This window comes from Enterobacter cloacae complex sp. SHL001 (assembly GCF_049236825.1).
Lineage (GTDB): Bacteria > Pseudomonadota > Gammaproteobacteria > Enterobacterales > Enterobacteriaceae > Enterobacter > Enterobacter hormaechei_C.
On record NZ_JBMKIP010000005.1, the window covers coordinates 343,455 to 400,276 of the forward strand.

A 56,822-nucleotide genomic window follows, 5' to 3' on the forward strand; every position below is an offset into this window, starting at 1 on the left:
GGCTGATCATGTTCGCCCTTTATTTCGTGGTATTCCGCTTCCTGATCCTGCGCTTCAACATGAAAACGCCGGGCCGTGAAGATGAGGACCAGGAGACACGCCTTTACAGCAAGCAGGAGTACCAGGCGAAGGGCAATAACGACGAGCTGGGCGAATCCATCGTGGTGGGTCTGGGCGGTCGGGAAAATATAGAGGTAGTGGATAACTGCTACACCCGCTTACGCGTCACGGTGAAGGACGTCGCTATCATCGATGAACCGCGCCTGAAAGCGACCGGCGCGAAAGGGATAATCAAACAAGGTAACAACGTTCAGGTGGTCTACGGGCTGCATGTCAAAAAAATGCGAGAAGCCGTTGAGACGTTTCTCTGAAAGGAGCTAAAGATGTTTACACCCCCATTTATTCTGTCGATTGCCGGCGGCGGTAGCACCTACACGCCAGGTATTGTGAAAAGCCTGATGGTACGTCTGCATGATTTCCCTCTGGCAGAGATCCGCCTGTATGACATTGACGAGGCTCGCCAGAACACCATTGCGCCCGTGGTGGAGAAGATTATTCGCGACCACAGCCAGAGCATCAAATTCACCGTCACCAGCGACCCAGAAGTGGCCTTCAGCGGCGCGCATTTTGTTTTTGCCCAGATGCGCGTCGGACAATACAAAATGCGCGAGCAGGATGAAAAGATCCCGCTGCGCCACGGGGTGGTCGGCCAGGAAACCTGCGGACCCGGCGGGCTGGCATATGGCCTGCGTACTATCCTGCCGATGGTAGAGCTGATCGATCGGGTGGAACGCTACGCGCACGAAAAGGCGTGGATCGTGAACTACTCCAACCCGGCGGCGATTGTCGCTGAGGGCGTGCGTCGCCTGCGCCCCAACGCACGCGTGCTGAACATCTGCGATATGCCGGTTGCCGCGATGCGCAATATGGGTGCCATTCTGGGCGTGGATCGCCATCAACTGGAGGTGGACTATTTTGGCCTCAACCATTTCGGCTGGTTTACCCGCGTGCGGGTGGACGGCGAGGACAAGCTGCCGGAGCTGCGTAAACATATCGCGAAGTTTGGCCTGCTGACGGAAGATGCCGCGAAAACCGACCCGCAGCACTCGGATCCGTCGTGGGTGAAAACCTGGCGCAACATCAAGCCGATTATGGATAACTTCCCGGAGTACCTGCCGAATCCGTATCTACAGTACTACCTGATGCCAAACCAGATTGTGGAGCATCAGAACCCTGACTATACCCGCGCCAACGAAGTGATGAACGGGCGTGAGAAAAAGCTGTTTGCCGCCGCCGAAGAGTACCAGCGCACCGGAATTTTACCGGACGCCTTCCACGTAGGTGTTCACGGCGAATTTATCGTCGATGTCGCCTGCTCACTGGCGTTCAACCTGCGCCAACGCCATCTGGTGATGGTGGAAAACCGCGGGGCGATTACCAACCTGCCGTACGATGCGGTGGTGGAAGTGCCTGCCTATATCACCTCCGAAGGGCCGGAGCCTGTCCGCGTGGGTCAAGTGCCGCTGTTCCACCAGACGCTCCTGCAACAGCAGCTGGCCTCTGAACAGCTGCTGGTTGAGGCAACCATCGAAGGCAGCTACGAGAAAGCGTTGCAGGCGTTTACTCTGAACCGCACCGTGCCGACCATGGAGCACGCGAAAGCGATTCTGGATGAGATGATCGAAGCCAACCGCGACTACTGGCCTGCGCTGCAAAAGGCCTGGCAGGACGGTGAAGCGGTGAAAAAATAGGGGCTTGCTCGCGAGTTGAACGTGGTTAGCTTGTCGGTGTCAGAAAAAACACCGACAATCCTTTTTTACGGAAAAGAATGGAGGCAACCATGTCCACCTCATATTTTGTCGCTGCCGACTGGCTGATTGAGCACGGCGACGACCCGGAAGTTCAGATTATCGACGCGCGCATGGCCCCTCCGGGCCAGGAGCATCGTGACGTTCCCGCTGAATACCGTGCAGGGCACCTGCCTGGCGCGGTATTTTTTGATATCGAAGCCCTCTCCGATCACACCTCTCCCCTGCCGCACATGCTGCCTCGCCCGGAAGCGTTTTCCGTGGCGATGCGCGAGCTGGGCATCAGCAAAGATAAACATCTTGTTGTTTACGATGAAGGTAATCTGTTTTCCGCGCCGCGAGCGTGGTGGATGCTGAAAAACTTCGGCGTGGAAAAGGTATCGATTCTGGCGGGCGGACTTGCAGGCTGGAAGCGCGACGAACTACCGCTTCAGCAGGGTGACGTCACGCTGCCGGAAGGGGAATTTGATGCCACGTTTGACGCTAACGTGGTCAAGCGCCTGACCGATGTGCTGGTCGTGAGCCACGAAAACACGGCGCAAATCGTCGATGCGCGTCCCGCTCCACGTTTCAACGCAGAAGCGGACGAGCCGCGTCCGGGACTGAAACGCGGACATATCCCGGGGGCGCTGAACGTACCGTGGGGCGATCTGGTGTTTGAAGGCGAGCTGAAAACCACCGATGAATTGCGTGCCATTTTTGAACGTCAGGGCGTGGATTTGCATCGTCCGGTTATTGCCAGCTGCGGCTCCGGCGTGACGGCCTGCGTGGTGATCCTGGCGCTGGCAACCCTTGGCGCGAATGACGTGACTCTGTACGACGGCGCCTGGAGTGAATGGGGTGCACGGGACGATCTGCCGGTTGAACCGGCGAAATAATGGATAACCGCCTGGCAACGCTGTTAACGCGCGGATCGTCGCTGACCCGCGCGGAGTATCGCGTCCTCGCCCACCTCACTGAGCATCCATTGCTGGTGGGCAACATCACGGTGCGCGAGCTGGCGCAGGCGACATTTGTCTCTACCGCGACGATTATGCGGCTGTGTCAGAAACTGGGGTTTAGCGGCTTTAGCGAGTTTATCTGGCACTGCAAGCAGCTGCTTTCTGACACGCCGCATATCACCGTACAGCCTGAGCAACATGCGGAAATGCCCGCGCTTTTTACCCGGTTCGTTGCCAACTATCAGCAGACCTTCCAGTGGGTCACTCAGGACAAACGCCAGCAGTTTGCCAGCCTGCTGCGCCAGAAAGAGAGCTTCTTTCTCTACGGCGCCGGGTTTTCGTACCTTTTTGCCGAGTACCTGACCAAGAAGTTGCAGGTGCTGGGAAAAACGGCGTTCATCTCCGGGCCGGGAGACAGCCGGAATATTTTTCTCAGCAACGCCGCGCGCTATCAGGTGTTTATTGCCGTTTCACGCAGCGGCGAAACGGAGCAGGTACTGGATAAAGCGCGGATCGCCAAAAACGTCGGCATGACGATCGTCGCCTTTACCCGCGCGTCGGCCAATACGCTGGCAGGCATGGCGGACGTGCATTTTGCCCTCTATGACGAAGCGGTACATTTCGCCGCCGAAGCCGCAGGGGTAACGTCGTTTGAGTCGAATCTGGTGCTGCTGATGGATTTACTGCTGCTGGAAGCAACGGGGTGAAGGTCACCCCGCCGTAATCAGATAATGCGGTTGGTCTTGAGATCGCGCAGGAAGCCGCCCCAGCGACGCTCGTAGAACGGGGTGATGTGCTCGGTAATAAAGTGGCTGATCCCCTTCTCACCTTTCTTCACCTGACAGATATCAATCGGCTCATCGCCCGGCAGGGTGTCGGTTGCCACGCTTCCCGCTGCCTGGATGATCTCGTCGATATCGCCGTCGGCCTCAATCCCTATCAGCAGAACAGGCTTTTCGTCAGCGCTCTCTTTGATAGAGCAGAGAAACGCGCGTTTTACCGGCTTGATGGTTTTAAACAGCGTGGTCAGGGAGTCAATCATCTGCGCGGGCGGCTCGGCCACTTCAGACAGCAGCAGCGTTTCGCCCCCTTCCAGCACCTCCTGAGTGCTGAGCGGGTTGCCCTCGTCACCAATCAGGTGGCTGATTTCGCGCGGAGTAAACTCTTTCCCGGTCGGCAGTTTGGCGTTGAGGAACAGCGTCTGCCCCAGGGTCATTTCGAACAACGTGCGCACCGGCATCACCACGAACGCCTGTTCGTCTTCTACCGCTTCCTGCAAGGCCTCGAGCGAAGTAAAGAACGGGATCACCGAGGTGCCGTCGTCTTTCTCCCAGTGCAGCAGATCCAGCGCGCTGTCTTCGACAACCTGCTCCCCTTCCGCCGCGGTGCCCGGCACCCAGACGGTGGATTCCAGCAGCGTGCGGAAAAAGGCCGGACGGTGGGCGGGTTCGGTCGCCGCCTGCTCCAGCAGGGTTTCTAATTCGTTTTTGGTTTCTGACATAGTTTGGCTACTTCAAAAAACGCCGGGTGGCGCTTTGCTGACCCGGCCTACAAAACCGTAGGCCCGTGCAAGCGCAGCGCCGCCGGGCAATACGATGACTCCGAAGGCGCGCGTAAGCGTAGCGCTACCCGGCAAAAAAGATCACTCAGCCGTCAGCAGGTTCGCCACGGTACGCACGCCCAGACCGGTCGCACCCGCAGACCACTGCTCAACCGCCGCTTTACGGTAGGTTGCGGAGCAGTCAATGTGCAGCCAGCCTTCATGGTAGTTCTCAACGAAGTGAGACAGGAAGCCTGCTGCGGTGCTTGCCCCCGCCGGGTACGCCGCGCTCGCGGTGTTGTTCAGCTCGGCGAAGTTGGACGGCAGCTGGCTGCGGTGGAACTCGGCCAGCGGCAGACGCCAGAACGGTTCGTTTTCCGCCGCCGCGCTGGCCAGCAGGCGAGCGGCCAGCTTGTCGTCGAAGCTGAACAGGGCGTGATAGTCGTTACCCAGCGCCGTTTTCGCCGCGCCGGTCAGGGTTGCCATGTCGATAATCAGCTCCGGCTTCTGCGCAGAGGCGTCGATCAGGCCGTCGGCCAGCACCAGACGGCCTTCGGCGTCGGTGTTCATCACCTCAACGTTTTTACCGTTGCGGTAGCGAATGATGTCGCCCAGCTTGAAGGCGTTGCCGCTCACCATGTTGTCCGCGCAGCACAGGTAGAGCTTCACGCGCTTGTTCAGACCGCGGGTGATGGCGAACGCCAGCGCGCCGGTAATGGTGGCCGCACCGCCCATGTCGGACTTCATGGAATCCATGAACGCGCTCTGCTTCAGGCTGTAGCCGCCGGTGTCGAAAGTGATGCCTTTTCCGACCAGACAGGCAAAGACCGGCGCTTCTTTATCGCCGGTTGGGTTGTAATCCAGCGCCAGCAGGACCGGAGGACGCTCGGAGCCACGGCCCACGGTGTGGATGCCCATGTAGTTCTGCTCGCGCAGGTCTTCACCTTTGGTGATGCGGTAAGACATCTTGTCGCCCGCCACGCCGCACAGCAGGTCGACGGCGCGCTGCGCCAGCTGCTCAGGGCCTAACTCTTCCGCCGGGGCGTTGATGGTGTCGCGCACCCAGTCGATGATTTGCAGGCGGCTTTCCAGCTCTTTCTGACCGGCTTCGTCGAGGTTCGCCCACTCGATTTTGCGGGTGCCTTTCGGGCCTTTGTAGCCTGCCCAGAATGCCCAGCTGCGGTCGGTGTCCCAGCTTTCGCCTTCCAGCGACACATGCTTAATGCCAAGGCCGTCAATTTTACGCGCGGCGCGCTGGATCAGGCCCAAATCATCATTGCCCGTCAGGTGCAGGGTAATACCGTCGTTGTTGATGCTGTAGGTGGCTTTTTCGCCCCAGCGTGCGTCGGCTGGCTGCGTGGAGAGCGTAATCTTCATCGCTTCGGTCATTTTATTTATCCTTATTAGCAACTAGCAAACGGGCCGCCTGAAGGCAGCCCGTTTATGTTATCTATTCTGCTTCATCTAACCAGACTAACAGAATCGCCTCCAGAATTTTTTCATTGGATGCGTTTGGATCGTCGTCAAAATCTTCCAGATCGCAAATCCACTGATGCATATCGGTGAATCGTACGGTCTTCGGATCGAGATCCGGGTTCGCGTCGTAGAGCGCCTCGCCGATTTCACGGCTGTCTGTCCACTTCAGTCCCATATCAATGCTCGCGTGCGTGGTTGATGGTGTAACGTGGGAACTCCACGACCAGATCTTCATCGGTCACCGCGGCCTGGCAGCTTAAGCGGCTGTCGGGCTCCAGACCCCATGCTTTGTCCAGCATGTCGTCTTCGTCTTCGGTGCTCTCTGCAAGAGAGTCGAAACCTTCACGCACGATGCAGTGGCACGTTGTGCAGGCACAGGATTTTTCACAGGCGTGTTCCACTTCGATACCTGCACGCAGGGCTACATCGAGAATGGTTTCACCGGTCTTCGCTTCCAGAACAGCGCCATCCGGACAGAGGTCCGCATGAGGCAAAATTACAATTTTTGGCATATTAAACCTCGTCCACGGACTGGCCTTTCAGCGCGACGCGGACAGATTTGTCCATGCGGCGAGCAGCGAAGTCCTGGGTTTGTTTATCAACGTTTTTAATGGCTTCTTCTATTGCGTCAGCGTCATTGCCTTCGGCGACTGCGCTTAAGCGCGCGGCAGCGTCGTCAATCACCTGGCGCTCAGCGGCGCTTAACAGCGCGGCATCGGCAGCGAGCGCGCCGTTCAGGCTTTCCAGCACGCGTGCGGCTTCCACTTTTTGTTCGGCCAGCATACGCGCCTTCACATCCTGCTCGGCGTAGCTCATTGAGTCCTGAATCATGGAGGCGATTTCGCCATCGGTCAGGCCGTAGGACGGCTTCACCTGGATGGACGATTCCACGCCGGTCGATTTTTCCATCGCCGTGACGCTCAGCAGGCCGTCCGCATCCACCTGGAAGGTGACGCGAATATGCGCCCCGCCCGCCGGCAACGCCGGAATTCCGCGCAGCGCAAAGCGCGCCAGAGAGCGGCAGTCCTGCACCAGCTCGCGCTCGCCCTGCATCACGTGGATGGACATCGCGGTCTGGCCGTCTTTGAAGGTAGTAAACTCCTGCGCGCGCGCCACCGGAATGGTGGTGTTACGCGGAATGACTTTCTCCACCAGGCCGCCCATGGTTTCTAAACCCAGAGACAGCGGGATGACGTCCAGCAGCAGCATTTCGCTGTCCGGCTTGTTGCCGACCAGGATATCGGCCTGGATAGCGGCGCCCACGGCAACCACTTTGTCCGGGTCGATAGAGGTCAACGGCGTGCGGCCAAAGAATTCGCCCACGCGCTCGCGCACCAGCGGCACGCGGGTTGAGCCGCCAACCATAACCACTTCCAGCACCTCGCTGGCCTCCACGCCCGCATCTTTCAATGCGCGACGGCAGGCCAGCAGGGTACGCTTAACCAGAGGCGCGATCAGTTCGCTGAACTGATTGCGGGTGATCTCACCCTGCCAGCCCGCAACGTTAACCGTGACCGATTGCGCGTCGCTCAGGGCGATTTTGGCGTCGATGGCCGCATCCAGCAGTTCACGCTGTACGCGCGCATCGCTGCGATCGCTGATGCCCGCCTGCTCGCGGATGTAGTCTGCCAGCAGATGGTCGAAGTCATCGCCGCCGAGCGCGGAATCCCCGCCGGTCGCCAGCACTTCGAACACGCCGCGGCTCAGGCGCAGGATTGAGATATCAAACGTCCCGCCGCCGAGATCGTAAACCGCAATAACCCCTTCCTGACCGGAATCGAGGCCGTAGGCAATGGCCGCCGCCGTCGGTTCGTTCAGCAGACGCAGCACATGCAGGCCCGCCAGACGCGCGGCGTCTTTGGTGCCCTGACGCTGTGCATCGTCGAAGTAGGCCGGAACGGTGATTACCACGCCGTCGAGATCGCCGCCGAGCGTCGCCGTGGCGCGCGCCGCCAGCGCTTTGAGGATGTCAGCGGAAACGCGAATCGGGTTCAGCAGACCGGCAGACGTCGCGATCATCGGCAGGCCGTTTTCGCTGGCCTGTAGCTGATACGGCAGATGCGGGTAACGGGTCTGGATATCAGCCAGCGAGCGGCCCATCATGCGCTTAACCGAGCTGATGGTATTGGCCGGATCGCGCGCGGCGTTGGTGCGGGCATCAAACCCGACCGCGTGACCCTGCTGCTGGTAGTGGACCACGGAAGGCAGCAGATGGCGGCCCTGCTCGTCAGCCAGCGTTTCCGCCTGGCCGCTGCGCACGGTCGCCACGAGGGAATTGGTGGTGCCCAGGTCAATACCGACCGCCAGACGACGCTGGTGCGGTGCGACGCTTAAGCCAGGCTCACTAATTTGTAATAAGGCCATAATTGCTTCCGAAATTAAAAATCGAGCAGCTTTTCTTCGAGTTGTTCAGCACTGCTTCGCAGTTTATCGAGAAAACGGAGTTTGCGCACAGTGTCTGCCGCCACGTCCCAGGTCTCGTTGTTCAGTTGCTCCACCATCTGCTGATGGCGGGTATCGAACATGCCCTTTACGCGCGTGATAAAGCTTTCCAGACGCGCTTCGTCTTTAGCCTGTTCAATTTCATCCAGCTCTTCGCGCAGCTCCAGCTGTTCCATCAGAAAGGCGGTGTCGCGCACGGTATGCTGTTCGCTCGCCAGATCGAAACCGTGGAGCGAGAGCAGATATTCTGCACGCGCCAGCGGATGACGCAGCGTTTGCCAGGCCTGGTTGATGGTTGCGGAGTGTGACACCGCAGCCAGCTGCTCTGCCTGCGTCCCGCTGGCGAATTTATCCGGATGGTACTGACGCTGGAGATCCTGAAAACGGACCGTCAGCGCCTGGAGATCGATCGGGTATTGAGCGGGTAGTCCGAAGAGAGTGAAGTAATCCATAACAATCTCAGGGGTAGCCTGTTAGAACAAACCCCACGCGTAGCAAAGCCACGGTGGGGTTTCGGATGACGCGCGGTTAAACGTGGAAGCTTTCGCCGCAACCACACTCGTCTTTGACGTTCGGATTCGTGAATTTGAACCCTTCGTTCAGGCCTTCTTTTACGAAGTCCAGCTGAGTGCCGTTGAGGAATTGCAGGCTTTTGCCATCGACCACCACCTTCACGCCCTTGTCTTCAAACACGGTGTCATCAGACGCCGGTTCGTCAACAAACTCCAGTACGTAAGCCATACCAGAACAGCCGGAGGTACGTACGCCCAGTCGCAGGCCAAAGCCTTTACCACGGTTCGCCAGAAAAGAGCTTACTCGCGCGGCAGCGCTGTCGCTAAGGGTAATCGACATACTCAAACCTCAATTATTTTGCTTCACGTTTGCTTTTGTAATCCGCAATGGCGGCTTTGATCGCGTCTTCTGCCAGAATTGAGCAGTGAATTTTCACCGGCGGCAGTTCGAGTTCTTCAGCAATATCCGTGTTCTTGATTGCCTGTGCTTCGTCCAGAGACTTGCCCTTCACCCATTCGGTGACCAGGGAGCTGGAAGCGATAGCAGAACCGCAGCCGTAGGTCTTGAAGCGCGCGTCTTCAATGATACCTTCATTGTTGACTTTAATCTGCAACTTCATCACGTCGCCACACGCTGGCGCGCCAACCATACCGCTACCGACAGATTCATCGCTGTTGTCAAAAGAGCCAACGTTGCGCGGGTTCTCGTAATGATCGATAACTTTTTCGCTGTATGCCATGATTGAATTCTCCTTATGTACCGATTAGTGATGTGACCATTCAATGCTGTTCAGATCCACGCCCTGCTTGAACATTTCCCACAGTGGAGAAAGGTCGCGCAGACGGCCAATGGAGTTACGAACCAGTTTGATGGTGTAGTCAATCTCTTCTTCGGTAGTAAAACGACCTAAAGAGAAACGGATAGAGCTGTGTGCCAGCTCGTCAGTCATACCCAGCGCGCGCAGCACGTAGGATGGCTCCAGGCTTGCAGACGTACAGGCAGAACCGGAAGAAACCGCCAGGTCTTTCAGCGCCATGATCAGCGATTCACCTTCAACATAGTTGAAGCTGACGTTGAGGATGTTTGGCGCGCCCTGCTCGAGATCGCCGTTCAGATACACTTCTTCCATATCTTTCACGCCGTCCCATAGACGGTTACGCAGCGTACGCAGGCGTGCCATCTCGGTTTCCATCTCTTCTTTCGCGATGCGATACGCTTCGCCCATGCCCACGATCTGGTGAACAGGCAGCGTACCGGAACGCATGCCGCGCTCGTGACCACCGCCGTGCATCTGTGCTTCGATGCGGATACGTGGCTTACGACGAACGTACAGCGCGCCGATACCTTTCGGACCATAGATTTTGTGACCGGAGAAGGACATCAGGTCCACTTTCAGCTGGCTCAGGTCGATAGGCAGTTTGCCCACGCTCTGGGTCGCATCCACGTGGTAGATGATGCCGCGCGCACGGCACATTTCGCCGATGGTTGCGATGTCCTGCACAACGCCGATTTCGTTGTTAACGTGCATGATGGAAACCAGAATGGTGTCATCACGCATGGCCGCTTCGAGCTCTTTCAGGTCGATGATCCCGTTGCTCTGCGGCGCCAGGTAAGTCACTTCGAACCCTTCACGCTCCAGCTGACGGCAGGTGTCCAGCACGGCTTTGTGTTCGGTTTTGCTGGTGATAATGTGCTTGCCTTTTTTCTGATAAAAGTTGGCAGCACCTTTGATCGCCAGGTTGTCGGATTCGGTCGCACCGGAGGTGAAAACAATTTCACGCGGGTCGGCACCGACCAGGTCAGCAATCTGATTACGGGCGATATCAACCGCCTCTTCAGCATGCCAGCCAAAACGGTGAGAACGGGAAGCTGGGTTACCAAAGTTTCCGTCCAGGGTCAGACACTGCATCATTTTCTCGGCAACACGCGGGTCCACCGGCGTGGTTGCGGAGTAATCGAGATAAATCGGTAATTTCATTGCTCTATAAACTCCGTACATCGCTTCAATGCAAGGAATCAGGCAACCGGCTGGATGTACGACCGAGTACGCGGGGCGAGCTAACGCCCCGGCCTGATTCTGAAATACTTATCTTTTTAATTACGCGCGCAGTTTAACGTCGATGGCGTCCTGCGAACGGGTGCTGCGCTGTGATTCATGGCTTTGCTGACGACCCGACACGTCCAGAACTTCCTGGTTATTCACCAGTTCACCCAGGGTGATGTTGTTCAGGAAGCCGGTCAGACGGTCGCTCAGATCGCGCCACAGCGCGTGGGTCAGGCACTTATCGCCGCCCTGGCAGCCGCCTTTACCCTGGCAACGGGTCGCGTCGACGGATTCGTCAACGGCGCTAATCACTTCGCCAACCGCAATACTGCCTGCGTCTTTACCCAGCAGATAACCGCCGCCCGGGCCACGAACGCTGGACACCAGTCCATTTTTACGCAGTCTGGAGAACAGCTGTTCCAGGTAAGAGAGGGAGATCCCTTGTCGTTCAGAAATATCAGCCAACGGAACCGGGCCCGCTTCGGAGTTGAGCGCAACGTCCAGCATCGCGGTCACGGCATAACGCCCTTTAGATGTCAGTCTCATGTCTTACTTAACCTCAAACTCGCCCCTGCCCGGGGTTTTTTATTGTAAAATGGGGGTATTGCATAGCAGGGCCAAGTCTGACATTCCTGACTAAATTGGTCAACTATTTACTTGACTGTTTTAGTCAGGTATTTAACCTTCTGTGCCGTATTTTGCCCGGCGGCGCTGCGCTTGCACGGGCCTACGGGCTTTGTAGGCCGGGTAAGCGCAGCGCCACCCGGCGAACAGACGACACTATTCCTTATTCTTCTGCTCAATCGACGCCAGAATCCCGCGCAGGATGTTCAGCTCCTGGCTTTCCGGACGCGCGCGCGTGAACATACGGCGCAGCTTGTTCATCACCTGGCCTGGATGGCCTTCACGGATAAAGCCGGTAGCGAGCAGCGTCTGCTCCAGATGACCGTAGAAGCGCTCGAGGTCGTCCACCAGCGGGTAGGCCGTCTCTTCTTTAGGTTCGACCGGTTTCTCCTGCGTCGCCAGCCATGCCATGCGCACTTCGTAGGCGATCACCTGCACCGCCATCGCCAGATTCAGCGAGCTGTATTCCGGATTGGCGGCAATCGCCACGTGATAGTGGCACTTCTGTAATTCCTCGTTGGTCAGGCCAACACGTTCACGGCCAAACACCAGCGCAACCGGCGCCTGTTCCGCTTCTGAGATGCTTTTCAGGCCGCATTCGCGCGGGTCCAGCATCGGCCAGGGCAGCGTACGGGAGCGCGCGCTGGTCCCCACCACCAGGCTGCAACCGGCCAGGGCTTCATCCAGGGTGTCCACGATCTGCGCATTCCCAATCACGTCGCTGGCGCCGGCCGCCAGAGCAATAGCCTGAGAGTCTGGTTTCACCAGCGGATTCACCAGCCACAGGTTCGTTAAGCCCATGGTTTTCATAGCGCGGGCCACAGAGCCCATGTTGCCGGTGTGCGATGTTTCGACCAGCACGATTCGAATGTTTTGCAGCATAATTTTTAAATGTCTGGATTCAGTGTCTGAAGAATATTCGGGCATATTATCATAAACGAGAGACATAATCCGATCCCGCTGCTATACTCTGCGCCGATTTTCCTGTTCTTTAACATCCAGTGAGAGAGACCGATGCATCCGATGCTGACCATCGCCGTGCGCGCAGCGCGCAAGGCGGGTAATGTAATTGCCAAACACTACGAAACCCCAGACTCCGTAGAAACCAGCCAGAAAGGCAGCAATGATTTCGTGACGAACGTAGATAAAGCCGCAGAAGCGATTATTATCGAAACGATCCGCAAATCTTACCCGCAGCACACCATCATCACCGAAGAAAGCGGTGAACATGAAGGTACCGATCAGGATGTTCAATGGGTTATCGATCCACTGGATGGCACCACCAACTTCGTCAAACGCCTGCCACACTTCTCTGTGTCTATCGCAGTACGCATCAAAGGCCGTACTGAAGTCGCCGTTGTTTACGATCCAATGCGTAACGAACTGTTCACCGCGACCCGCGGTCAGGGCGCGCAGCTGAACGGCTACCGTCTGCGTTGCAGCAATGCACGCGATCTGGACGGCACGATTCTGGCGACCGGCTTCCCGTTCAAGGCGAAGCAGCACGCAACCACTTATATGAATATCCTGGGCAAGCTGTTCACCGAATGCGCGGACTTCCGTCGCACCGGCTCTGCTGCACTGGATCTGGCCTACGTCGCGACCGGCCGCGTTGACGGTTACTTTGAGCTGTCTCTGAAGCCGTGGGACTTCGCGGCGGGCGAGCTGATCGCTCGTGAAGCTGGCGCGATTGTTTGCGACTTCACCGGCGGCCATAACTATATGTCTACCGGCAACATCGTTGCAGGTAACCCGCGCGTTGTTAAAGCCATGCTGGCAAACATGCGTGATGAACTGAGCGATGCGCTGAAGCGTTAATTCAGTCTGTTAAGCCCGGTGGCGCCACGCTTACCGGGCCTACAACACGCCTCAGATACGGCTAGAAAGGCCGCACCCCCCTTCCCACCGGCACCGCGCTCATCCACATTGTCACCGCAGCCACCAGCAGAATCACCCCGCCCGCCAGCGCCAGAGTCGTCCAGCCAACCTGTCGCCACAATACCGGCGTTTTATTGCCGCTGAGTTTTACCGCCAGCTGACGGAAGCTGTGCACCAGCAGGGCTAACGAAGAGATCGTCAGAGACGTTCCCGCCGCCATCGCCAGCGCCGAGAGCATGCCCCAGCCAAATACGCCTGTCACTTTGCTGAACAACAGCACCATGATTGCGCCCGAGCATGGACGCATCCCCATTGAGAGAACAATCATCAGGCGCGCACGCCAGTCCTCACTGTTCTGTAATTGTTCCTGCGTCGGCAGATGCTGATGCCCGCACCCGCAGTTTTCATGGTGAACGTGATGCGGTGTAAAGGATTTGAATTTTGGTTTTCGCAGCAACGCGCGCAATTTTTTCAGCGCCCGCCAGCAGAGGATCAGCCCCAGCACGCCTACCAGCGCGTAACTCCCCTTCTCCAGCCAGAAGCTGCTCATATGCAGCTGGCGGGCCGGCAGCTGTAGCAGCGAAAGGACGACCACGACCAGCGCAATCGCCACACCGCCCTGAAGTAAAGAAGAAGCCAGCGTCAGGCCGATACTCGATTTCAGCTTCGACGGATGCGTGGCAAGCCAGGTCGTGATGACGATTTTGCCGTGCCCCGGTCCCAGGGCATGCAGCACGCCATAGATAAAGCTGAACGCCAGAAGAGCGCCGCCCGCTTTGGTCGGATTTTCCGCCACGGCTTTCAGCAGACCGCTCATCTGCTGATTAACTTCCCGCTGCCAGAGGATGCTTTTCATCATCACCTGCGGCCATGCCTGCCACAGCCAGAGCGCGCCGCCAACCGCTAACAACAAAAAAAGCGCCAGAGGCCAGAGGTGCAGCCAGCGACGCGGCTTACTGACGGGAGAGGAGATCACTGACATTGTAACGTCACCTCCTGCGCAAACTGTTTACCTAACTCCATGTCTTCAGGGGGCGCATCGTCTTTATCAAGAGAAACGGCAAAGTTCAGCATCTCTTCGCTGGGTTTCGGGGTGTGCACGGCAATTTTGCAGCTTTTTTGCAGCGCGTCCGGCAACCGTACGTCGCTGTCATTGTCATAGCGCATGTCGACATAGTAGGTTGGGTCAAACGTAGAAAACCTGTACTTCTGCCCGGCCAGCGGTTGAGGGTGCGCCAGCGGAAGGATAAAGGTCAGCACCGCCTGATGTCCGTCGCGGGTCATACCGTACACCGTGGGACGGTTGAGAAATTTCACCTTTTGTCCGTTGTGCCAGAACTCGGTGAAGTAGTGCTGACCCAGCACGTTGGCCATCACTTCCGCCGCCAGCTTTTTCCAGATCTCATCGCCGGGCTTTGCGTTTCCGGCATCGTACAGCAGGTCGGCGGAGGTGATTTCATCCATCGTCCAGCGCATTTTCAGGCCGCTGAGCTGCGTGCCGTCCGTCACCAGTTCGGTTTTCAGGCTGATAAAACTATGAGGATGTGCGCCGGCGGCACAAGTGAAAACCGCCAAAAATAACGCTACCGCGCTTTGTTTAACTATTTGCATCTGTTCCTCACGTCAAAAATTCTGTGATGTTCGCCAGCAATCCTGAGTGAAAGGCCTGCCGGTGCGCTTTTCAGCGCCCATCCTTTAGCTATTCTTATCAAACATTCACACTGGATACCCGACAGATGATGACGACGCTTGAAATTCCATCTGTGCTTTCCAGTTCGCAGCGCCGCTGCCAGGTGCTTTTGATGCTTTACCTGCCCGATGCTGCCATCACCGCACAGAGCATAATCGCTGCCAACGGCGTGGACGACGTCATGGCACGGCAAGATATAGCCGAGACGCGCGATGAAATCCAGCGCTATCATCGGCTTGATATTGTCACGCACCATGATGGCTGCTACCGAATTGAGGGTTCCGCCCTGAATCAACGTTTGTGCCTGCTGCACTGGCTGCGCAGGGCGCTTCGGCTCTGTCCACATTTTGTTGCCCAACAGTTTACCCCTGCCTTAAAAACCGCGCTTAAACAGCACGGCATTGCCCGCCCGCTTTATGACGATGCGAACCTTCGGGCGCTTATCAACTTTTGTGCGCGCAAGCTTCAGCGCCAGTTTGAGTCCCGCGACGTACAGTTTTTACAGCTTTATCTGCAATATTGTCTGATTCAGCATCATCTGGGCAATACGCCAGAGTTTTCGCCCGTTCAGCGCAGCTGGACGCAGTCCCGAGGGGAATACTTTACGGCGCAGGAAATTGTCCGCCACTGGAAACGGCGCGTCCCGCAGGGAACTCACAGCGATGAACAGCTGTTCCTGGCACTGCTGTTTATGATGCTTCGCACACCCGACCCGGTGATGGATAAACACCAGCAGGATCAGCGCCTGCGTCGCGCCATCGTGCGTATGATTGCCCGTTTCCGGGCGCAAACCGGGATGAACTTCAGCGATGAGCAAGGGCTGACCGATCAGCTTTATATTCATCTGGCTCAGGCGCTGGACCGCTCCTTATTTGACATCGGCATCGACAACAGTCTGCCGGAAGAGATCCACCGTTTATACCCCCGGCTGCTGCGCACCACTAAAGAGGCGCTGTTTGAGCTGGAAGCCGAATTTGGTCTGCGATTCTCCGGTGAAGAGATGGCTCTGGTGGCGGTGATTTTTGGTGCCTGGCTGATGCAGGAGACCGACCTGCATGAAAAACAGGTGGTTCTGTTAACGGGGGAAGATAAAGCCTGCGAAGCGTTAATTGAGCAGCAGCTTCGCGAGCTGACGCTGCTGCCGCTCAATATTCGTTATCTTAGCCTGGAGGCGTTTAAGAAGGAGGGCGCCCCCCGCGAGGCAGCGCTGGTCATTACGCCTTATCCAACCGCCCTGCCGCTGTTCTCGCCGCCGCTCATTCATGCCGTTGAGACCCTGAACACGCAGCAGCAGGAACATATTCGCGTTATGCTCGAATCGTAGTTACGTGCGAGCAGCGACTTTAGGGCGGATGACGATGGCAGGTAAAGCGACCAGCGCCATCACCCAGAACACACCGTGCCCCAGGTGCTGATAGAGGAAACCGGCAAATACGGTCATCACCGCAATACTGCCGCCCATCGCCACCGCTGAATAGACCGCCTGAAGACGAATAACGTCCCCACCCTCTCGCGCCGCGATGTAGCGCATCGCCGCCAGATGGCACACGGTGAAGGTTCCGCAGTGCAGAATTTGCGCCACAATCAGCCACGGCAGCTCAGTCGTCCAGCCCATGATGCCCCAGCGCACCACGCCGCAAACGGCGGAAAGCAGCAGCAGGTCACGCGCCCCGAAACGACGGAAAAGTTTTTGGCTCAGCGCGAAGATAATGACCTCCGCCACCACGCCGAGCGACCACAGGTAGCCTACCGCAGAAGCCGAGTAGCCCGCCCCCTGCCAGTAGATGGCGCTGAAGCCGTAATAGGCCGCATGTGCCCCCTGGAGCAGACAGACGCAGGCCAGGAAACGCCAGCTTTGCGCCACCAGCGAGCGCCAGGCGGGCCAGCCGGCGCTCTCCTGATGGCGGCTTTCGCCCTGCGGCATTACCGACGGACGCAGCAACATACCGAGCAGCATCGAGGCGATGCCGAGCGTTAACAGCGCCAGAATGGCACGATAGTCATAGAGACTGACCAGTTTCCCGACCAGCGCAGAGCCGATCACGAAGGCAATCGATCCCCACAGGCGCACGCGGCCATAGTCCATGGTGATCTGCTTTTGCCAGGTGTTCGCCAGGGCATCCGTCAGCGGCACCAGCGGGGAGAAGAACAGATTAAAGCCAACCATTACCACCATCAGCCAGGCAAACTGATGGCTGACCCAGAAGCAGGCCGCAAAGACCAGCGTCAGCAGGGCCAGAATTCGCACCGCTTTAATCAGTAAGGAGGGATCGCTGACGCGGGGCGCAATCAGCAGGCTACCCAGGAAACGTGCCACCAGCCCCGCGCCCAGCAGGATGCCAATGGTCTCAGGCGTCAGACCAATTCCCTTGAGCCAGACGCTCCAGAAAGGCAAAAAAATACCGTAACTAAAGAAATAGGTGAAATAGCTGAGCGCCAGCCAGCGCGTGGAATGCAAGACCATGAATCCCTCCCGAAATGGAGGCGATAGTCTGGCGTTAATCCCTGATTTTAGCAAGTCGTTAGCGCGCTATAAATTAACGATAAATTAACATCATGGACAGCCGGTCGGCGTATGGCGAGAGCGGCAAAATTGTATTACGTTTAAAGAACATCGCCTGAAGAGGTCGTTTGCCATGAACAGCTTACGTTATTTCGATTTCGGCTCCTCTCGTTCTTTCCTGCTTTTAATTGCCCGCATTGCTATTGTGGTCCTGTTTATTATTTTCGGTTATCCCAAGCTGACGGGGTTTAGCGGCACCGTTCAGTATATGACGTCGCTCGGCGCCCCCATGCCCATGCTGGCCGCCATTGTTGCGGTGGTGATGGAAGTCCCCGCCTCGATTCTGATCGTGCTGGGCTTTTTCACCCGCCCCCTCGCGGTGATCTTTGTCTTCTATACGCTGGGAACAGCGGTGATTGGTCACCACTACTGGGATATGACGGGCGATGCGGTTCTGCCAAATATGATTAACTTCTACAAAAATGTAAGTATCGCTGGCGGCTTTATTTTGCTGGCGATTACCGGGCCGGGGGCCATCTCCCTCGACCGACGTTAGCCCATAAAAAAAGGCCGCATGAGCGGCCTTTTTCAGTTCTGCGACGCAGAGAATTATGCGTACACCGGGAAGCGTGCGCAGATGTCCAGAACTTTACCTTTAACGCGCTCGATAACCGCGTCGTCATTGATGTTGTCCAGAACGTCACACATCCAGCCCGCCAGCTCTTTCACTTCCGCTTCTTTAAAGCCACGGCGAGTTACGGCCGGAGAACCGATACGGATACCGGAAGTCACGAACGGGCTCTTCGGATCGTTTGGCACGCTATTTTTGTTGACGGTAATGTTGGCGCGGCCGAGGGCTGCGTCAGCTTCTTTACCGGTCAGGTTCTTATCAACCAGGTCCAGCAGGAACAGGTGGTTTTCAGTCCCGCCAGAGACCACTTTGTAGCCACGGTTCAGGAACACTTCCACCATCGCTTTGGCGTTTTTAGCAACCTGCTGCTGATAAACCTTGAACTCTGGCTCCATCGCTTCTTTCAGCGCGACGGCTTTCGCGGCGATAACGTGCATCAGCGGGCCGCCCTGGGCGCTTGGGAACACGGCGGAGTTCAGCTTTTTGTACAGCTCTTCGTCACCGCCTTTCGCCAGGATCAGGCCACCGCGTGGACCCGCCAGGGTTTTGTGGGTAGTGGTGGTTACAACGTGCGCATGTGGAACCGGGTTCGGGTAAACGCCTGCCGCAATCAGACCGGCAACGTGCGCCATGTCGACGAACAGGTACGCGCCGATGCTGTCAGCGATTTCACGCATTTTTGCCCAGTCAACGATGCCGGAGTAAGCAGAGAAGCCACCGATGATCATCTTCGGCTTGTGCTCTTTGGCCTGCTTCGCCATGTCTTCGTAGTCAATTTTGCCGGACTCATCAATACCGTAAGGGATGATGTTGTACAGTTTGCCAGAGAAGTTAACCGGGGAGCCGTGAGTCAGGTGGCCGCCCTGCGCCAGGTTCATACCCAGAACGGTATCGCCCGGCTGCAACAGCGCGGTGTAAACAGCGAAGTTAGCCTGAGAGCCAGAGTGCGGCTGGACGTTCGCGTAGTCAGCGCCAAAGAGTTCTTTCGCACGGTCAATCGCCAGCTGCTCGACGATATCAACGTATTCGCAACCGCCGTAGTAGCGCTTGCCCGGATAACCTTCAGCATATTTGTTGGTCAGCTGAGAACCCTGCGCCTGCATTACGCGCGGGCTGGTGTAGTTTTCGGAGGCGATCAGTTCGATGTGCTCTTCCTGACGTACTTTTTCCTGCTCCATAGCCTGCCACAGTTCGGCATCATAATCGGCAATGTTCATTTCACGCTTTAACATCCGCATCTCCTGACTCAGCTAACAAGTAAATTTTTGGCCTGAAAAGGCAGTCCTGTTGGACGACGGGCAACAGTATAACTGAATAGTTCTGCGATAACAGGTCTTGACAAACGATTTTACGCAAACGTTTACCTCCACGCCACGCAAGGGTTTGAGCAATAAAGCTCTCGCCATTTTCAACGGATTTCTTTTCAGCTTTGTGATGCATATTTTTCACGATGCAAAGAACCATTTACATTGCAGGGGTATTTTTATAAGATGCATATAAAATACATCATTAAAGTAACATCAGAAGGAAGCTGCTATGCTCGACGCCCAAACCATCGCTACCGTGAAAGCCACAATCCCCCTGCTGGTTGAAACGGGTCCTAAACTGACCGCCCATTTCTACGATCGCATGTTCGCGCATAACCCGGAGCTCAAAGAGATTTTCAACATGAGCAACCAGCGTAACGGCGATCAGCGCGAAGCGCTGTTTAACGCTATTGCCGCCTATGCCAGCAACATCGAAAACCTGCCGGCTCTGCTGCCTGCGGTGGAAAAAATCGCCCAGAAGCACACGAGCTTCCAGATCAAACCTGAGCAGTACAACATCGTCGGCAGTCACCTGCTGGCAACCCTGGACGAAATGTTCAGCCCGGGCCAGGAAGTGCTGGATGCCTGGGGTAAGGCCTATGGCGTGCTGGCAAACGTATTCATCAACCGTGAAGCGCAGATCTACAGCGAAAACGCCAGCAAGAATGGCGGCTGGGAAGGCACGCGCGCCTTCCGCATCGTTGAGAAAACCCCGCGCAGCGCACTGATCACCAGCTTTGAGTTTGAGCCAGTGGACGGTCAGCCGGTTGCCGATTACCAGCCGGGCCAGTATCTGGGCGTCTGGCTGAAGCCTGAAGGCTTCCCGCACCAGGAGATTCGCCAGTATTCCCTGACCCGCAAGCCAGACGGCAAAGGCTATCGCATTGCGGTTAAACGTGAGGAAGGCGGTCAGGTATCCAACTGGCTGCATAACGAAGCCAGCGTGGGCGACGTGGTCCATCTGGCGGCACCGGCGGGCGATTTCTTTATGGCCGTTGAAACGAATACCCCGGTGACGTTGATCTCCGCAGGCGTAGGTCAGACGCCAATGCTGGCGATGCTGGATACGCTGGCGAAAGCAAACCACAGCGCGCAGGTTAACTGGTTCCACGCGGCGGAGAACGGTGATGTGCACGCCTTTGCGGATGAAGTCAAAGCGCTCGGAGCGACCCTGCCGCGTTTCACCGCGCATACCTGGTATCGCCTGCCGACGGAGGCAGACCGCGCAGCGGCTCGTTTCGACAGCGAAGGCCTGATGAATTTAGGGCAGCATGAAGGGGCGTTCAGCGCACCGGGGATGCAGTTCTACGTTTGTGGGCCAGTAGCGTTTATGCAGTATGCCGCGAAGCAGCTGGTAGACCTGGGCGTGAATAAAGACAACATTCATTACGAATGTTTCGGCCCGCATAAAGTGCTGTAATCGCCCGGCGGCGCTGCGCTTGCACGGGCCTACGAAGGGTTTTTTAGGCCGGGTACGCGCAGCGCCACCCGGCAAGAATGTTAAATCGCCGCGTCGTCTTCTTCGCCGGTACGGATACGGATCACGCGCGCCACGTCAAAGACGAAGATTTTCCCGTCGCCAATTTTACCGGTCTGCGCCGTGCGGATGATGGTATCCACACAGGTATCGACGATATCATCGCTCACCACGATCTCGATTTTCACTTTCGGCAGAAAGTCCACCATGTACTCTGCGCCACGGTATAGCTCGGTGTGGCCCTTCTGACGACCAAAACCTTTCACTTCAGTTACGGTCATCCCGGTGATGCCTACTTCTGCCAGCGCTTCACGTACATCATCCAGTTTGAAAGGTTTAATAATCGCATCAATCTTTTTCATGGTGGGTCCTTAAACTCTTGCCAGTAAGCAGCCTCGTAATCGGTTGCTCACAGTATCATATTCAGGCGAATTTTGCGGTATTACTCTTTAAAATCGTTCGCTTCCAGCTCGTGGCGTGAGAGCAATTTATAAAACTCGGTACGGTTACGCCCGGCCATGCGCGCCGCGTGGGTCACGTTGCCTTTGGTGATTTGCAGCAGCTTACGCAGATAGTTCAGCTCGAACTGGTTTCGCGCTTCCGCAAACGTCGGTAAGGCCGTGTTTTCCCCCTCGAGCGCCTGCTCCACCAGCGCATCGCTGATCACCGGCGATGACGTCAGCGCCACGCACTGCTCAATCACGTTCACCAGCTGGCGTACGTTGCCCGGCCAGCTTGCGGTCATCAGGCGTTTCATCGCATCGGTGGAGAACGCGCGCACGAATGGTTTGTGGCGGTCAGCGGCCTGGCGCAAAAGGTGATTTGCCAGCAGCGGGATATCTTCCGCACGCTCGGCCAGCGCCGGGATTTTCAGGTTGACGACATTCAGTCGATAGTAAAGATCTTCACGGAACTCGTTGCGCGCCATCACCTTGGGTAAATCGCGATGGGTAGCGGAAATAATACGCACGTTGATATCGATATCGCGGTTGCTGCCAAGCGGACGCACTTTTCGCTCCTGCAACACGCGCAGCAGTTTGACCTGCAACGGCGCGGGCATATCGCCAATTTCATCAAGAAACAGCGTGCCCCCCTCAGCCGCCTGGAACAGCCCTTCACGGCTGCTCACCGCGCCGGTAAAGGCGCCGCGGGCATGGCCGAAGAGCTCAGACTCAAGCAGCTGTTCCGGCAGCGCGCCACAGTTGATGGCAATAAAGGCATTTTTACTGCGCGGGCTGGCGTTGTGGATCGCCTGGGCCAGGATCTCTTTCCCGGTCCCGCTCTGGCCGTTGATCAGCACGCTAACGTCGGATTGCGCCACCATCCGCGCCTGTTCCAGCAGGCGCAGCATCACAGGGCTACGCGTCACGATGGATTCACGCCAGGCGTCGTCGCCGGATGGCGCCGCATGCTCAAGGGCGCTGTCGATTGCTTTATAGAGAGCGTCTTTATCCACTGGTTTGGTGAGGAAGCTGAATACTCCCTGCTGCGTTGCGGCCACCGCATCAGGAATAGATCCGTGAGCGGTGAGGATAATCACCGGCATCCCGGGCTGCTGCTTCTGGATCTCCGTGAACAGTTGCAGGCCATCCATTTCATCCATGCGCAAATCGCTGATCACCAGATCGATTTTCTCGCGGCTGAGCACTTTCAGCCCCTCCTGCCCGCTTTCAGCGGTGACCACGCTGTAGCCTTCGCTGACCAGACGCATTCCCAGCAGCTTTAACAGCCCGGGATCGTCATCCACCAGTAACAGATGGGCAGGTTTACGGCTTGTCATGGCTTCACATCCTCTTGTTTCGGCGTCTCACTGTCTGGCGTCGTGGCAGAGTTGCCTTTCGACCCATCGGGCAGATAGCTGCCTGCCGGCTTACGCGTCGAGAGCTGTCTTTCGATATCGGTCAGATTTTCGAGCTTGCGGGTGGTGGTTTCCAGCTGCTCGCGCAGCGACTCCTGCTGCTGGCGAAGCGCATCAAGCTCGCTGTCGCTCGACTGCTGCAATTTGCTGTAGCGGAAACGCTCTTCAGACAGTTGTAATTGCAGGGTTTGTCCATCCCGCCAGAGCTGATAGACCGGGCGCACCTGCGGGGGAATATTGATCACGTAAGTATCCAGCCGCGTCACGTTGGCGCGGCGTTCGACAGGCGTGATTCTGGCATCCGCCATCACGATCCCACGTTTAAACGCGTCCTGCCAGGTATCGTCCACCAGCATCGCCGCCTGGGCACGGGCCTCGGCGGGCGCCAGCCGCTGGGCGCAGTCTATTCCGCGCAGCCAGAACAGCGGATTGGATTCAACATCACGCCCCGACAGGTTCCAGATATCATCGCAACGTGTTGAAAGGAAATCGGCCAGCTGTTTTTGCGGCCATTTATCTTCCTGTTTGTGGCTAATTGCACTTTTCGGCGCATGGGTTACACAGCCGGCCAGCAGTAAGCAGGGCAGGCTCAGGCGCACATTTTTGCTGGAAAACACCGCGCGCAGTGCGCGGTAAAAGACGTGTGACATACTCACCAGGTTGTTATTCATTTCATTGATTTTTCCGGCTCAAGAGGCAGTTCGATACGAAAACAGACATCGGCGCGTTCATCACTCACGATGTTAAGCTCACCCTGCATGCGTCGTATGCAGTCGCGGGCAATACTCAGCCCCAGACCACTTCCTTTTACCGCACCTTTTCGCTGATGACTCCCCTGGAAGAAGGGCTCAAAGATCATCGTTTTTTCATCATCCGGAATCGGGCTTCCCGTATTCGCTACGTCAATAAATACCCGCGAACCGTTGTTATTGCTTCTGATATAAATGGTACCGGATTCAGTACCATAGTGCACCGCATTGGAATAAAGATTATCCAGTACGCTCATCAACAGCATCGGCTCTGCCAGGCAGGAAGGCGCATTGAGATCCACCTGGGTATGCATCATTTTAGCTCTTGCTGGCAGGCTATGGGCGGAGATCACCATGTCCACCAGCGGTTCAATCTCAACGCTTTCAAGCACCACAGCACCATCCGCCAGCTTGCGGTTATAGTCCAGCAGTTGTTCAATAAGTTTTTGTAAATTGCGGCTACTGGCATCCAGAATCGCCACGATCTCTTTTTGCTCAGGGGTTAACGGCCCCGCTACTTCGTCTGCCAGCAGCTCCGTGCCTTCACGCATACTGGCCAGCGGTGTTTTGAGTTCGTGTGAGATATGGCGCAGGAACTGATGACGCTGCGATTCCAGCCACGCCAGGCGTTCAGAAAGCCAGATGATACGCTGACCGACCGAGCGCAGCTCGCGCGGGCCTTTAAAAACAACCGTATCCCCGAGAGATTTGCCCTCCCCCAGGCGGTTAATCATCCGCTGGATCCCCTTTACGGGGCCGATGATCATGCGGGTAAAGAGCAGTACCAGCCCAAGGCTGACGAGGAACAGCACCAGCGCCTGCCAGCCGAAGAACTGGCCGCGCTCGGCAATCTCCTGCTGGAGTTGCTGCCCACGGGAAAAGATAACCGTACGGGTGGACTGCACCATCTCCGTATTGGCGTTCGCGAAGGCTTCAAGTCGGGCGGCGGCGGCGGCATCAGGACCGCTGTTTTTGCACTGGAGCTGCGCCAGATCGTTCAGATCCTGACGCAGCGCCTGATAGAGTTTGTCATCCGGCAAGACCCCGGCATGGGCATCCAGCATTTCGCTGTAGCGTTTACGCTGGTTCTGATAGACCCTCTCCAGCGTGCGGTCGTCCAGCACGCAGTACTGGCGATAGCTACGCTCCATCTCCAGCGCGGCGTTGGTCATTGCCTCGCTACGGCGGGCATCAATAAGCGTGGTGCGGTTAGTCAGGGCCGCCTGGGCACTTAACGCATTCAGGCTTTGCCATGCCTGCCACGCCAGAACCAGCAAAGGTAGCAGGATCAGCAGGAAGGCCATCATAACGAGCTGTCGCAGGGAGCGAGGGAAAGCGGGCCAGCGTTTCAACACATTACTCTCATCATCCGGGTTTGAGGAGAGCGTAACTGAGTCTGCCCTTCAGATACAACAAAGCCGGGTAAAAACCCGGCTTTGTCATGGAATAAGGCGGTGCCTAACTCGACGTTTCGCCCTGGCCTGATAAAGCATTGCAATAATCAGTAGTTGGACGGCAGGCACCTTTTTGTGCGTCATTCGAAGTTTATGTAGCACGTCCCGAAGGGGCTGACATAAGAAGGTGAATGAGCCACTGGTTACTATTATGCAACGCGCGTGCCAGATTGCAAAAATTGATACTATCCTTATGATTAATAATCGTTTTATTATTAAAATGCATTGATTGTCAGGTGAATGATTCCCAGGCTAAGTGTCGCTATTAAGCAACACCTTAACGGGAACCCGTCCTGACATATATAAATCAATAAGTTAAATGTCTCTTATTGGAGACACTCAACCCAGAGGATTGTCGCGATTTTGCGACAGGTACAAAAAAGCCCGGTGGCGCTCGCGCTTACCGGGCCTACAGTCAGGGCGTTGAAACTTAACCCAGTTGTTTACGCGCGTTGCGGAAAATGCGCATCCACGGGCTGTCCTCGCCCCAGTTTTCCGGGTGCCAGGAGTTGCTCACGGTACGGAAGACACGTTCCGGGTGCGGCATCATGATCGTCACCCGACCGCTTTCGCTGGTGACGGCGGTAATGCCATTTGCCGAACCGTTCGGGTTAGCCGGATAGGTTTCGGTGACCTTGCCGAAGTTATCAACAAAGCGCAGCGCCACCAGTCCTTTGCTTTCAAGCTGAGCCAGGTGCGCCGCATCACGCACTTCAACCTGACCTTCACCGTGCGAAACCGCGATTGGCATCTGTGAACCGACCATTCCCTGCAACAGCAGAGACGGGCTTTGGGTCACTTCTACCAGGCTGAAGCGCGCTTCGAAGCGGTCAGACTGGTTACGCACAAAGCGCGGCCAGGCTTCGCTGCCCGGGATCAGCTCGCGCAGGTTAGACATCATCTGACAGCCGTTACACACGCCCAGCGCCAGCGTCTGCGGACGATGGAAGAAGGCTTCGAACTCGTCACGCACGCGGCTGTTGAACAGAATAGACTTCGCCCAGCCTTCGCCCGCGCCCAGCACGTCGCCGTAGGAGAAACCGCCGCAGGCGACCAGCGCCTGGAAATCATCCAGCCCGGTACGCCCGGCCAGCAGGTCGCTCATGTGGACGTCGATGGCGTCAAAGCCCGCCCGGTGGAAGGCCGCCGCCATCTCAACGTGGGAGTTAACGCCCTGCTCGCGCAGCACGGCTACTTTCGGACGCGCACCGGTCGCAATGTACGGCGCGGCAATGTCTTCGTTAATGTCGAAGCTGAGCTTCACGTTCAGGCCAGGATCGTTGTCGTTCGCCTTCGCGTTGTGTTCCTGATCGGCGCATTCCGGATTGTCACGCAGGCGCTGCATCTGCCAGGTGGTTTCCGCCCACCACATACGCAGCGTGGTGCGGCTTTCGCTGAACACCGCGTGGCCGTCGGCTTCAATCACGAAGCGGTCGCCCTGCACCGCTTTACCGAGATAGTGTACGCAGTCTGCCAGACCGTGCTGCGCCAGAATCGCTTCCACCGCGTCGCGATCTGCGGCGCGTACCTGAATGACCGCGCCAAGCTCTTCGTTAAACAGCGCTGCCAGGCGGTCTTCGCCAAGCGTGGCAATGTTTGCTTCAACGCCGCAGTGACCGGTGAAGGCCATCTCTGCCAGCGTCACCAGCAGGCCACCATCGGAACGGTCGTGGTAGGCCAGCAGCTTACGCTGCGCCACCAGCGCCTGAATTGCGTCGTAGAAGCCTTTCAGCTGAGCGACGTCGCGCACGTCGGCTGGCTTATCGCCGAGCTGGCGGTAAACCTGCGCCAGCGCGGTGGCGCCCAGTGCGTTATGGCCTTTGCCGAGGTCAATCAACAGCAGGGCGTTATCTTCAGTGGAAAGCTGCGGCGTAACGGTATGACGCACGTCTTCCACGCGCGCAAACGCGGTGATCACCAGCGACAGCGGAGAGGTCATCTCGCGCTGCTCGTTACCTTCCTGCCAGCGGGTTTTCATCGACATGGAGTCCTTACCCACCGGAATGGTCAGGCCGAGCGCAGGACACAGCTCTTCACCCACCGCTTTCACCGCTTCGTACAGGCCGGCATCTTCGCCCGGGTGACCGGCAGCGGCCATCCAGTTCGCGGAAAGTTTGATGCGTTTGATATCGCCAATCTGCGTCGCGGCGATGTTGGTCAGCGCTTCACCGACCGCCAGACGGGCAGAAGCGGCGAAGTCCAGCAGCGCCACTGGCGTGCGTTCGCCCAGCGCCATCGCTTCGCCGTAGTAGCTGTCGAGGCTCGCGGTGGTCACAGCGCAGTTAGCGACCGGGATCTGCCACGGGCCGACCATCTGATCGCGCGACACCATACCGGTCACGGTACGGTCGCCGATGGTCACCAGGAAGGTTTTCTCTGCCACGGCAGGCAGGTGCAGCACGCGGTTAACCGCTTCTGCCACGGTGATGCCCTGGCGATCCAGCGCTTTGCCCGCCGCTTTGCGAGTCTGCACGTCGCGGGTCATCTTCGGCGTTTTGCCGAGCAGCACGTCCAGCGGCAGATCGATCGGCTGGTTGTCAAAGTGGGTGTCGCTTAAGGAAAGGTGCTGCTCTTCGGTCGCTTCACCGATGACCGCATACGGCGCGCGCTCGCGGCGGCACAGCTCGTCAAACAGCGGCAGCTGATCGGCGGCAACCGCCAGCACGTAGCGCTCCTGGGATTCGTTACACCAGATTTCCAGCGGGCTCATGCCCGGCTCATCGCTCAGGATATCGCGCAGGTTGAAGCGTCCGCCGCGACCGCCGTCGCTCACCAGCTCAGGCATGGCGTTAGAGAGTCCACCCGCGCCCACGTCGTGGATGAACAGAATCGGGTTGGCATCGCCGAGCTGCCAGCAGCGGTCGATCACTTCCTGACAACGGCGCTCCATTTCCGGGTTGTCGCGCTGCACGGACGCGAAGTCGAGATCCGCATCAGACTGGCCGGAAGCCATAGACGAGGCTGCCCCGCCGCCCAGACCGATGTTCATTGCCGGGCCGCCGAGCACGATCAGCTTCGCGCCGACGACGATCTCGCCTTTCTGCACATGATCGGCGCGAATGTTGCCAATCCCGCCCGCCAGCATGATCGGTTTGTGGTAGCCGCGCAGCTCTTCGCCGTTGTGGCTGTCCACTTTCTCTTCGTAGGTACGGAAGTAACCGTTCAGCGCCGGACGACCAAATTCGTTGTTGAACGCCGCGCCGCCCAGCGGGCCTTCGGTCATGATATCCAGCGCGGTGACAATGCGCTCTGGCTTGCCGAAGTCTTCTTCCCACGGCTGCTCAAAGCCCGGAATACGCAGGTTGGAAACGGAGAAACCGACCAGACCCGCTTTTGGTTTCGCGCCGCGACCGGTCGCACCTTCGTCACGGATTTCACCGCCGGAGCCGGTCGCTGCACCCGGCCACGGGGAGATCGCCGTCGGGTGGTTGTGGGTTTCCACTTTCATCAGGATATGCGCAGGCTCCTGGTGGAAGTCATAGCGCCCCGCTTCGCGGTCGGCGAAGAAGCGGCCCACCTCGGAACCTTCCATCACCGCGGCGTTGTCTTTATAGGCAGACAGCACGTGGTCAGGGGTTTGCTCCATGGTGTTTTTGATCATTTTGAACAGCGACTTCGGCTGCTGTTCGCCGTCGATAATCCAGTCGGCGTTGAAAATCTTGTGGCGGCAGTGCTCGGAGTTGGCTTGCGCGAACATATACAGTTCGATGTCGTTCGGGTTGCGATTCAGCTTAACGAATGCATCCTGAAGGTAGTCGATTTCATCTTCTGCGAGCGCCAGACCAAGACGCAGGTTTGCGTCGATCAGCGCCTGACGCCCCTGCCCCAGCAAATCCACGCTCTGTACCGGCGCAGGCTGATGGTGGGAGAACAGTTTCTGCGCATCATCCAGAGAATCAAACACGCTCTCCATCATGCGGTCGTGCAGCTCTGCGGCAACCACCTGCCACTGCGCGTCGCTCAGGGTTGACGCTTCCACATAGTACGCCACACCGCGCTCCAGACGGTTAATCTGGCTCAGGCCGCAGTTGTGAGCGATGTCGGTGGCTTTGGAAGACCAGGGGGAGATGGTGCCAGGGCGTGGCGTGGCGAGGATTAATTTGCCGGTCGGCGTATGGCTGCTCAGGCTTGGGCCATATTTAAGCAGGCGTTCCAGCTGTACGCGCTCCTCTGCATCCAGGGGGGCATTCAGGTCAGCAAAATGGACATACTCAGCGTAAATATTGCTTACCGGAAGGTCGGCCGCCTGAAAACGTGCCAGCAGTTTGTTAATACGGAAGGCAGACAGTGCAGGCGAACCACGCAGAATTTCCATCATAAGTCTCTCGTCTTCGAAGCGCCGGGGCGCTTACAGTGTGCGCAAGGGGGGAAAACGGGCGTCATTATAGAGAATCCTGAGCGCCGACGAAACCGTTTGCGTCGAAATAAAATCATCCTTTATGTTTAACAATAGATGTGACCTGTCTCTCTAATTGGTTGCCAACTGGCGCTACTTTGCGCAAAATGCCGCTCAATCAATGGCAAACTCTACTCTTAACATGACTACAGCACACTGAGGCAACCGGCGTCGCAGAGAATTAACTAATTGAAAAAATTAAAGATTAATTATCTGCTCATCGGCATTGTTACGTTGCTGCTGGCAGTGGCCCTCTGGCCGTCTATCCCCTGGTTCGGCAAGGCCGAAAACCGTATCGCCGCCATTCAGGAGCGGGGGGAGTTGCGCGTCAGTACCCTCTCCTCCCCGCTTATTTACGACGATATCAACGGTAAAACCATCGGTCTTGATTACGAACTGGCACAGCTGTTTGCGGACTATCTGGGCGTGAAGCTGAAAGTTACCGTGCGGCAGAACATCAACCAGCTGTTTGATGATTTGGACCATGACCGTGCCGATATTCTCGCCGCAGGTCTGGTGTACAACAGCGAACGCAGCAAAAACTATCAGCCGGGCCCGACCTATTACTCCGTGTCGCAGCAGGTGGTTTATCGTGTGGGTAGCCTGCGCCCACGCTCACTGGCCGACATCACCGACCAGCAATTGACCATTGCGCCAGGCCATGTGGTGATTGACGATCTGCGGGCGTTGAAAGAGAAAAAATACCCTAACCTCAGCTGGACGGTCGATCCTAAACTCGGCACGACTGAATTGCTGGAGCAGGTAAAAGATAAAAAGCTGGCCTATACCATTGCTGATTCGGTGGCGATCAGCCTTTTCCAGCGCGTTCATCCTGAAATCGCCGTGGCGCTGGATGTGACCGACGAACAGCCGGTGACCTGGTTTACCCAGCTAGACGACGATCAAACCGTCTCTGCGGCTATGCTCGATTTCTTTAATTCCATCAATGAAGACGGCACCCTGTCGCGCCTGGAAGAGAAATATCTCGGTCACGGGGACGATTTTGATTACGTTGACACCCGCACTTTCCTGCGCGCGGTGGACAGCGTGCTGCCGGACCTGCAACCGCTGTTTGAGAAGTACGCCCAGGAGATTGACTGGAAGCTGCTGGCGGCGATTTCCTACCAGGAATCGCACTGGGATGCTCAGGCCACCTCCCCCACGGGCGTGCGCGGGTTGATGATGCTGACCAAAAATACCGCCCAGAGCCTCGGCATCAGCGACCGGACCGATGCGGAACAGAGCATCAGCGGCGGCGCGCAGTATTTACAGGATATGATGGCGAAAGTGCCGGAGACGGTCCCGGAAGGGGAGCGTATCTGGTTTGCGCTGGCCGCCTATAACATGGGTTATGCGCACATGCTCGACGCGCGGGCGCTGACGGCGAAAACCAAAGGTAACCCGGACAGCTGGTCAGATGTAAAACAGCGCCTGCCGCTGCTTAGCCAGAAACAGTGGTACCAGAAGCTGACGTACGGCTATGCGCGCGGGCATGAAGCGTATGCCTACGTGGAAAATATTCGTAAGTATCAGATAAGCCTGGTGGGATATCTGCTGGAGAAAGAAAAAGAGGCGGCCGAGGCGCAACAGCTGGCTGAAAGCTATCCGGTGGTCGCACCGGACGAGCTTAATCATCCTGCGGTTTCAATTCTGCCTTTTGTTGCTTTTTCTGCTGCCGACGCATTCGAAAAAAGTCACTTAACAGACCCGAACATTCTGGTGCAAGTACCCCGCCGATAGTTTTCACCTGGTGGTTCATCCCCGGATGCCCAAGTACGTCCATCAGTGAACCAGCAGCGCCCGTCTTTTCATCCCGCGCGCCAAACACCAGCGTACCGATTCGGCTGTGCACCATCGCCCCGGAGCACATTACGCACGGCTCAAGGGTGACATACAGGGTGGTATCAAGCAGACGATAGTTTTGCAGCACCAGTCCGCCCTGACGCAGCGCCATAATTTCAGCATGCGCGGTAGGATCGTGACGGCCAATCGGACGGTTCCACCCTTCCCCAATCACCTGATTGTTATGGACCAGAACCGCGCCCACGGGCACTTCGCCCTCGTCCCAGGCGCGCTGAGCCAGCGCCAGCGCATGGCGCATCCAGTATTCATGATTGTGTTCAGGGTTGGACAAGGGCTGATACTCCAGTCGAAAAGCGGGCGGCATTATACACAGCCGGTACAGATAAGACTATTCGAGTTGCTGAAGTTCGCCCAGAGGCGTGACGCGCCAGCGGTGCTGGCAAAAATAGAGCAGCGGGTTGTCCTGCTTGCTGTCGCTGTAGCCGCTGTACAGACGCAGCGGCGTACCGATGCGTTTCTCCAGCTGCACTACTTTTTCATGTCCGAGGCAGCGCATAGTCAGCACCCAGCCGCCGTAGCCGCGCGTGATTTGTGTCGCGATAAGATTCACGCGCGGCAGCCAGGGCGTATCAAAATAGACATGCTCCACCAGCGTTTGCGGGGAGCCGGTAATCAGCCAGATATCGGCATCGTTGGCGTCGAGATAGCTGGTCAGGCGCGCCTGTACCACGGGAAACGCGGCGACGTGCCCGCGAAACCAGTGCGCAAAATCCTGTTCGAGCTGCTTAAGGCGCGCTTCGCTATGACCAAACGTGCATCCCCAGAGCAGCAGGCTCATCGGCCAGCGCGCTGCACGGCCTTTCACCAGCAGCGCGATACCAATAACGGGTAACAGGGGTAATACCAGCAACGCGTTAAGGGGCTGGCGCCGCAGCAGGTAGCGCATAAAGGTGCCGAACATATCCTGCTGATGCAGCGTTCCATCCAGATCAAAAAAGACAACGCGACGCTCGTGACTGGCCAAACCTTACTCCTCTGGGTCGTTGAATCCTAACAGCCAGGTAAACAGGAACCCGGCGATAACCGCTACCAGATAGCCTAACAGATAGAGCATCACTTTTCCGGTCACGATGGTTAATGCCAGCGGTAAACCGGAGATCCCGAAGGTAATGACGGTCGCCACTTTCCAGTAGCTGATTAACGCCCCGCCCACCGCGCCACCGAGACAGGCGGCCAGGAACGGCTTACCCAGTGGCAAGGTCACGCCGAAAATCAACGGTTCGCCGATACCGAGTAACCCGACCGGCAGCGCCCCTTTAATGACCTTTTTCAGACGCGCGTTGCGGGTTTTCATCAGCACCGCGATGGCCGCGCCGACCTGCCCAACGCCCGCCATCGACAGGATCGGCAGCAGTGCGTTATAGCCGTGCGCCTGTACCAGTTCGACGTGGATCGGCACCAGCCCCTGATGCAGACCGGTCAGCACTAACGGCAGGAAGGTCCCGGACAGCACGGCCCCCACCAGCAGCCCGCCGCGATCGATCGCCAGAGACGCGCCGTGGGCGATGGCTTCAGAGATCGCGCCGCCTAACGGTTGCAGCGCCACAATCGCCACGCTCCCGGTAATCAATGTGGTCAGCAGCGGGTTGAGGATCAGCTCAATCGAGCCTGGCAGCAACGCGCGCAGCTTTTTCTCGATCCAGCACATCAGAATGACCACCAGCAGCACGGCAATCACCCCACCGCGGCCAGGCTGAAGCACCTCGCCAAACAGCGTAATCTGCGCCAGCTGCGGGCTGGAGAGGATACCCGCCATTACGCCGCCCATCGCCAGCGAGCCGCCGAACACTTTGGCCGTGTTTACCCCCACCAGAATGTTCATGATGGCAAACACCGCGCTGCCGAAAATCGCCAGAATACCCAGCAGGTTCGGATACTGGGTGGCGAAATTCCCGACAATATCCGGACGCTTGAGGATATTGATAATCCCGGTGATCAGCCCCGATGCGATAAACGCCGGGATCAGAGGAATAAAGACGTTTGCCAGCTGGCGCAGCGCATCGCTCATGGGGGCTTTGTATTTGGCTTTCGCCTGCGCTTTGGTGCGTTCCGCGTCGTCAAAGACGGGAGCCGTTTCACTGCCCGTCATCAGGGCGCGCATGGCATCAACCACCTGCGCCGCTTTGCCCGGACCGACAATCAGCTGGTGCTGTTGCCCCTGTTTAACGTACCCGCTCACGCCGGGGAGCTGCTTCAGGCGCGTTAAATCAAGCTTTTCGTCGTTGTGCACCTCGACGCGTACACGCGTCATGCAGTTTTCCAGACGCTGAATATTTTTTTCCCCACCGATCCCAAGCAGGATGTCGCTGGCGAGCGCTGCTGTTTTGTCCATACACGCCTCTTATTGGTGTTCTAATGCCGCCCGTAAAAACCCGTGATGGGCTTCGAGCCTGGCTCTGGCCGCGGCTGCATCCAGCCCGGTTAATATCATCAGAATGGCGGGTTTGACGTCGTAATCGGTCTGTTTGAGTACCGCTTCCGCCTCTTCCCGACCTGCCCCTGTCGCCTCTATCACCATGCGGCAGGCTCTGTCCACCAGCTTGACGTTGGTGGCCTGCATATCCACCATCAGGTTTTGGTAGACCTTGCCGAATTTCACCATCGCGCCGGTGGAGATCATATTGAGCACCAGCTTCTGCGCGGTTCCCGATTTCAGGCGCGTGGAGCCGGTGAGCGCTTCCGGCCCGACGACCGGAGAGATGGCAATGGCGGCCACCTGCGCAATCGGCGAACCCGGGTTACAGGAGATGGCCACCGTGGTACATCCCGTTTGTCTGGCGTATTCCAGCCCACCAATGACGTACGGCGTACGACCAGAAGCCGCCAGCCCGACGACCAGATCCTGCGCGGTCAGGTTCAGCGCCCTGAGATCGTCTTCCCCAAGCTGTTTATTGTCTTCTGCCCCTTCCACCGCTTTCAGCAGCGCGCCGGGGCCACCGGCAATCAGGCCAACGACCAGACCGTGCGGAACGCCAAAGGTCGGGGGACACTCTGAGGCATCCAGCACACCGAGGCGCCCACTGGTACCCGCCCCCATGTAAATAATGCGTCCTCCTGCTTTCAGAGCGTCGGCAGCGGCGTCTACGGCTTTCGCCACCTCGGGCAATGTCTCTTTGACTGCCAGCGCGACGAGGGTATCCTGTTGATTAAAGCGGTTTACCAGCTCCAGCGTGGACAGTGCATCAAGATCCATGGTTTGCGGGTTACGCGTTTCAGAAACAAGAGAGCCTAGATTCATGTTATTTACCTATGGAATTTTTAATTCATAATAAACGCACTATAATGGAATATAAAATTCATTCAGGCGAGCAAAATTCGTATTTGCGCGGGTAATCACATTTTCGCCAGGAGACCGTATGAACTGTTTAATTCGTATTCGCCAGCGCTACGCAGGGTTTGCCCAGAGTGACAAAAAGCTGGCGGATTATTTACTTTCCCAGCCCGATCGCGCGCGACGCCTCAGCTCCCAGCAGCTGGCAGGCGAAGCCGGGGTGAGCCAGTCGAGCGTGGTGAAATTTGCCCAGAAGATAGGCTATAAAGGCTTTCCGGCGCTAAAACTGGCGATCAGTGAAGCACTGGTAAGCAACCCTAATCCGCAGTCAATGCCGGTGCATAACCAGATCCGCGGCGACGATCCGATGCGTCTGGTCGGCGAAAAGCTGATCAAAGAGAACGTGGCGGCAATGCATGCCACGCTGGATGTGAACACGGAAGAGAAGCTGCTGGAAAGCGTAGCCATGCTTCGCGACGCGCGGCGTATTGTATTGACCGGGATCGGCGCCTCCGGACTGGTTGCGCGTAACTTTGGCTGGAAGCTGACAAAAATCGGCTATAACGCCATCGTTGAACAGGATATGCACGCGCTGCTGGCGACCGTGCAGGCCATGGATCCTGACGATTTACTGCTGGCCATCTCCTATTCCGGCGAGCGTCGTGAAATTAATATGGCTACCGACGAAGCCCTGCGCGTAGGAGGAAAAATTCTGGCGATTACTGGCTTCAGCCCGAATGCGCTCCAGCAGCGGGCCACCCGCTGTCTGTATACCATTGCCGAGGAACAGGCCACTCGCAGTGCGGCGATTTCGTCGACGAGTGCGCAGATGATGCTGACGGACCTGCTGTTTATGGCGCTGGTTCAGCAGGATCTGGAGCGTGCGCCAGAGCGTATTCGTCACAGCGAAGAGCTGGTAAAAAAACTGGTCTGAACAACGAATGAGCGTATAATGCCCGCCCTGTTTGTGATGTTTCTGAGAATTTCCTGATGGCGCTGTTAATCACCAAAAAATGCATCAACTGCGATATGTGCGAACCCGAATGCCCGAACGAGGCGATTTCGATGGGCGACAGCATTTATGAGATTAACAGCGACCGCTGCACCGAATGCATCGGCCACTATGAGACGCCGACCTGCCAGAAGGTGTGCCCCATTCCCAATACGATCTTAAAAGATCCGGCACACGTCGAGAACGAAGAACAGCTGTGGGATAAGTTTGTCCTGATGCACCATGCGGACAAAATTTAACTCTCGATGATCACCGTCGCACAGGCGTAGTGGCGTTCATCTGCAAGCGTTACGTGCATGTGCGCCACGCCCAGCTTTTCCGCCAGCTTAAGCGCCTCGCCCCATAAACGCAGACGTGGCTTACCCAGCTCATCGTTAAACACTTCAAACTGGTTAAACGCCAGGCCGTTACGAATGCCCGTGCCGAACGCTTTCGCCGCCGCCTCTTTTACCGCGAAACGCTTTGCCAGAAAGCGCACCGGCTGTTGATGCGCCTCCCAGATAGCCCATTCGTTATCGCTTAGCACGCGTCTTGCGAGGCGATCGCCGCTCCGGGCGATCACCGCTTCAATGCGGGCTATTTCAACGATGTCGGTGCCTAAGCCCAGAATAGCCATTACTGACGCGCTTCCAGCATCAGGCGCTTCATCTCGGAAACCGCTTCTTTCAGACCGCTCATCACCGCGCGGCCAATGATGGCGTGGCCGATGTTCAGCTCGTGCATTTCCGGCAGGGCAGCGATGGCTTTTACGTTGTGATAGGTCAGGCCGTGACCGGCGTTAACCTTCAGTCCCAGGCTCGCGGCGTAGGTTGCCGCTTTGGCGATTCGCTCCAGCTCTTTCGCCTGCGCTGCATCGTTTTCGGCATCGGCATAGCAGCCGGTGTGAATTTCAATATACGGCGCACCCACGTCGGCAGCGGCTTTAATCTGGGTGAAATCGGCGTCGATAAACAGAGAAACCAGGATACCGGCATCCGCCAGGCGTTTGCAGGCATCGCGCATTTTGTCGAGCTGCCCGGCCACATCCAGACCGCCTTCGGTGGTCACTTCCTGACGCTTTTCCGGCACCAGGCAGCAGAAATGCGGTTTAGTCTCGCAGGCAATGGTCAGCATCTCTTCGGTGACCGCCATCTCCAGATTCATGCGGGTGTCCAGCGTCTGACGCAGGATGCGCACGTCCCGGTCGGTGATGTGGCGACGATCTTCACGCAGGTGAACGGTAATGCCGTCGGCGCCAGCCTGCTCAGCGATAAACGCCGCCTGAACCGGATCGGGATACGCGGTACCGCGTGCATTACGTAACGTGGCGATGTGATCGATGTTGACGCCTAACAGTAATTCAGCCATGACAATCCTCGGTATTTTTGTTCATTTACCTTCTCCCTCCCCCTCCGGGAGAGGGCTGGGGTGAGGGGTAAAACATTAGCGTTTCGGCATAAACTGCCTGAATAATTCGCGGCTCTTTAAAGGTTTGCCCCCAAGATACGGCTTGAGCGCAATTCGGGTAAAGCGTTTTGCCGCACGCAGAGTGTCGGCGTCCGGGAACTCGCGTTCATACAGTGCTCTGAGCTGGCGCCCGGTAAAGGTGCTGTTATCGACGACGACACTGGCAATAAAGCCCTTTTCCTCACGATAGCGATAGGTCATGGTGTCTTCTACCTCGTCTCCGCTTCCCGCACAGTGCAGAAAATCGACGCCGTAACCAAGGTGCCCGAGCAGAGCCAGTTCGAAACGACGCAGAACAGGCTCAGGGGTGCCGGTTGCGCCAGCAAGTGCCTGAATACAGTGCAGGTAATCAAAGAAAAGTTCAGAGAAGCGGGTCTCATGTTCAAGAACCCGTGAGATGAGTTCGTTAACATACAAACCGCTGTAGAGCGTGATACCAGAAAGAGGAAGCGCCAGGGAGACGGCTTCAGCACTGCGCAGGGTTTTGACTTCCCCTCGCCCGCCAAAGCGGACCAGCAGCGGGGTGAAAGGCTGCAAGGCACCTTTCAGATTAGAACGTCTGGAACGTGCGCCTTTGGCAACAAGGCGCACGCGACCGGACTCTTCCGTGAAGACGTCCAGCATCAGGCTGGTTTCGCTCCAGGGACGACTATGCAGGACAAAGGCGCGCTGCCATCCATCCATATGCTCGTCGTCTTAGGTTACTGATCTTCGCCGTAACCGAGGCTGCGCAGCGCACGCTCATCATCGGCCCAGCCAGATTTCACTTTCACCCACAGTTCCAGGTGAACCGGTGCTTCAAACATGTCCTGCATGTCTTTACGGGCTTCGATTCCGATAGTTTTGATCTTGGCGCCTTTATTGCCGATCACCATCTTCTTCTGCCCTTCACGCTCAACGAGGATCAGACCGTTAATATCGTAGCCGCCACGCTCGTTGCTCTGGAAACGCTCGATCTCCACCGTCACAGAGTACGGCAGTTCAGCGCCCAGGAAACGCATCAGCTTCTCACGGATGATTTCAGACGCCATAAAACGCTGAGAGCGATCGGTGATGTAGTCTTCCGGGAAGTGATGAGTCGCTTCCGGCAGATGCTTGCGCACGATACCCGCGATGGTATCAACGTTCAGACCCGTTTCCGCAGACAGCGGGACGATGTCCAGGAAGTTCATCTGGCTGCCCAGCCATTGCAGGTGCGGCAGCAGATCGGCTTTTTCCTGCACGTTGTCCACTTTATTGACTGCGAGGATCACCGGCGTTTTGCCGTCGCGCAGCTTGTTCAGGACCATTTCGTCGTCCGGCGTCCAGCGGGTGCCTTCCACAACGAAAATCACCAGCTCTACGTCGCCAATGGAGCTGCTCGCCGCCTTGTTCATCAGACGGTTGATGGCGCGCTTCTCTTCCATGTGCAGGCCCGGTGTATCGACGTAGATCGCCTGATACGCGCCTTCAGTATGGATACCGACGATGCGGTGACGCGTGGTCTGCGCCTTACGCGAGGTGATAGAAATCTTCTGCCCAAGCAGATTATTCAGCAGGGTGGATTTGCCAACGTTCGGACGTCCGACGATGGCAATAAATCCGCAATAGGTTTTGTCGATGCTCATTCCAGCTCCAGCATTTTTAACGCCTGTTCGGCGGCAGCCTGTTCAGCCTTACGACGGCTTGAACCCGTGCCGACCACCGGTTCACTCAGGCCACTGACCTGGCAATGGATGGTAAATTCCTGATCGTGGGCTTCGCCACGCACCTGCACCACCAGATAGGATGGCAGCGGCAGATGACGACCCTGCAAATATTCTTGCAGACGCGTTTTAGGATCTTTTTGTTTATCGCCCGGGCTGATTTCGTCCAGGCGGGTCTGATACCAGTTAAGGATCAGCTTTTCTACGGTCTGGATATCGCTGTCCAGGAACACGCCACCGATCAATGCCTCGACCGTATCGGCAAGGATGGATTCACGACGGAAACCACCACTTTTCAGCTCACCTGGCCCCAGACGCAGGCATTCACCCAGCTCAAACTCGCGTGCGATTTCAGCGAGGGTATTGCCGCGCACCAGCGTGGCGCGCATGCGGCTCATATCACCTTCGTCCACACGCGGAAAACGATGATAAAGCGCATTTGCAATCACAAAACTTAAAATAGAGTCGCCTAAAAACTCGAGACGCTCATTATGTTTGCTGCTGGCACTGCGATGGGTTAATGCCTGTTGCAACAACTCCTGATGATGAAAAGTGTAGCCCAGCTTCCGTTGAAGCCGATTAATTACGATGGGGTTCATGCGATACCAATAAATGAATGCGTCAAAAATGCAGCACACGAAACCGACCTGAGAAAACCAACGCGGTTTCGTGTGCCGTGGCACCCTTGCAGGGCCAACCTTAAACTTCGGGGGAATATTCTATACACAACGACAGGGGATGTCGTTAGTTCAAAGAGATTTATCGCTGAAATAATTCACGTAGCGGCGTATAAAAGCCGCTACGTGTTATTTTTGGCGAAAATTAATGAATTCCGCCAATACGATTCAGGCGAACGCCGGTCGGCCACTCGCCTTCCTGCTTCTCAAAACTCATCCAGATAGCGGTTGCTTTACCGACCAGATTCGCTTCCGGCACAAAGCCCCAGTAACGGCTGTCCGCAGAGTTATCGCGGTTGTCACCCATCATGAAGTAGTGTCCCGGCGGCACAATCCAGGTCGCCAGTTGTTGGCCTGGCTGCTGGTAGTACATTGCCAGCTGATCCTGTGCGATGGGCACGGTCAGAATGCGGTGAGTAACATCGCCCAGCGTCTCTTTGCGTTCAACCAGACGAATGCCATTCTCTTTGGTTTCACCTTTTGGCACCTGGAAGAATCCGCTGGTCGCTTCACCGCCGTTACGGCGGGCGAAGGTCTGCACAAAATCAGCTGGCTCAACGTTGGAGTAAGTGACTGGCAGCGCATTTTCACATGCGGTGCCAGAGCTACAGCCTGGCTGAATGGTCACCTCTTTTGCCACCGGATCGTAGGTCACTTTATCGCCCGGCAGACCTACCGCGCGTTTAATATAATCCAGCCGCGGATCTTCCGGATATTTAAACACCACGATGTCGCCACGTTTCGGATGACCCGTTTCGATCAGCGTTTTCTGATAGATCGGATCTTTGATGCCATAGGCAAACTTCTCAACCAGAATGAAATCACCGATCAGCAGCGTTGGCATCATCGATCCTGACGGGATCTGGAACGGTTCGTAGATAAATGAACGCACCACCAGCACAATCGCCAGCACCGGGAATACCGATGCCCCTGTTTCCAGCCAGCCCGGTTTTGGGCCGACTTTTTTCAGGGTTTTCGCGTCCAGCGCATCGCCCGTGGCTGCCTGCGCGGCAGCCTGACGTTCACGGCGTTTTGGGGCGAAGATAAACTTATCGAGGCACCACAACAGACCTGTCACCAGGGTAGCGATGACCAGGATCAGGGCAAACATGTTCGCCATGCCAACTCCTTAAGGTTATTTACCGTTACCGTCTTTACCAACATGAAGGATGGCAAGGAATGCTTCCTGCGGCAGCTCAACGTTACCGACCTGCTTCATACGCTTCTTACCTTCTTTCTGCTTCTGCAACAGCTTTTTCTTACGGCTGACGTCGCCGCCGTAGCACTTAGCCAGAACGTTTTTACGCAGCTGCTTCACGGTTGAACGGGCAATGATGTGGTTACCAATGGCCGCCTGAATCGCAATGTCAAACTGCTGACGCGGGATCAGATCTTTCATCTTCTCAACCAGCTCACGACCACGGTACGGTGCGTTATCGTTGTGGGTGATCAGCGCCAGCGCATCCACACGCTCACCGTTGATCAGCACGTCCACACGAACCATGTTCGAGGCCTGGAAGCGTTTGAAGTTGTAGTCCAGCGACGCATAGCCACGGGAGGTAGACTTCAGACGGTCGAAGAAGTCGAGCACCACTTCTGCCATCGGAATTTCATAGGTCAGCGCCACCTGGTTACCGTGGTAAACCATGTTGGTCTGCACGCCACGCTTCTCAATACACAGGGTGATCACGTTACCGAGGAACTCCTGCGGCAGCAGCATGTGACACTCTGCGATTGGCTCGCGCAGTTCCTGAATATTATTCAGCGGCGGGAGCTTGGACGGGCTGTCGACGTAGATCACCTCTTTCGATGTGGTTTCTACTTCGTAGACAACCGTCGGGGCGGTGGTGATCAGATCCAGATCGTATTCACGCTCCAGACGTTCCTGAATGATCTCCATGTGCAGCAGACCGAGGAAGCCACAGCGGAAGCCAAAGCCCAGCGCCGTTGAGCTTTCTGGCTCGTAGAACAGGGAGGCATCGTTGAGGCTCAGCTTTCCGAGCGCATCGCGGAAGTTTTCGTAATCGTCAGAGCTGACCGGGAACAGACCCGCATAAACCTGCGGTTTCACCTTTTTGAAGCCTGGCAGCGCTTTATCTGCCGGGTTACGTGCACCGGTCAGGGTATCGCCCACCGGCGCGCCGAGGATGTCTTTAATTGCACAGACCAGCCAGCCCACTTCGCCGCATTTCAGTTCGGTACGGTCAACCTGTTTTGGCGTGAAGATGCCCAGACGGTCAGCGTTGTAGACCTGGCCGGTGCTCATGACCTTGATTTTGTCGCCTTTACGCATGGTGCCGTTTTTAATACGCACCAGCGAGACAACGCCGAGGTAGTTATCGAACCAGGAGTCGATGATCAGCGCCTGTAGCGGCGCATCCGGGTCGCCTTCCGGCGGCGGAATATCACGCACCAGACGTTCCAGTACGTCCGGAACACCGACACCGGTTTTCGCCGAGCAGCGCACTGCATCGGTCGCATCAATACCGACGATGTCTTCAATCTCTTCCGCTACGCGCTCAGGATCGGCGGCTGGCAGGTCGATTTTATTCAGAACCGGCACCACTTCGAGATCCATTTCCATGGCGGTGTAGCAGTTTGCCAGCGTCTGGGCCTCTACGCCCTGCCCGGCATCCACCACCAGCAGCGCGCCTTCGCAGGCCGCCAGCGAGCGTGACACTTCATAAGAGAAGTCAACGTGCCCTGGGGTGTCGATAAAGTTCAGCTGATAGGTTTCACCATCGGAAGCTTTATAGTCGAGCGTCACGCTCTGCGCTTTGATGGTAATACCGCGTTCGCGTTCCAGGTCCATGGAGTCCAGAACCTGGGCTGCCATTTCACGATCAGAAAGGCCACCGCAAATCTGGATAATACGGTCAGACAGCGTCGACTTACCGTGGTCAATGTGAGCAATGATCGAAAAGTTACGTATGTTCTTCATATAGTTAAATAATTATGCCTTACGAATTCCTGGAGGCCGCTGTTCTTAGCCTGACGTTTTTCAGTGCGAAAACGCAGCATTCTACACTACATCCTCGTCAGCTGGAAATGCACTTAGAGCCAGGTATAGCGCGAAGAGACGGCGTTTTCTTTATTGCGATGTAAATAATAATAAAGCCCGGCAGATTACCGGGCCTCAGAAGAGAGCGTCTCAACACGAAGTTGGTCGGGTGCCAGTGCAACGCTGAGGATAACGGGCTGCCACGCTTCCCGGGCGGCAAGCCTTGGGGAAACGCCTTTAGCAAGCCAGAACCCGCCCACGCCGCCCAAAGCGGCCCCGCACATGGCGGCCAAATCTGTGCCGAACAGCATCTGGAAAACCCCGCCCATCACGAACAGACCTGCCAGCGGAGAAAGGTAAACCAGCATGGCGGAAGTGAGCAGGCTACCTTCAGCGATGCCCAGCTCCACTTTTTGCCCTGCCACCAGCGGCTGATCGCTCGGCACAGCAATAGTGTGCGACGTTTGCGGCCCCAGCTTATTCAACACGCGGCTGCCGCAACCGGCTCGCGAAGCGCAGCTGCTGCATGATGCTTTAACGTCACAGCTGACAAGCGCTACGCCATCCTGCCAGGATACGACCGTGGCCCACTCTTTAATCATTGCGCAGCCCTGAATTTAATGCTGTCTGAAATACGTTTTGCCGTTGGCGGCGGTAATTCACCGACAATGGTAATTTCCGCATTATCGCGCACTGTCGTGCTGACCGTCCGGCGACCGGTACGGAGCATCTGTTCGGAACTGTTCGCCGTAGCGCGATTAATATTCACCGAGAAGCTAAACAGCCCATCGGAATAGAGTCGCGACTCAACCGGTGTTTCGATGGTTGGGAGCTGGCGACGGCTGCTGGAAACTTCGCTGAACCCTTGCGGGATCCAGGATGGTACCCAGTTAAAATTGACAGAATCGCCGGCAGGCACGGAAAGCAAAGGCGGCAGGCTGGCTTTGACCAGATTCTGCATGCTGTTGCCAACCTGACTGTTCACATCGAAGGAGATCACGCGGAACTGCTCCAGCGTCTCACCGTCGCGATCGAGCAGATCAACGCGCATCGGCAGCTTCGTCTCTGCGTCAATCCAGACGATATAGCTGTAACGTGTCCCATCCCGCGCAACAACGCGGATCACTTCGCACAGCCTGTCGGCAATACGCGTTCGCCCCACCGAGATAAAATCATAGTAGGGGGCGAGACGTTTAAAATCGGTGTAAATGAGCGACGGCAGGGAATCAACGATGTAGTCACCATTGAGCGTAAACGGCTCAAGGCCAGGCTCGAAATAGCTGATTTCATTCCCACGCTGGACCACTTCCCGACGCGGGCCATCCATCTGTAAAAGCTGGGCGAGCGGCTGGTTATCAAGGCGGGCGTGGCGATAGCGTAACGATTCGACACCCTGCTTATTGATGCTGATAAATGCCAACTCGTAATTGAGTGACTGGCTGGCCAGATTCATTTGCTGCAACAACGCCCCGGATGAAACATCAGCCGAGGCGTTAGCAGAGAAGAACAGGCTACCCGCCATCAAAGACATGGCGAACCAAAGTTGCTTCATTACTGCGATTGCGTTCCTAAAGTTTGGTTTCCTGGCACCTGCACAGCAGCCTGCTGGGTTTGGGCCTGCTCAAACTGAAGCTGCTCGGAGTGCAGACGGCGCTGCAACTCGTAATCCTGCAACATCGCATTAATGCGACGGCGCTGCTCCTGTACCTGCTGTTGCTGCCCGCCGCTTGCGGAGGCATCTGCCGGTACGCCCAGGCTAACCGGGCTGGCTTTACCCATCATCGGCAGCGTATTGAACACTGGCGCTTCAGGCTGCTGATTGGCTTCAGACTGAGTATTATAGTGCTGGACCCCAACGATAACTGCAAGCGATACGCACGCAGCGACCCCCATTTGGGTGAGCTGGCTGGCCCATGGACGCACCTTGTGCCAGAACGGCATTTTCTGCCATTGGTGAGGTGCAGGCTGCGCTTCAGGAATCAGCGGCGTGGTCTGATGAACAGGTTCGTTCTCAATGGCCGCCATAACGCGTGCTGAGATATCGAAATGGAGAACCTCGCTGGTATCACCGCGCAGAGAGTCGCGGATGAGATGATAGCTCTCCCAGGTCTGTTGCATTTCGGGAGAATGAGACAACTCATCGAGCAGCTCATTATCCAGCGTTTCACCATCCATTAAAGCGGAAAGTTTTTCTTTCTGCATGCCTAATACCTTTTCCAGTATCCCGCTATCGTCAACGCCTGATAAGCGGTTGAACTTTATTATCAATGGCTTCTCGCGCACGGAAAATTCGTGAACGAACCGTGCCGACCGGACAATCCATGATGGCGGCTATCTCTTCATAGCTTAGGCCATCCAGCTCCCGTAACGTAATTGCCATGCGTAAATCTTCCGGGAGCGACTCGATCGTGCGAAAAACGATTTGTCTCAGTTCTTCTGACAACATTAAGTTCTCAGGGTTCGAAATTTCTTTCAGCGCGCCGCCACTTTCGAAGTTTTCTGCGTCGATAGCGTCAACGTCACTTGAAGGCGGACGACGGCCCTGAGCAACCAAATAATTCTTAGCCGTATTGACTGCAATACGATACAGCCAGGTATAAAAAGCACTATCCCCCCGGAATGAATCCAGCGCGCGATAGGCCTTAATAAAAGACTCTTGCACCACATCAGGAACATCGCCTGACGGTACATAGCGGGAAACCAGACTCGCTACCTTATGCTGGTAGCGCACCACCAGTAGGTTAAAAGCTTTCTGATCTCCCTTCTGGACCCGTTCAACCAGGACCTGGTCCGTTAACTGCTCGCTCATCCGAGGTAATGTCTCCCCAAACCAAATTCCACGCGTTATCGAAACGCCACTCTAACAACATTGCACTTTGAGCAAGCACCGAATTAGAGTGTCTGTTCTTCAATAAGTTCCGTAACGCCTTTGTTTTTGTTCATCGCGCCGCAGACCGTTCATTTTCTCTCATTATAAGTCTGTTCACGATACGCACCCGCTTTCTGACAAGAATCATCAACTTTATCGTCAGAAGAGTAACGCAACACAGGCTTTATTTCACCACAAAATCTGAAGCTAACGATCTGCTTCGCAAAATATTTCCGGCCATTTAGCGCAGATTTAACTTCTGGCCTTCCGTTTAGTCATTGCAACACACAACAAAAAAAACGTGCGATATCTCGCATCACAATGCTATTCTCCCCATACCATGTTTAGTAAATTAAACAAACATCATGAACACGACACCTGAACTTCATTGTGATGTACTGATCATCGGCAGCGGTGCTGCCGGCCTATCCCTCGCACTGCGCCTGGCGGAACATCAGAACGTAATCGTGCTGAGTAAAGGGCCGATGAGCGAAGGTTCCACCTTCTATGCACAAGGCGGTATTGCCGCCGTGTTTGATGAAACGGATAGTATAGCCTCGCACGTAGAAGACACCCTGATTGCCGGCGCCGGGATCGTGGATGAGCATGCGGCAGAGTTTGTCGCCAGCAATGCCCGCCACTGCGTGCAATGGCTTATCGATCAGGGCGTGCTGTTTGATACGCATGTTCAGCCTAATGGTGAAGAGAGCTATCACCTGACCCGTGAAGGCGGGCACAGCCACCGCCGTATTCTGCACGCTGCTGATGCAACCGGAAAAGCGGTTGAAACCACGCTGGTCAGCAAAGCCCTCAGCCATCCTAATATTCGGGTGCTGGAGCGCAGCAACGCCGTCGACCTGATTATTTCCGATAAGATTGGCCTGCCCGGCACGCGCCGTGTTGTCGGCGCATGGGTGTGGAATCGGAATAAAGAGAAGGTGGAAACCTGCCAGGCAAAAGCCGTTGTGCTGGCGACCGGCGGCGCCTCCAAGGTTTACCAGTACACGACAAACCCGGATATCGCCTCCGGAGACGGTATCGCCATGGCCTGGCGCGCAGGCTGCCGCGTGGCGAATATGGAGTTTAATCAGTTCCATCCTACCGCCCTGTTCCACCCGCAGGCACGTAACTTCCTGTTAACTGAAGCGTTGCGCGGCGAAGGCGCGTATCTGAAGCGTCCGGACGGTTCCCGGTTTATGCCGGACTTCGACCCCCGAGGTGAACTTGCCCCGCGGGATATCGTGGCCCGCGCCATTGACCACGAGATGAAGCGGCTTGGCGTCGACTGTATGTATCTGGACATTAGCCATAAACCGGAAGACTTTATTCGCCAGCACTTCCCGATGATTTATGAAAAGCTGCTGAGTCTGGGTATTGATTTAACCCGCGATCCGGTGCCGATTGTACCTGCCGCACACTATACCTGTGGCGGGGTGATGGTTGACGATCATGGTCGTACCGACGTGGAGGGTTTGTATGCGATCGGCGAGGTCAGCTACACCGGCCTGCATGGTGCGAATCGCATGGCCTCAAACTCGCTGCTGGAGTGTCTGGTGTATGGGTGGTCGGCTGCGGAAGATATTACCAAACGCATGCCCTATGCACGTCCGACAACACACTTGCCGGCATGGGATGAAAGTCGGGTAGAAAACCCGGACGAACTGGTGGTTATCCAGCATAACTGGCACGAGCTGCGGCTTTTCATGTGGGATTATGTCGGGATTGTACGCACAACAAAGCGTCTGGAACGCGCGTTACGCCGCATCATGATGTTGCAGCAGGAAATTGATGAATATTACGCCAACTTCCGCGTTTCTAATAATCTGCTGGAGCTGCGCAACCTTGTGCAGGTTGCCGAGCTGATTGTGCGCTGTGCGATGATGCGCAAAGAGAGCCGTGGCCTGCATTATACGCTGGACTATCCCGAACCGCTTGAAATGTCCGGCCCGTCGGTGTTGACGCCGCAGGTTCACATAAACAGATAAAAGGCCTGGGTCAGGGCAGTGTAATCTTCGGAATAACGCTGGTCTGGCCCACGAATGACCATCCTGTCGATAAAGCATTCCCCCTCTTTCGGCGAGAGCGCCAGCAACACGCGGTGCGGTAAGCGTCCTTCCGTATCCGAAATATCGGTACGAAGACGCAGATTCCAGCCGATCCCACGTGCGATCTCAATGAAGGTATTACCCGTGCTTTCAGGCAAGACCACGCAGAAAAATCCCTCTTCCGAGATGAGCTCCGCCGCACTGGTCAGTAGCGCCTTGTGATCGAGCGAGCCGGTGTAACGTGCCTGCTCGCGTTCCGGCGTTCCACATTCCACGCCTGGCGTGAAATACGGCGGATTGCTGACAATCAAATCGTAACGCGCGGTTTGCTCCGACGCCCAGGTCAGGACATCGGCGCATTCTACCCTGATGCGATCTGCCCACGGAGAGTCGGCAGCGTTTTCACTTGCCTGCCGGGACGCCTGAGGATCAAGCTCAACGGCGTCGATCGTGACGTGTTCTTCCGTTCGCTGCGCCAGCATCAGCGCCTGAAGTCCGCTGCCCGTACCAATATCCAGAATGCGTTTTACACCTGCGACAGGCGCCCATGCACCCAGTAAAATACCGTCTGTACCGACTTTCATCGCACAACGATCGTGCGCCACAAAAAACTGTTTAAACGTAAAACCATCGCGGCGCAACTGCGCTTTGAGTTGAGACATGTCAGGGCAACCTTCTGAGTGAAACTGGAGTAGCATAGGGGAAAGCGAAGTGGTCGAAAAGCGATATCCATACAAACAGATGAAGATTACAGCCGTAACGTCTATAATCAGCGCCCCACACAGAGGTAGAACATGACTGTAACGACTTTTTCCGAACTTGAACTCGATGAAAGCCTGCTCAATGCCCTTGAGAGCAAAGGCTTTACACGCCCGACCGCCATTCAGGCCGCGGCCATTCCGCCTGCGCTTGAGGGCCGTGATGTGCTCGGTTCTGCGCCAACCGGCACGGGGAAGACAGCAGCCTACTTGCTGCCTGTGTTGCAGCATTTGCTCGACTTTCCGCGTAAAAAATCAGGCCCGCCGCGCATTTTGATCCTGACCCCGACCCGTGAACTGGCGATGCAGGTTGCCGAACACGCGCGTGAGCTGGCGGCGAACACCCATCTGGATATCGCGACCATCACCGGCGGCGTAGCGTATATGAACCACGCCGAAGTGTTCAGCGAAAACCAGGATATCGTTGTCGCGACGACGGGCCGTCTGCTGCAATACATAAAAGAAGAGAACTTCGACTGCCGCGCGGTGGAAACGCTGATTCTCGATGAAGCTGACCGCATGCTGGACATGGGCTTTGCCCAGGATATCGAACACATCGCGGGTGAAACGCGCTGGCGTAATCAGACAATGCTGTTCTCGGCAACCCTTGAAGGGGATGCCATTAAAGATTTCGCCGAACGTCTGCTGGAAGATCCGGTGGAAGTGTCCGCTACGCCATCGACCCGTGAGCGTAAGAAGATCCACCAGTGGTACTACCGCGCAGATAACCTTGAGCATAAGGTTGAGTTGTTGAAACACCTGCTGAAGCAGGAAGAGGCAACCCGTACCATCGTCTTCGTACGCAAACGTGAGCGCGTGCATGAGCTGGCAGAAATGCTGCGCAACGCCGGCATTAACAACTGCTATCTCGAAGGTGAAATGGCGCAGGTTAAGCGAACCGAAGGGATTAAGCGCCTGACCGATGGCCGCGTGAATGTGCTGGTTGCCACCGATGTTGCCGCGCGCGGGATCGACATCCCGGACGTGAGCCACGTAATCAACTTTGATATGCCGCGCAGCGGTGATACTTACCTGCACCGTATTGGTCGTACCGGCCGTGCGGGCCGCAAAGGTATTGCTATCTCTCTGGTAGAAGCGCACGACCATCTGCTGCTACAGAAAATTGGCCGCTACGTTGAGGAGCCGCTGAAAGCTCGCGTGATTGACGGGCTTCGTCCGACCACACGTGCGCCGAGTGAAAAAATGACGGGTAAACCGTCCAAGAAAGCGCTCGCGAAACGTGCTGAGAGAAAAGAGAAAGAAAAAGAGAAGCCGCGCGTTAAACAGCGCCACCGCGATACCAAAAATATTGGTAAGCGCCGTAAGCCAAGTTCTGCTGCGCCAGAGACAAAAACGGAAGAGTAAAAAAAAGCCGGGATATTCCCGGCTTTTTTATTCCACCCCCGAAGCTGAAACCTTACAGGCTTTCAGTAAAGGTACGCGCGATAACGTCGCGCTGCTGTTCCGGGGTCAGAGAGTTGAAACGCACCGCATAGCCAGACACACGGATGGTCAGCTGCGGGTATTTTTCCGGGTGCTCAACGGCATCCATCAGCGTTTCGCGACGCAGGACGTTAACGTTCAGGTGCTGACCGCCTTCCACGCGTACTTCTGGTTGCACTTGCATTGGAATTTCACGGTATTCAATTTCGCCCAGTTTGCTCACCGGAACGATTTCGTCTTCCGCAAAACCTGCTTTCGCTACTACACAGCGCGCTTCGTTTTTCTCGCTGTCCAGCAGCCAGAAAGAGTTCAGCAGATCGTCATTTGCAGCTTTAGTAATCTGGATACCTGTAATCATGTGTTGCCTCCCTTAGGCTACATTAACTGATGCTGGCCTTTTGCGGCCAATTGGTAAAACCATTGTTTGTTGTGTGTATATATAACATTCAGACCCGGGTGATTTATTGATTTAAATCAACAAAACCACCAACCACACAAAGAGTGTGGTCTGTATTTTTTGTTTTAGATCAATTTTAAAGGTTTACCAATTCAACTTATCCTGCCTGGTTTTCAACATAAATTGAGACACTTAGCCTGCTTTTCCGCGGGTAATTTTGCTCATTGGGGTTTAGCAGGTAAGCTAGACACAGAATGAGATTCGCAGGAGAGCGAGATGACAACACCTTTAACCTGGCATGACGTGCTGGCAGAAGAGAAGCAGCAGCCCTATTTTATTAACACCCTCAGTACCGTTGCGGCTGAACGGCAGGCCGGCCAGACAATTTATCCGCCGCAGAAAGATGTGTTTAACGCCTTCCGCTACACCGAACTGAGTGATGTAAAGGTGGTTATCCTGGGGCAGGATCCGTACCACGGCCCCGGGCAGGCTCACGGACTGGCATTTTCCGTGCGTCCGGGCGTGGCCATCCCCCCTTCTCTGCTGAATATGTATAAAGAGCTGGAAGGAACGATTCCTGGTTTCACCCGCCCTAATCACGGTTATCTGGAAAGCTGGGCGCGCCAGGGCGTGCTGTTGCTGAATACCGTATTAACCGTCCGGGCGGGTCAGGCACACTCCCACGCCAGTCTGGGATGGGAAACCTTTACCGATAAGGTTATCAGCCTGATCAATGAGCATCGTGAAGGCGTCGTGTTTTTACTCTGGGGTTCGCATGCCCAAAAGAAAGGGGCGATTATCGATCGTCAGCGTCATCACGTGCTGAAGGCACCGCATCCGTCGCCGCTGTCTGCGCATCGCGGTTTCTTTGGCAGTAATCATTTTGTTCTGACGAATGAGTGGCTGGAAAAGCGTGGCGAAAAGCCGATTGACTGGATGCCTGTGTTACCCGCAGAGAGCGAGTAGGGTTTGAATGTGCCGGGTCAGGCCCGGCACATCAAAGGCTTATGCCTTGTTCTGACGCCACCATTCCGCCAGCAGCACGCCGGTCGCAACGGATACGTTCAGGCTTTCAACGTTGCCAGTGCCGTCGATAGAGACGCTCAGGTCAGCGCTGGAGAGTGCCGCATCAGACAGACCATCACGCTCCTGACCTAACACCAGCACCATTTTGCGCGGCAACGTCGCTTTAAACAGCGGCGTAGCGGCACGGCTTGAGGTGGTGACAATGGTGTAGCCCGCTTTACGGAATTGCTCCAGGGCTTCCAGCACGCTGTCGCCGGTGATCGGCTGAACATGCTCTGCACCGCCTTCCGCAGTACGAATCGCCGCACCGGATTCCAGCAGCGCGGCATCCTGCAACAGAACGCCTTTCACGCCAAAGTGCGCGCAGCTACGCATCATAGCGCCCAGGTTATGCGGGTTACCCACATCTTCCAGCGCCAGCACGCAGTCATCGGCATCCGCCTGGCTAACCCACTGCTGCACGGTAGTGCCGTTACGTTTTTTGATCAGGAAGCAGACGCCGCCGTGGTGTTCTGTACCGGACGCTTTTGTCAGCTCGGCATCGTCAACCACGTGGTAGGCTTTGCGGTTCGCCGCCATCCAGCGCAGCGCTTCTTTGAAGCGCGGGGTCACGCTCTGAATAAACCATGCACGAACGATACACTCCGGGCGGCTCTGGAACAGGGCCTGACAGGCGTTCTCACCGTAGACACGGGTCTCTTCCGCACGCTGACGACGCAACACTTCCGGATCGATAAAGCTTTTTCCGCTGATACCGCCGTGATCGGCTTTTTCGGTCGCCTCTTCACCGGGCGCGCGAGAAACGGTACGCCATGGCGATCCACCGTCACGGACAACATCATCGCGTTTGCGATCGTCACGCTTACGGTCATCACGTTTGCGGTCATCGCCGCGGTTATTTCTGTCATCGCGGGCGGGGCGACGGCCACCGTCTGCACGAGAAGACGCCGGACGCCCGCCACCTTTTCCGGTACGCGGATTTTGGGTGCGTTTATCAGAGTCATCATCACTGCGGACATACATCACTTTGACCTTGCCGCTTTTGTTTTTCATTTCGTCGTTCATGCTTTTCTCCACCAGCGCTGCGCGAAGCGCGCAGATTACCCGATGTGCAAGCTCATAGCCATAATTTCGTACAAAAGCCTGTGACTATTGTTCCCATTGAATAAAACGCATTGTCGTTTCATACAAGCTCACTGATAATATGTAACATATCAGAAACATTATCGGCGTTCTGCCGTTGTTCCACGGCTCTATCAGAGGTTAGTTATGAATACCGTATGTGCCAACTGTCAGGCTGTAAACCGCATTCCGGACGACCGGATGGATGACGGTGCGAAATGCGGGCGTTGTGGCCACGAATTATTTGATGGCGATGTCATTAACGCGACGGGTGCTACGCTGGACAAACTCCTCAAGGACGATCTGCCTGTTGTGGTCGATTTCTGGGCACCGTGGTGCGGCCCCTGCCGTAACTTTGCGCCCATCTTCGAAGACGTGGCTGAAGAGCGCAGCGGGAAAATGCGTTTTGTCAAAGTGAATACCGAAGCGGAACGTGAACTCAGCGCCCGTTTTCGCATTCGCAGCATTCCAACCATTATGATTTTCAAAAATGGTGAAGTGATCGATATGCTCAATGGTGCAGTACCGAAAGCGCCTTTCGACAGCTGGTTAAACGAATCCCTGTAACATTCACGGGGCATACCTTGTGCCCCGTTCTCTCCTCTGCGAAAATGGGGTTTTTCCTGCCTTTTCGCCCATGACTGATAACGCTGTACTTCAATTACGCGCCGAGCGCCTTGCGCGCGCCACCCGCCCTTTTTTGGCCCGAGGCAATCGTATTCGCCGCTGCCAGCGCTGCCTTTTACCGCTGAAAGTGTGTCTGTGCGAAACGCTTGCACCGAGCGAGGCGAAAAGCCGCTTTTGTCTGGTCATGTTCGATACCGAACCGATGAAGCCCAGCAACACGGGGCGTTTGATCGCCGATATTCTGCCCAACACCGCAGCGTTTCAGTGGTCGCGCACTGAGCCACCTCAGACTCTGCTCGACCTGGTGGCAAGCCCGGACTATCAGCCCATGGTCGTTTTCCCGGCATCATATGCAGGCGAACAACGTCAGGTGCTTACGGCGCCACCATCCGGTAAGCCGCCGCTGTTTATTATGCTCGACGGCACCTGGACCGAGGCGAGAAAGATGTTTCGCAAAAGCCCTTACCTTGATGCGCTGCCGGTGATTTCCGTCGATCTGTCGCGCGTTTCGGCCTATCGCTTGCGTGAAGCGCATGCCGACGGTCAATATTGCACCGCTGAAGTCGCTATTGCGCTACTGGATCTGGCGGGCGATACCCAGGCGGCCGGCGCGCTGGGCTCCCACTTCTCCTGCTTCCGTGAACGTTATCTTGCGGGAAAAACCGTTCATAAGGGTAGCGTCACAGCAACAGAGACAGAAAGCGTTTAAAATCATCAGGTCGCTTGCATTCACGGGAGGCCTGCATGAGCCAGAGAGGGTTAGAAGCGCTACTCCGTCCGAAATCCATTGCCGTTATTGGCGCCTCGATGAAACCGGACCGCGCAGGGTATCTGATGATGCGTAACCTGCTGGCTGGCGGGTTTAACGGCCCGGTCATGCCCGTTACGCCCGCTTATAAAGCGGTACAGGGGGTACTGGCGTGGCCGAATGTGCAGAGCCTGCCTTTCGTTCCCGACCTCGCCGTGCTCTGTACACATGCGAAACGAAACCTCGAACTGCTTGAGTCGCTCGGTCAGAAAGGCTGTAAAACCTGCATTATTCTTTCCTCGCCTCCTGAACAGCAGCCCGAACTGCTGGTCTGCGCCAGCCGCTACCAGATGCGCATTCTTGGTCCAAACAGCCTCGGCCTGCTTGCGCCCTGGCAAGGGCTGAATGCCAGTTTTTCCCCGGTTCCGATCCGTAAAGGCAAACTGGCCTTTATTTCGCAGTCGGCTGCGGTATCCAATACCATCCTCGACTGGGCGCAGCAGCGTGAGATGGGCTTTTCCTACTTCATCGCTTTGGGTGACAGCCTGGACATTGACGTCGATGAGCTGCTGGATTTCCTGGCGCGTGACAGCAAAACCAGCGCTATCCTGCTCTACCTTGAACACCTGAGCGACGCCCGTCGTTTTGTGTCGGCGTCGCGTAGCGCATCGCGAAATAAACCGATACTGGTCATCAAAAGCGGGCGCAGCCCCGCGGCTCAGCGCCTGCTACATTCCCGTTCCGGGATGGATCCCGCATGGGATGCAGCGATCCAGCGCGCCGGTTTACTGCGGGTACAGGATACGCACGAGCTTTTTTCCGCCGTCGAAACGTTAAGCCACATGCGCCCCCTGCGCGGTGAAAAGTTGATGATTGTCAGCAACGGTGCCGCTCCCGCCGCCCTGGCGCTGGACGAGCTCTGGCTACGCAACGGCAAGCTGGCCACTCTGGGTGAAGAGACGCTACAGCGCCTGCGGGACGCGTTACCGGGAAGCGTTGTTCCCGATAATCCCCTCGATTTGCGCGATGATGCCAGCAGCGATCGTTACATTAAGGCGATCACGATTTTGCTCGATAGCCAGGACTTTGATGCACTGATGATTATCCATTCGCCCAGCGCGGTTGCGCCAGGCAGCGAAAGTGCGCGTGCGCTGATTGAGGCAGTCCGAAAACATCCCCGCGGCAAATACGTTACCCTGCTGACCAACTGGTGCGGCGAGTTCTCCTCCCAGGAGGCACGGCGTCTGTTTAGTGAAGCCGGGTTGCCAACCTACCGTACCCCGGAGGGCACCATTACCGCGTTTATGCATATGGTTGAATACCGCCGCAACCAGAAGCAGCTGCGTGAAACGCCTGCCCTGCCGGGCAATCTCACCGCAAATTCAGTGGATGTGCACAGGCTTTTGCAGCAGGCCATCGAAGAGGGCGCCACTTCTCTTGATACACATGAGGTACAACCCATTCTTGGCAGCTATGGGATGCAAACCCTGCCCACCTGGATTGCCGGCGACAGCGCTGAGGCGGTACATATCGCTGAGCAGATTGGTTATCCGGTCGCGCTGAAGCTGCGCTCTCCCGATATTCCGCACAAATCGGATGTGCAGGGCGTCATGCTGTATCTGCGCACCGCGACAGAAGTACAACAGGCCGCGGATGCCATTATCGATCGCGTAAAAATGACGTGGCCACAGGCCCGGATCCACGGCCTGCTGGTGCAGAGCATGGCCAACCGTGCAGGTGCGCAGGAGCTGCGCGTGGTTGTCGAACACGATCCGGTTTTTGGTCCGCTCATTATGCTGGGTGAAGGCGGCGTTGAGTGGCGGCCAGAAGAACAGGCGGTTGTCGCGCTTCCTCCTCTAAACATGAACCTGGCGCGTTATTTGATTATTCAGGCCATCAAAAGCAAAAAAATCCGCGGGAGAAGCGCTCTGCGGCCGCTTGATATCGCCGGATTAAGCCAGTTTCTGGTGAAGGTCTCCAACCTCATTGTTGACTGTGCGGAGATCCAGCGCCTGGATATCCACCCCCTTCTTGCCTCCGGAAATGAATTTACCGCGCTGGACGTGACGCTGGATATTGCGCCCTTTATCGGTGATCGGGAAAGCCGTCTCGCCATTCGTCCTTATCCTCTTCATCTGGAAGAGTGGGTGGAGATGAAAAATGGGGAACGGGCGCTGTTTCGCCCTATCCTGCCGGAAGACGAGCCGCTGCTGCGGGCGTTCATCTCGCAGGTGACGAAGGAAGATTTGTACTATCGCTATTTCAGCGAAATCAATGAATTTACCCACGACGATTTAGCCAATATGACCCAGATCGACTACGATCGAGAAATGGCGATTGTGGCGGTCCGCCGTTCCGGAGCGGGAGAGGAGATCCTCGGCGTGACGCGTGCCATTTCCGACCCGGATAACGTGGATGCGGAGTTTGCCGTACTGGTGCGTTCCGATCTTAAGGGTTTGGGGTTGGGCAGACGGCTGCTCGAAAAACTCATTGGTTATACGCGCGATCACGGATTGTCACGCCTGAATGGCATTACTATGCCAAACAATCGGGGTATGGTGACCCTGGCGCGGAAGCTCGGTTTTGACGTTGATATCCAGCTGGATGAAGGCATTGTCTCTCTGTCCCTCAGCCTGATTTCGACGGATAAACAAGAGTAAGCTGCTGGAAATGTTACCCACTTTTCGCGGCACTGGGGTATCATTGTCCGCTTATGTTGTTTGCCTGGTACAGACAACCCTTCAATGAACAGAGAAGAAACGCACTGTGATGTTGTCAAAATTTAAGCGTAATAAACATCAACAACACCTTGCTCAACTACCGAAGATTTCTCAGTCAGTTGATGATGTAGAGTTCTTTTATGCTCCCGCTCATTTCCGGGAGACGCTTCTGGAAAAGATTGCCAGCGCTACGCGACGTATTTGCATTGTGGCGCTCTATCTTGAACAAGATGAAGGTGGGCGTGCGATCCTGAACGCGCTCTATGAAGCGAAACGTCAGCGTCCAGAACTGGATGTTCGCGTGCTGGTTGACTGGCACCGTGCTCAGCGCGGCCGTATTGGTGCGGCTGCCTCGAATACCAATGCTGACTGGTATTGCCGCACGGCCCAGGAAAATCCGGGTATTGATATCCCGGTGTATGGCGTACCGGTGAATACCCGTGAAGCGCTTGGCGTTCTTCATTTTAAAGGATTTATCATTGATGACAGCGTCCTTTATAGCGGTGCCAGCCTGAATGATGTGTATCTCCATCAGCTCGATAAATACCGTTACGATCGCTACCATCTGATCCGCAATCCGCAGATGGCCGACATCATGTTCAACTGGGTTGATAAAAACCTGGTTCATGGCCGGGGTGTGCATCGTCTTGACGATCCTCATCGTCCGAAAAGCCCGGAAATCAAAAACGACGTTCGCTCCTTCCGCCAGGAACTGCGCGATGCGGTTTATCGTTTTCAGGGGGATGCCAGTAATGAAGAACTGTCCGTTACGCCTCTGGTA

The 56,822-nt window shown here is 56.3% G+C and carries 56 protein-coding genes (2 of these 56 cut by a window edge); 18 read left to right on the plus strand and 38 right to left on the minus strand.

Annotated features, from left to right (window positions below; genetic code table 11):
* The 4 genes from ACOTYH_RS16135 to ACOTYH_RS16150 all read left to right on the plus strand — a co-directional run.
* Positions 1–371, plus strand: the final stretch of a protein-coding gene (locus tag ACOTYH_RS16135) for a PTS transporter subunit EIIC (RefSeq protein WP_017692920.1). It extends 1,174 nt beyond the left edge of the window; the window shows 371 of its 1,545 coding nt (coding positions 1,175–1,545); its start codon lies beyond the left edge, outside the window; the stop codon is at positions 369–371.
* A 12-nt stretch (positions 372–383) separates the two neighbouring features.
* Positions 384–1,751, plus strand: coding sequence for a 6-phospho-alpha-glucosidase (locus ACOTYH_RS16140; RefSeq protein WP_063932847.1), 1,368 nt, complete (start codon positions 384–386; stop codon positions 1,749–1,751).
* A gap of 89 nt (positions 1,752–1,840) precedes the next feature.
* The gene (gene sseA, locus ACOTYH_RS16145) at positions 1,841–2,686 is read left to right on the plus strand and encodes a 3-mercaptopyruvate sulfurtransferase (protein WP_017383536.1); all 846 of its coding nucleotides are present in this window, start codon (positions 1,841–1,843) and stop codon (positions 2,684–2,686) included.
* Positions 2,686–3,456, plus strand: coding sequence for a MurR/RpiR family transcriptional regulator (locus ACOTYH_RS16150; RefSeq protein ID WP_015572161.1), 771 nt, complete (start codon positions 2,686–2,688; stop codon positions 3,454–3,456). Before sseA ends, ACOTYH_RS16150 begins: the two co-directional genes overlap by 1 nt.
* 17 nt (positions 3,457–3,473) lie before the next feature.
* Here ACOTYH_RS16150 and sseB read toward each other — a convergent pair whose 3' ends face one another.
* From sseB to trmJ, 11 genes are all read right to left on the minus strand, one after another.
* Positions 3,474–4,250, minus strand: coding sequence for an enhanced serine sensitivity protein SseB (sseB, locus tag ACOTYH_RS16155; RefSeq protein WP_023325069.1), 777 nt, complete (start codon positions 4,248–4,250; stop codon positions 3,474–3,476).
* Between the two features lie 141 nt (positions 4,251–4,391).
* Positions 4,392–5,678, minus strand: a complete 1,287-nt coding sequence (gene pepB, locus ACOTYH_RS16160) for an aminopeptidase PepB (RefSeq protein WP_032654483.1) — start codon at positions 5,676–5,678, stop codon at positions 4,392–4,394.
* Positions 5,679–5,739: 61 nt separating this feature from the next.
* On the minus strand, positions 5,740–5,940 hold the full coding sequence (gene iscX, locus ACOTYH_RS16165; protein WP_003860650.1) for a Fe-S cluster assembly protein IscX: 201 nt from the start codon (positions 5,938–5,940) through the stop codon (positions 5,740–5,742).
* Position 5,941: 1 nt separating this feature from the next.
* The gene (fdx, locus tag ACOTYH_RS16170; protein WP_003860652.1) at positions 5,942–6,277 is read right to left on the minus strand and encodes an ISC system 2Fe-2S type ferredoxin; all 336 of its coding nucleotides are present in this window, start codon (positions 6,275–6,277) and stop codon (positions 5,942–5,944) included.
* 1 nt (position 6,278) lies between these two features.
* Complete coding sequence (gene hscA / locus ACOTYH_RS16175; RefSeq protein ID WP_421637824.1) at positions 6,279–8,129, minus strand: Fe-S protein assembly chaperone HscA; 1,851 nt, start codon at positions 8,127–8,129, stop codon at positions 6,279–6,281.
* Positions 8,130–8,143: 14 nt separating this feature from the next.
* Positions 8,144–8,659, minus strand: coding sequence for a co-chaperone HscB (gene hscB / locus ACOTYH_RS16180; RefSeq protein WP_003860657.1), 516 nt, complete (start codon positions 8,657–8,659; stop codon positions 8,144–8,146).
* Positions 8,660–8,735: 76 nt separating this feature from the next.
* Complete coding sequence (gene iscA, locus ACOTYH_RS16185) at positions 8,736–9,059, minus strand: iron-sulfur cluster assembly protein IscA (RefSeq protein WP_003860659.1); 324 nt, start codon at positions 9,057–9,059, stop codon at positions 8,736–8,738.
* A 13-nt stretch (positions 9,060–9,072) separates the two neighbouring features.
* Positions 9,073–9,459 carry a Fe-S cluster assembly scaffold IscU gene (gene iscU / locus ACOTYH_RS16190; protein ID WP_003860661.1) on the minus strand — a complete coding sequence of 129 codons (387 nt, stop codon included), beginning with the start codon at positions 9,457–9,459 and terminating at the stop codon, positions 9,073–9,075.
* A 24-nt stretch (positions 9,460–9,483) separates the two neighbouring features.
* Positions 9,484–10,698, minus strand: coding sequence for a cysteine desulfurase (gene iscS, locus ACOTYH_RS16195; RefSeq protein WP_003860663.1), 1,215 nt, complete (start codon positions 10,696–10,698; stop codon positions 9,484–9,486).
* A gap of 120 nt (positions 10,699–10,818) precedes the next feature.
* Complete coding sequence (gene iscR / locus ACOTYH_RS16200) at positions 10,819–11,310, minus strand: Fe-S cluster assembly transcriptional regulator IscR (RefSeq protein ID WP_015572158.1); 492 nt, start codon at positions 11,308–11,310, stop codon at positions 10,819–10,821.
* A gap of 234 nt (positions 11,311–11,544) precedes the next feature.
* Positions 11,545–12,270, minus strand: a complete 726-nt coding sequence (trmJ, locus tag ACOTYH_RS16205; RefSeq protein WP_058685888.1) for a tRNA (cytosine(32)/uridine(32)-2'-O)-methyltransferase TrmJ — start codon at positions 12,268–12,270, stop codon at positions 11,545–11,547.
* Positions 12,271–12,402: 132 nt separating this feature from the next.
* On the opposite strand from trmJ, the gene suhB reads away from it, so the two are divergent.
* Positions 12,403–13,206, plus strand: a complete 804-nt coding sequence (gene suhB, locus ACOTYH_RS16210) for an inositol-1-monophosphatase (protein ID WP_003860668.1) — start codon at positions 12,403–12,405, stop codon at positions 13,204–13,206.
* 61 nt (positions 13,207–13,267) lie between these two features.
* On the opposite strand, the gene ACOTYH_RS16215 is transcribed toward suhB, so the two are convergent.
* On the minus strand, positions 13,268–14,248 hold the full coding sequence (locus ACOTYH_RS16215) for a nickel/cobalt transporter (RefSeq protein ID WP_045333743.1): 981 nt from the start codon (positions 14,246–14,248) through the stop codon (positions 13,268–13,270).
* Positions 14,239–14,877 carry a DUF1007 family protein gene (locus ACOTYH_RS16220; protein ID WP_033487460.1) on the minus strand — a complete coding sequence of 213 codons (639 nt, stop codon included), beginning with the start codon at positions 14,875–14,877 and terminating at the stop codon, positions 14,239–14,241. The genes ACOTYH_RS16215 and ACOTYH_RS16220 overlap by 10 nt, the downstream gene beginning before the upstream one ends.
* Before the next feature lie 125 nt (positions 14,878–15,002).
* Between ACOTYH_RS16220 and csiE the strand changes: the two genes are divergently transcribed.
* Positions 15,003–16,280 carry a stationary phase inducible protein CsiE gene (gene csiE, locus ACOTYH_RS16225; protein WP_023295156.1) on the plus strand — a complete coding sequence of 426 codons (1,278 nt, stop codon included), beginning with the start codon at positions 15,003–15,005 and terminating at the stop codon, positions 16,278–16,280.
* On the opposite strand, the gene ACOTYH_RS16230 is transcribed toward csiE, so the two are convergent.
* On the minus strand, positions 16,281–17,420 hold the full coding sequence (locus ACOTYH_RS16230; RefSeq protein WP_023295157.1) for a 3-phenylpropionate MFS transporter: 1,140 nt from the start codon (positions 17,418–17,420) through the stop codon (positions 16,281–16,283).
* Between the two features lie 172 nt (positions 17,421–17,592).
* Here ACOTYH_RS16230 and ACOTYH_RS16235 point away from each other — a divergent pair, with 172 nt between their 5' ends.
* Entirely contained in the window at positions 17,593–18,015 is a 423-nt protein-coding gene (locus tag ACOTYH_RS16235) for a DoxX family protein (RefSeq protein WP_032654499.1), read from the plus strand.
* 53 nt (positions 18,016–18,068) lie between these two features.
* Here ACOTYH_RS16235 and glyA read toward each other — a convergent pair whose 3' ends face one another.
* The gene (gene glyA / locus ACOTYH_RS16240; RefSeq protein WP_003860678.1) at positions 18,069–19,322 is read right to left on the minus strand and encodes a serine hydroxymethyltransferase; all 1,254 of its coding nucleotides are present in this window, start codon (positions 19,320–19,322) and stop codon (positions 18,069–18,071) included.
* A 304-nt stretch (positions 19,323–19,626) separates the two neighbouring features.
* Here glyA and hmpA point away from each other — a divergent pair, with 304 nt between their 5' ends.
* On the plus strand, positions 19,627–20,817 hold the full coding sequence (gene hmpA, locus ACOTYH_RS16245; RefSeq protein WP_017383546.1) for an NO-inducible flavohemoprotein: 1,191 nt from the start codon (positions 19,627–19,629) through the stop codon (positions 20,815–20,817).
* A gap of 80 nt (positions 20,818–20,897) precedes the next feature.
* On the opposite strand, the gene glnB is transcribed toward hmpA, so the two are convergent.
* The 5 genes from glnB to purL form a co-directional block, all read right to left on the minus strand.
* On the minus strand, positions 20,898–21,236 hold the full coding sequence (glnB, locus tag ACOTYH_RS16250; RefSeq protein ID WP_003860685.1) for a nitrogen regulatory protein P-II: 339 nt from the start codon (positions 21,234–21,236) through the stop codon (positions 20,898–20,900).
* An 80-nt stretch (positions 21,237–21,316) separates the two neighbouring features.
* A complete protein-coding gene (gene glrR, locus ACOTYH_RS16255) occupies positions 21,317–22,654 on the minus strand; it encodes a two-component system response regulator GlrR (protein WP_015572150.1) in 1,338 nt (445 codons plus the stop codon).
* The gene (qseG, locus tag ACOTYH_RS16260; protein ID WP_015572149.1) at positions 22,651–23,403 is read right to left on the minus strand and encodes a two-component system QseEF-associated lipoprotein QseG; all 753 of its coding nucleotides are present in this window, start codon (positions 23,401–23,403) and stop codon (positions 22,651–22,653) included. Before qseG ends, glrR begins: the two co-directional genes overlap by 4 nt.
* Complete coding sequence (gene qseE / locus ACOTYH_RS16265; protein ID WP_003860691.1) at positions 23,400–24,833, minus strand: two component system sensor histidine kinase QseE/GlrK; 1,434 nt, start codon at positions 24,831–24,833, stop codon at positions 23,400–23,402. The genes qseG and qseE overlap by 4 nt, the downstream gene beginning before the upstream one ends.
* A gap of 532 nt (positions 24,834–25,365) precedes the next feature.
* Entirely contained in the window at positions 25,366–29,253 is a 3,888-nt protein-coding gene (gene purL / locus ACOTYH_RS16270; RefSeq protein WP_421637825.1) for a phosphoribosylformylglycinamidine synthase, read from the minus strand.
* A gap of 267 nt (positions 29,254–29,520) precedes the next feature.
* On the opposite strand from purL, the gene mltF reads away from it, so the two are divergent.
* Positions 29,521–31,071, plus strand: coding sequence for a membrane-bound lytic murein transglycosylase MltF (gene mltF / locus ACOTYH_RS16275; protein WP_421637826.1), 1,551 nt, complete (start codon positions 29,521–29,523; stop codon positions 31,069–31,071).
* On the opposite strand, the gene tadA is transcribed toward mltF, so the two are convergent.
* The 4 genes from tadA to murQ are packed head-to-tail and all read right to left on the minus strand — an operon-like array spanning position 30,959 to position 34,432.
* Positions 30,959–31,498, minus strand: a complete 540-nt coding sequence (gene tadA / locus ACOTYH_RS16280) for a tRNA adenosine(34) deaminase TadA (protein WP_023295164.1) — start codon at positions 31,496–31,498, stop codon at positions 30,959–30,961. The two genes, mltF and tadA, sit on opposite strands and share 113 nt — an antisense overlap.
* A gap of 24 nt (positions 31,499–31,522) precedes the next feature.
* A complete protein-coding gene (yfhb, locus tag ACOTYH_RS16285) occupies positions 31,523–32,158 on the minus strand; it encodes a phosphatidylglycerophosphatase C (protein ID WP_126495555.1) in 636 nt (211 codons plus the stop codon).
* A gap of 3 nt (positions 32,159–32,161) precedes the next feature.
* A complete protein-coding gene (locus ACOTYH_RS16290; RefSeq protein WP_421637827.1) occupies positions 32,162–33,526 on the minus strand; it encodes a PTS transporter subunit EIIC in 1,365 nt (454 codons plus the stop codon).
* Positions 33,527–33,535: 9 nt separating this feature from the next.
* Positions 33,536–34,432 (minus strand): N-acetylmuramic acid 6-phosphate etherase, encoded by an 897-nt coding sequence (gene murQ / locus ACOTYH_RS16295; RefSeq protein WP_015572145.1) that lies wholly within the window; start codon positions 34,430–34,432, stop codon positions 33,536–33,538.
* Between the two features lie 118 nt (positions 34,433–34,550).
* On the opposite strand from murQ, the gene ACOTYH_RS16300 reads away from it, so the two are divergent.
* Positions 34,551–35,399, plus strand: a complete 849-nt coding sequence (locus ACOTYH_RS16300) for a MurR/RpiR family transcriptional regulator (RefSeq protein ID WP_421637828.1) — start codon at positions 34,551–34,553, stop codon at positions 35,397–35,399.
* Positions 35,400–35,455: 56 nt separating this feature from the next.
* Positions 35,456–35,716 (plus strand): YfhL family 4Fe-4S dicluster ferredoxin, encoded by a 261-nt coding sequence (locus ACOTYH_RS16305; RefSeq protein ID WP_003860704.1) that lies wholly within the window; start codon positions 35,456–35,458, stop codon positions 35,714–35,716.
* On the opposite strand, the gene acpS is transcribed toward ACOTYH_RS16305, so the two are convergent.
* From acpS to rpoE, 11 genes are all read right to left on the minus strand, one after another.
* Entirely contained in the window at positions 35,713–36,093 is a 381-nt protein-coding gene (gene acpS, locus ACOTYH_RS16310; RefSeq protein ID WP_015572144.1) for a holo-ACP synthase, read from the minus strand. The genes ACOTYH_RS16305 and acpS overlap by 4 nt on opposite strands.
* Entirely contained in the window at positions 36,093–36,824 is a 732-nt protein-coding gene (gene pdxJ / locus ACOTYH_RS16315) for a pyridoxine 5'-phosphate synthase (protein WP_047062471.1), read from the minus strand. The genes acpS and pdxJ overlap by 1 nt, the downstream gene beginning before the upstream one ends.
* A 75-nt stretch (positions 36,825–36,899) precedes the next feature.
* The gene (recO, locus tag ACOTYH_RS16320) at positions 36,900–37,607 is read right to left on the minus strand and encodes a DNA repair protein RecO (protein WP_015572142.1); all 708 of its coding nucleotides are present in this window, start codon (positions 37,605–37,607) and stop codon (positions 36,900–36,902) included.
* A 17-nt stretch (positions 37,608–37,624) separates the two neighbouring features.
* Entirely contained in the window at positions 37,625–38,530 is a 906-nt protein-coding gene (gene era / locus ACOTYH_RS16325) for a GTPase Era (RefSeq protein WP_003860709.1), read from the minus strand.
* The gene (rnc, locus tag ACOTYH_RS16330) at positions 38,527–39,207 is read right to left on the minus strand and encodes a ribonuclease III (protein ID WP_003860711.1); all 681 of its coding nucleotides are present in this window, start codon (positions 39,205–39,207) and stop codon (positions 38,527–38,529) included. Before rnc ends, era begins: the two co-directional genes overlap by 4 nt.
* A gap of 223 nt (positions 39,208–39,430) precedes the next feature.
* Entirely contained in the window at positions 39,431–40,405 is a 975-nt protein-coding gene (gene lepB, locus ACOTYH_RS16335; protein ID WP_006811565.1) for a signal peptidase I, read from the minus strand.
* A 15-nt stretch (positions 40,406–40,420) separates the two neighbouring features.
* Positions 40,421–42,226: a translation elongation factor 4 gene (gene lepA / locus ACOTYH_RS16340; protein WP_003860714.1), complete on the minus strand. Its 1,806-nt coding sequence runs from the start codon at positions 42,224–42,226 to the stop codon at positions 40,421–40,423.
* Between the two features lie 185 nt (positions 42,227–42,411).
* Entirely contained in the window at positions 42,412–42,888 is a 477-nt protein-coding gene (rseC, locus tag ACOTYH_RS16345) for a SoxR-reducing system protein RseC (RefSeq protein WP_006811609.1), read from the minus strand.
* Positions 42,885–43,838, minus strand: a complete 954-nt coding sequence (rseB, locus tag ACOTYH_RS16350; protein ID WP_421637829.1) for a sigma-E factor regulatory protein RseB — start codon at positions 43,836–43,838, stop codon at positions 42,885–42,887. Before rseB ends, rseC begins: the two co-directional genes overlap by 4 nt.
* A complete protein-coding gene (gene rseA / locus ACOTYH_RS16355; RefSeq protein ID WP_015572138.1) occupies positions 43,838–44,488 on the minus strand; it encodes an anti-sigma-E factor RseA in 651 nt (216 codons plus the stop codon). The genes rseB and rseA overlap by 1 nt, the downstream gene beginning before the upstream one ends.
* Before the next feature lie 31 nt (positions 44,489–44,519).
* Positions 44,520–45,095, minus strand: coding sequence for an RNA polymerase sigma factor RpoE (gene rpoE, locus ACOTYH_RS16360; RefSeq protein WP_006176728.1), 576 nt, complete (start codon positions 45,093–45,095; stop codon positions 44,520–44,522).
* A gap of 425 nt (positions 45,096–45,520) precedes the next feature.
* Between rpoE and nadB the strand changes: the two genes are divergently transcribed.
* Positions 45,521–47,140, plus strand: coding sequence for an L-aspartate oxidase (gene nadB / locus ACOTYH_RS16365; RefSeq protein ID WP_045337855.1), 1,620 nt, complete (start codon positions 45,521–45,523; stop codon positions 47,138–47,140).
* On the opposite strand, the gene trmN is transcribed toward nadB, so the two are convergent.
* Complete coding sequence (gene trmN / locus ACOTYH_RS16370) at positions 47,125–47,862, minus strand: tRNA(1)(Val) (adenine(37)-N(6))-methyltransferase TrmN (RefSeq protein WP_032654617.1); 738 nt, start codon at positions 47,860–47,862, stop codon at positions 47,125–47,127. The two genes, nadB and trmN, sit on opposite strands and share 16 nt — an antisense overlap.
* Positions 47,863–47,994: 132 nt before the next feature.
* Here trmN and srmB point away from each other — a divergent pair, with 132 nt between their 5' ends.
* Positions 47,995–49,323 (plus strand): ATP-dependent RNA helicase SrmB, encoded by a 1,329-nt coding sequence (srmB, locus tag ACOTYH_RS16375; protein ID WP_017383554.1) that lies wholly within the window; start codon positions 47,995–47,997, stop codon positions 49,321–49,323.
* Between the two features lie 52 nt (positions 49,324–49,375).
* Here srmB and grcA read toward each other — a convergent pair whose 3' ends face one another.
* Positions 49,376–49,759, minus strand: a complete 384-nt coding sequence (gene grcA / locus ACOTYH_RS16380) for an autonomous glycyl radical cofactor GrcA (protein ID WP_003860727.1) — start codon at positions 49,757–49,759, stop codon at positions 49,376–49,378.
* 315 nt (positions 49,760–50,074) lie between these two features.
* Between grcA and ung the strand changes: the two genes are divergently transcribed.
* Positions 50,075–50,764, plus strand: a complete 690-nt coding sequence (gene ung, locus ACOTYH_RS16385) for a uracil-DNA glycosylase (protein WP_003860729.1) — start codon at positions 50,075–50,077, stop codon at positions 50,762–50,764.
* Between the two features lie 39 nt (positions 50,765–50,803).
* Here the strand turns inward: ung and ACOTYH_RS16390 are convergent, their stop codons facing one another.
* Complete coding sequence (locus tag ACOTYH_RS16390) at positions 50,804–51,889, minus strand: tRNA/rRNA methyltransferase (RefSeq protein ID WP_017383555.1); 1,086 nt, start codon at positions 51,887–51,889, stop codon at positions 50,804–50,806.
* Between the two features lie 204 nt (positions 51,890–52,093).
* Between ACOTYH_RS16390 and trxC the strand changes: the two genes are divergently transcribed.
* The 4 genes from trxC to pssA all read left to right on the plus strand — a co-directional run.
* Complete coding sequence (trxC, locus tag ACOTYH_RS16395; RefSeq protein ID WP_032649129.1) at positions 52,094–52,513, plus strand: thioredoxin TrxC; 420 nt, start codon at positions 52,094–52,096, stop codon at positions 52,511–52,513.
* A gap of 70 nt (positions 52,514–52,583) precedes the next feature.
* Entirely contained in the window at positions 52,584–53,282 is a 699-nt protein-coding gene (tapT, locus tag ACOTYH_RS16400; RefSeq protein ID WP_047732548.1) for a tRNA-uridine aminocarboxypropyltransferase, read from the plus strand.
* Between the two features lie 35 nt (positions 53,283–53,317).
* Entirely contained in the window at positions 53,318–55,981 is a 2,664-nt protein-coding gene (locus ACOTYH_RS16405) for a bifunctional acetate--CoA ligase family protein/GNAT family N-acetyltransferase (protein ID WP_047741465.1), read from the plus strand.
* Positions 55,982–56,090: 109 nt separating this feature from the next.
* On the plus strand, positions 56,091–56,822 hold the 5' portion of the coding sequence (gene pssA, locus ACOTYH_RS16410; RefSeq protein ID WP_421637831.1) for a CDP-diacylglycerol--serine O-phosphatidyltransferase. The gene runs 624 nt beyond the window's last position; only the first 732 of its 1,356 coding nucleotides appear in the window; the start codon lies at positions 56,091–56,093; the stop codon falls past the right edge of the window.

Bases quoted from the DNA above. Each gene is read 5' to 3' on its own strand.
- sseA (WP_017383536.1), top strand. From the start codon at position 1,841: ATGTCCACCTCATATTTTGTCGCTGCCGACTGGCTGATTGAGCACGGC.
- rseA (WP_015572138.1), bottom strand. From the start codon at position 44,488: ATGCAGAAAGAAAAACTTTCCGCTTTAATGGATGGTGAAACGCTGGAT.
- ACOTYH_RS16390 (WP_017383555.1), bottom strand. From the start codon at position 51,889: ATGAACGACGAAATGAAAAACAAAAGCGGCAAGGTCAAAGTGATGTAT.
- era (WP_003860709.1), bottom strand. From the start codon at position 38,530: ATGAGCATCGACAAAACCTATTGCGGATTTATTGCCATCGTCGGACGT.
- murQ (WP_015572145.1), bottom strand. From the start codon at position 34,432: ATGAATCTAGGCTCTCTTGTTTCTGAAACGCGTAACCCGCAAACCATG.
- tapT (WP_047732548.1), top strand. From the start codon at position 52,584: ATGACTGATAACGCTGTACTTCAATTACGCGCCGAGCGCCTTGCGCGC.
- glrR (WP_015572150.1), bottom strand. From the start codon at position 22,654: ATGACAAGCCGTAAACCTGCCCATCTGTTACTGGTGGATGACGATCCC.
- rseC (WP_006811609.1), bottom strand. From the start codon at position 42,888: ATGATTAAAGAGTGGGCCACGGTCGTATCCTGGCAGGATGGCGTAGCG.
- iscU (WP_003860661.1), bottom strand. From the start codon at position 9,459: ATGGCATACAGCGAAAAAGTTATCGATCATTACGAGAACCCGCGCAAC.
- rseB (WP_421637829.1), bottom strand. From the start codon at position 43,838: ATGAAGCAACTTTGGTTCGCCATGTCTTTGATGGCGGGTAGCCTGTTC.
- rpoE (WP_006176728.1), bottom strand. From the start codon at position 45,095: ATGAGCGAGCAGTTAACGGACCAGGTCCTGGTTGAACGGGTCCAGAAG.
- purL (WP_421637825.1), bottom strand. From the start codon at position 29,253: ATGATGGAAATTCTGCGTGGTTCGCCTGCACTGTCTGCCTTCCGTATT.
- ACOTYH_RS16235 (WP_032654499.1), top strand. From the start codon at position 17,593: ATGAACAGCTTACGTTATTTCGATTTCGGCTCCTCTCGTTCTTTCCTG.
- ACOTYH_RS16150 (WP_015572161.1), top strand. From the start codon at position 2,686: ATGGATAACCGCCTGGCAACGCTGTTAACGCGCGGATCGTCGCTGACC.
- hmpA (WP_017383546.1), top strand. From the start codon at position 19,627: ATGCTCGACGCCCAAACCATCGCTACCGTGAAAGCCACAATCCCCCTG.
- recO (WP_015572142.1), bottom strand. From the start codon at position 37,607: ATGGATGGATGGCAGCGCGCCTTTGTCCTGCATAGTCGTCCCTGGAGC.
- grcA (WP_003860727.1), bottom strand. From the start codon at position 49,759: ATGATTACAGGTATCCAGATTACTAAAGCTGCAAATGACGATCTGCTG.
- csiE (WP_023295156.1), top strand. From the start codon at position 15,003: ATGATGACGACGCTTGAAATTCCATCTGTGCTTTCCAGTTCGCAGCGC.
- ACOTYH_RS16405 (WP_047741465.1), top strand. From the start codon at position 53,318: ATGAGCCAGAGAGGGTTAGAAGCGCTACTCCGTCCGAAATCCATTGCC.
- trmN (WP_032654617.1), bottom strand. From the start codon at position 47,862: ATGTCTCAACTCAAAGCGCAGTTGCGCCGCGATGGTTTTACGTTTAAA.
- trxC (WP_032649129.1), top strand. From the start codon at position 52,094: ATGAATACCGTATGTGCCAACTGTCAGGCTGTAAACCGCATTCCGGAC.
- lepA (WP_003860714.1), bottom strand. From the start codon at position 42,226: ATGAAGAACATACGTAACTTTTCGATCATTGCTCACATTGACCACGGT.
- ACOTYH_RS16220 (WP_033487460.1), bottom strand. From the start codon at position 14,877: ATGCAAATAGTTAAACAAAGCGCGGTAGCGTTATTTTTGGCGGTTTTC.
- sseB (WP_023325069.1), bottom strand. From the start codon at position 4,250: ATGTCAGAAACCAAAAACGAATTAGAAACCCTGCTGGAGCAGGCGGCG.
- ACOTYH_RS16230 (WP_023295157.1), bottom strand. From the start codon at position 17,420: ATGGTCTTGCATTCCACGCGCTGGCTGGCGCTCAGCTATTTCACCTAT.
- pepB (WP_032654483.1), bottom strand. From the start codon at position 5,678: ATGACCGAAGCGATGAAGATTACGCTCTCCACGCAGCCAGCCGACGCA.
- srmB (WP_017383554.1), top strand. From the start codon at position 47,995: ATGACTGTAACGACTTTTTCCGAACTTGAACTCGATGAAAGCCTGCTC.
- ACOTYH_RS16140 (WP_063932847.1), top strand. From the start codon at position 384: ATGTTTACACCCCCATTTATTCTGTCGATTGCCGGCGGCGGTAGCACC.
- fdx (WP_003860652.1), bottom strand. From the start codon at position 6,277: ATGCCAAAAATTGTAATTTTGCCTCATGCGGACCTCTGTCCGGATGGC.
- glyA (WP_003860678.1), bottom strand. From the start codon at position 19,322: ATGTTAAAGCGTGAAATGAACATTGCCGATTATGATGCCGAACTGTGG.
- ACOTYH_RS16290 (WP_421637827.1), bottom strand. From the start codon at position 33,526: ATGGACAAAACAGCAGCGCTCGCCAGCGACATCCTGCTTGGGATCGGT.
- hscB (WP_003860657.1), bottom strand. From the start codon at position 8,659: ATGGATTACTTCACTCTCTTCGGACTACCCGCTCAATACCCGATCGAT.
- acpS (WP_015572144.1), bottom strand. From the start codon at position 36,093: ATGGCTATTCTGGGCTTAGGCACCGACATCGTTGAAATAGCCCGCATT.
- iscS (WP_003860663.1), bottom strand. From the start codon at position 10,698: ATGAAATTACCGATTTATCTCGATTACTCCGCAACCACGCCGGTGGAC.
- tadA (WP_023295164.1), bottom strand. From the start codon at position 31,498: ATGCCGCCCGCTTTTCGACTGGAGTATCAGCCCTTGTCCAACCCTGAA.
- ACOTYH_RS16215 (WP_045333743.1), bottom strand. From the start codon at position 14,248: ATGTCAGTGATCTCCTCTCCCGTCAGTAAGCCGCGTCGCTGGCTGCAC.
- suhB (WP_003860668.1), top strand. From the start codon at position 12,403: ATGCATCCGATGCTGACCATCGCCGTGCGCGCAGCGCGCAAGGCGGGT.
- iscX (WP_003860650.1), bottom strand. From the start codon at position 5,940: ATGGGACTGAAGTGGACAGACAGCCGTGAAATCGGCGAGGCGCTCTAC.
- pdxJ (WP_047062471.1), bottom strand. From the start codon at position 36,824: ATGGCTGAATTACTGTTAGGCGTCAACATCGATCACATCGCCACGTTA.
- nadB (WP_045337855.1), top strand. From the start codon at position 45,521: ATGAACACGACACCTGAACTTCATTGTGATGTACTGATCATCGGCAGC.
- lepB (WP_006811565.1), bottom strand. From the start codon at position 40,405: ATGGCGAACATGTTTGCCCTGATCCTGGTCATCGCTACCCTGGTGACA.
- ACOTYH_RS16300 (WP_421637828.1), top strand. From the start codon at position 34,551: ATGAACTGTTTAATTCGTATTCGCCAGCGCTACGCAGGGTTTGCCCAG.
- ung (WP_003860729.1), top strand. From the start codon at position 50,075: ATGACAACACCTTTAACCTGGCATGACGTGCTGGCAGAAGAGAAGCAG.
- ACOTYH_RS16305 (WP_003860704.1), top strand. From the start codon at position 35,456: ATGGCGCTGTTAATCACCAAAAAATGCATCAACTGCGATATGTGCGAA.
- iscA (WP_003860659.1), bottom strand. From the start codon at position 9,059: ATGTCGATTACCCTTAGCGACAGCGCTGCCGCGCGAGTAAGCTCTTTT.
- hscA (WP_421637824.1), bottom strand. From the start codon at position 8,129: ATGGCCTTATTACAAATTAGTGAGCCTGGCTTAAGCGTCGCACCGCAC.
- glnB (WP_003860685.1), bottom strand. From the start codon at position 21,236: ATGAAAAAGATTGATGCGATTATTAAACCTTTCAAACTGGATGATGTA.
- qseG (WP_015572149.1), bottom strand. From the start codon at position 23,403: ATGAATAACAACCTGGTGAGTATGTCACACGTCTTTTACCGCGCACTG.
- trmJ (WP_058685888.1), bottom strand. From the start codon at position 12,270: ATGCTGCAAAACATTCGAATCGTGCTGGTCGAAACATCGCACACCGGC.
- rnc (WP_003860711.1), bottom strand. From the start codon at position 39,207: ATGAACCCCATCGTAATTAATCGGCTTCAACGGAAGCTGGGCTACACT.
- iscR (WP_015572158.1), bottom strand. From the start codon at position 11,310: ATGAGACTGACATCTAAAGGGCGTTATGCCGTGACCGCGATGCTGGAC.